General features: G+C 65.9%; 52 protein-coding genes (1 of these 52 cut by a window edge). 29 read left to right on the top strand and 23 right to left on the bottom strand.

Translation table 11 applies throughout. The features are described from left to right. Positions 1–623, bottom strand: partial view of a heme ABC exporter ATP-binding protein CcmA gene (ccmA, locus tag ACEF39_RS13980; protein ID WP_500285487.1) — the 5' portion only. Its footprint begins 184 nt before the window's first position; 623 of the gene's 807 nt are visible here — the first part of the coding sequence; its start codon is at positions 621–623; its stop codon lies beyond the left edge, outside the window. A gap of 12 nt (positions 624–635) precedes the next feature. On the opposite strand from ccmA, the gene ACEF39_RS13975 reads away from it, so the two are divergent. The 3 genes from ACEF39_RS13975 (at position 636) to ACEF39_RS13965 (ending at position 3148) form a co-directional block, all read left to right on the top strand. Then, positions 636–1784: a pyridoxal phosphate-dependent aminotransferase gene (locus tag ACEF39_RS13975; RefSeq protein ID WP_500285486.1), complete on the top strand. Its 1149-nt coding sequence runs from the start codon at positions 636–638 to the stop codon at positions 1782–1784. A 14-nt stretch (positions 1785–1798) separates the two neighbouring features. Next, positions 1799–2605 carry an amidohydrolase gene (locus tag ACEF39_RS13970; protein WP_500285485.1) on the top strand — a complete coding sequence of 269 codons (807 nt, stop codon included), beginning with the start codon at positions 1799–1801 and terminating at the stop codon, positions 2603–2605. 105 nt (positions 2606–2710) lie between these two features. After that, entirely contained in the window at positions 2711–3148 is a 438-nt protein-coding gene (locus ACEF39_RS13965) for a hypothetical protein (protein WP_025876484.1), read from the top strand. On the opposite strand, the gene ACEF39_RS13960 is transcribed toward ACEF39_RS13965, so the two are convergent. Beyond that, positions 3135–3428 carry a hypothetical protein gene (locus ACEF39_RS13960; protein ID WP_500285484.1) on the bottom strand — a complete coding sequence of 98 codons (294 nt, stop codon included), beginning with the start codon at positions 3426–3428 and terminating at the stop codon, positions 3135–3137. The genes ACEF39_RS13965 and ACEF39_RS13960 overlap by 14 nt on opposite strands. Before the next feature lie 95 nt (positions 3429–3523). Beyond that, positions 3524–4651: an MFS transporter gene (locus ACEF39_RS13955; RefSeq protein ID WP_500285483.1), complete on the bottom strand. Its 1128-nt coding sequence runs from the start codon at positions 4649–4651 to the stop codon at positions 3524–3526. A gap of 90 nt (positions 4652–4741) precedes the next feature. Here ACEF39_RS13955 and ACEF39_RS13950 point away from each other — a divergent pair, with 90 nt between their 5' ends. Further along, entirely contained in the window at positions 4742–5530 is a 789-nt protein-coding gene (locus ACEF39_RS13950; RefSeq protein ID WP_500285482.1) for an AraC family transcriptional regulator, read from the top strand. Between the two features lie 64 nt (positions 5531–5594). On the opposite strand, the gene ACEF39_RS13945 is transcribed toward ACEF39_RS13950, so the two are convergent. Genes ACEF39_RS13945 through ACEF39_RS13930 form a run of 4 tightly spaced genes read right to left on the bottom strand, consistent with a single transcriptional unit; the run spans position 5595 to position 9886 of the window. Beyond that, positions 5595–6320 carry a hypothetical protein gene (locus tag ACEF39_RS13945; RefSeq protein WP_500285481.1) on the bottom strand — a complete coding sequence of 242 codons (726 nt, stop codon included), beginning with the start codon at positions 6318–6320 and terminating at the stop codon, positions 5595–5597. Positions 6321–6347: 27 nt separating this feature from the next. Then, positions 6348–8102: a pseudouridine synthase gene (locus tag ACEF39_RS13940; protein ID WP_500285480.1), complete on the bottom strand. Its 1755-nt coding sequence runs from the start codon at positions 8100–8102 to the stop codon at positions 6348–6350. Then, positions 8095–8967, bottom strand: coding sequence for an SMC-Scp complex subunit ScpB (scpB, locus tag ACEF39_RS13935; RefSeq protein WP_500285479.1), 873 nt, complete (start codon positions 8965–8967; stop codon positions 8095–8097). Before scpB ends, ACEF39_RS13940 begins: the two co-directional genes overlap by 8 nt. Positions 8968–8980: 13 nt before the next feature. Next, positions 8981–9886, bottom strand: coding sequence for a segregation and condensation protein A (locus ACEF39_RS13930; RefSeq protein WP_025876498.1), 906 nt, complete (start codon positions 9884–9886; stop codon positions 8981–8983). A gap of 371 nt (positions 9887–10257) precedes the next feature. On the opposite strand from ACEF39_RS13930, the gene ACEF39_RS13925 reads away from it, so the two are divergent. From ACEF39_RS13925 to ACEF39_RS13880, 10 genes are all read left to right on the top strand, one after another. Continuing rightward, a complete protein-coding gene (locus ACEF39_RS13925; protein ID WP_500288025.1) occupies positions 10258–10557 on the top strand; it encodes a YciI family protein in 300 nt (99 codons plus the stop codon). Further along, a complete protein-coding gene (locus ACEF39_RS13920; RefSeq protein ID WP_500285478.1) occupies positions 10554–10829 on the top strand; it encodes a BolA family protein in 276 nt (91 codons plus the stop codon). The genes ACEF39_RS13925 and ACEF39_RS13920 overlap by 4 nt, the downstream gene beginning before the upstream one ends. A 164-nt stretch (positions 10830–10993) precedes the next feature. Then, complete coding sequence (locus tag ACEF39_RS13915; RefSeq protein ID WP_500285477.1) at positions 10994–12016, top strand: LacI family DNA-binding transcriptional regulator; 1023 nt, start codon at positions 10994–10996, stop codon at positions 12014–12016. A gap of 76 nt (positions 12017–12092) precedes the next feature. Continuing rightward, complete coding sequence (locus ACEF39_RS13910; protein WP_500285476.1) at positions 12093–15149, top strand: TonB-dependent receptor; 3057 nt, start codon at positions 12093–12095, stop codon at positions 15147–15149. 236 nt (positions 15150–15385) lie between these two features. After that, positions 15386–16990 (top strand): glucoamylase family protein, encoded by a 1605-nt coding sequence (locus ACEF39_RS13905; RefSeq protein WP_500285475.1) that lies wholly within the window; start codon positions 15386–15388, stop codon positions 16988–16990. Between the two features lie 64 nt (positions 16991–17054). Then, positions 17055–18335 carry a sugar ABC transporter substrate-binding protein gene (locus ACEF39_RS13900; protein ID WP_500288024.1) on the top strand — a complete coding sequence of 427 codons (1281 nt, stop codon included), beginning with the start codon at positions 17055–17057 and terminating at the stop codon, positions 18333–18335. Beyond that, the gene (locus ACEF39_RS13895) at positions 18332–19213 is read left to right on the top strand and encodes a carbohydrate ABC transporter permease (RefSeq protein WP_025876513.1); all 882 of its coding nucleotides are present in this window, start codon (positions 18332–18334) and stop codon (positions 19211–19213) included. The genes ACEF39_RS13900 and ACEF39_RS13895 overlap by 4 nt, the downstream gene beginning before the upstream one ends. Next, positions 19210–20046 (top strand): carbohydrate ABC transporter permease, encoded by an 837-nt coding sequence (locus tag ACEF39_RS13890; RefSeq protein WP_089236185.1) that lies wholly within the window; start codon positions 19210–19212, stop codon positions 20044–20046. Before ACEF39_RS13895 ends, ACEF39_RS13890 begins: the two co-directional genes overlap by 4 nt. Continuing rightward, entirely contained in the window at positions 20043–23210 is a 3168-nt protein-coding gene (locus tag ACEF39_RS13885) for a discoidin domain-containing protein (RefSeq protein WP_500285474.1), read from the top strand. Before ACEF39_RS13890 ends, ACEF39_RS13885 begins: the two co-directional genes overlap by 4 nt. Before the next feature lie 2 nt (positions 23211–23212). After that, positions 23213–24097 (top strand): endonuclease/exonuclease/phosphatase family protein, encoded by an 885-nt coding sequence (locus tag ACEF39_RS13880; protein WP_500285473.1) that lies wholly within the window; start codon positions 23213–23215, stop codon positions 24095–24097. Positions 24098–24289: 192 nt separating this feature from the next. Here ACEF39_RS13880 and ACEF39_RS13875 read toward each other — a convergent pair whose 3' ends face one another. Then, on the bottom strand, positions 24290–27523 hold the full coding sequence (locus tag ACEF39_RS13875) for an Rne/Rng family ribonuclease (protein WP_500285472.1): 3234 nt from the start codon (positions 27521–27523) through the stop codon (positions 24290–24292). A gap of 406 nt (positions 27524–27929) precedes the next feature. On the opposite strand from ACEF39_RS13875, the gene ACEF39_RS13870 reads away from it, so the two are divergent. Next, positions 27930–28904, top strand: a complete 975-nt coding sequence (locus tag ACEF39_RS13870; protein WP_500285471.1) for an RluA family pseudouridine synthase — start codon at positions 27930–27932, stop codon at positions 28902–28904. A gap of 501 nt (positions 28905–29405) precedes the next feature. On the opposite strand, the gene zupT is transcribed toward ACEF39_RS13870, so the two are convergent. The 3 genes from zupT to ACEF39_RS13855 all read right to left on the bottom strand — a co-directional run bounded on the left by zupT (position 29406) and on the right by ACEF39_RS13855 (position 31076). Beyond that, entirely contained in the window at positions 29406–30215 is an 810-nt protein-coding gene (gene zupT, locus ACEF39_RS13865) for a zinc transporter ZupT (protein WP_500285470.1), read from the bottom strand. Between the two features lie 97 nt (positions 30216–30312). After that, complete coding sequence (locus ACEF39_RS13860) at positions 30313–30729, bottom strand: energy transducer TonB (protein ID WP_025876723.1); 417 nt, start codon at positions 30727–30729, stop codon at positions 30313–30315. Then, on the bottom strand, positions 30726–31076 hold the full coding sequence (locus ACEF39_RS13855) for a 4a-hydroxytetrahydrobiopterin dehydratase (protein ID WP_500285469.1): 351 nt from the start codon (positions 31074–31076) through the stop codon (positions 30726–30728). The genes ACEF39_RS13860 and ACEF39_RS13855 overlap by 4 nt, the downstream gene beginning before the upstream one ends. A gap of 90 nt (positions 31077–31166) precedes the next feature. Here ACEF39_RS13855 and ACEF39_RS13850 point away from each other — a divergent pair, with 90 nt between their 5' ends. Together ACEF39_RS13850 and ACEF39_RS13845 are read left to right on the top strand one after the other, a co-directional pair. Then, positions 31167–31766 (top strand): NfuA family Fe-S biogenesis protein, encoded by a 600-nt coding sequence (locus ACEF39_RS13850; protein WP_165377620.1) that lies wholly within the window; start codon positions 31167–31169, stop codon positions 31764–31766. A 10-nt stretch (positions 31767–31776) separates the two neighbouring features. After that, positions 31777–33534, top strand: coding sequence for a hypothetical protein (locus ACEF39_RS13845; RefSeq protein WP_500285468.1), 1758 nt, complete (start codon positions 31777–31779; stop codon positions 33532–33534). Between the two features lie 123 nt (positions 33535–33657). Here the strand turns inward: ACEF39_RS13845 and ACEF39_RS13840 are convergent, their stop codons facing one another. Both ACEF39_RS13840 and ACEF39_RS13835 read right to left on the bottom strand, forming a co-directional pair. Continuing rightward, the gene (locus ACEF39_RS13840) at positions 33658–34071 is read right to left on the bottom strand and encodes a barstar family protein (RefSeq protein ID WP_500285467.1); all 414 of its coding nucleotides are present in this window, start codon (positions 34069–34071) and stop codon (positions 33658–33660) included. Further along, on the bottom strand, positions 34068–34523 hold the full coding sequence (locus tag ACEF39_RS13835) for a guanyl-specific ribonuclease (protein ID WP_500285466.1): 456 nt from the start codon (positions 34521–34523) through the stop codon (positions 34068–34070). The genes ACEF39_RS13840 and ACEF39_RS13835 overlap by 4 nt, the downstream gene beginning before the upstream one ends. Before the next feature lie 223 nt (positions 34524–34746). Here ACEF39_RS13835 and ACEF39_RS13830 point away from each other — a divergent pair, with 223 nt between their 5' ends. Next, the gene (locus ACEF39_RS13830) at positions 34747–35358 is read left to right on the top strand and encodes a superoxide dismutase (RefSeq protein WP_089236174.1); all 612 of its coding nucleotides are present in this window, start codon (positions 34747–34749) and stop codon (positions 35356–35358) included. 112 nt (positions 35359–35470) lie between these two features. Continuing rightward, positions 35471–36705 (top strand): IS3 family transposase gene (locus ACEF39_RS13825; protein WP_500285465.1). Its coding sequence is split into 2 segments (ribosomal slippage): positions 35471–35822 and positions 35822–36705, totalling 1236 coding nucleotides; the frame shifts between segments, so codons are not numbered across the junction. Positions 36706–36857: 152 nt separating this feature from the next. Here ACEF39_RS13825 and ACEF39_RS13820 read toward each other — a convergent pair. After that, positions 36858–37694 (bottom strand): endonuclease/exonuclease/phosphatase family protein, encoded by an 837-nt coding sequence (locus ACEF39_RS13820; RefSeq protein ID WP_500285464.1) that lies wholly within the window; start codon positions 37692–37694, stop codon positions 36858–36860. Positions 37695–37856: 162 nt separating this feature from the next. Here ACEF39_RS13820 and ACEF39_RS13815 point away from each other — a divergent pair, with 162 nt between their 5' ends. Further along, a complete protein-coding gene (locus ACEF39_RS13815; protein WP_500285463.1) occupies positions 37857–39422 on the top strand; it encodes a POT-type proton-dependent oligopeptide transporter in 1566 nt (521 codons plus the stop codon). A 7-nt stretch (positions 39423–39429) separates the two neighbouring features. Continuing rightward, positions 39430–40056 (top strand): rhomboid family intramembrane serine protease, encoded by a 627-nt coding sequence (locus ACEF39_RS13810; RefSeq protein ID WP_500285462.1) that lies wholly within the window; start codon positions 39430–39432, stop codon positions 40054–40056. Between the two features lie 55 nt (positions 40057–40111). On the opposite strand, the gene ACEF39_RS13805 is transcribed toward ACEF39_RS13810, so the two are convergent. Beyond that, positions 40112–40273, bottom strand: a complete 162-nt coding sequence (locus ACEF39_RS13805) for a hypothetical protein (protein WP_500285461.1) — start codon at positions 40271–40273, stop codon at positions 40112–40114. 208 nt (positions 40274–40481) lie between these two features. Between ACEF39_RS13805 and ACEF39_RS13800 the strand changes: the two genes are divergently transcribed. Genes ACEF39_RS13800 through cfa form a run of 3 tightly spaced genes read left to right on the top strand, consistent with a single transcriptional unit; the run spans position 40482 to position 42840 of the window. After that, positions 40482–40784 (top strand): GNAT family N-acetyltransferase, encoded by a 303-nt coding sequence (locus tag ACEF39_RS13800; protein ID WP_089236171.1) that lies wholly within the window; start codon positions 40482–40484, stop codon positions 40782–40784. Positions 40785–40820: 36 nt separating this feature from the next. Further along, the gene (locus ACEF39_RS13795; protein ID WP_500285460.1) at positions 40821–41702 is read left to right on the top strand and encodes a DUF3298 and DUF4163 domain-containing protein; all 882 of its coding nucleotides are present in this window, start codon (positions 40821–40823) and stop codon (positions 41700–41702) included. A gap of 19 nt (positions 41703–41721) precedes the next feature. After that, the gene (gene cfa, locus ACEF39_RS13790) at positions 41722–42840 is read left to right on the top strand and encodes a cyclopropane fatty acyl phospholipid synthase (RefSeq protein WP_500285459.1); all 1119 of its coding nucleotides are present in this window, start codon (positions 41722–41724) and stop codon (positions 42838–42840) included. Positions 42841–43015: 175 nt separating this feature from the next. Here the strand turns inward: cfa and ACEF39_RS13785 are convergent, their stop codons facing one another. Continuing rightward, positions 43016–45184 (bottom strand): M3 family metallopeptidase, encoded by a 2169-nt coding sequence (locus ACEF39_RS13785; protein WP_500285458.1) that lies wholly within the window; start codon positions 45182–45184, stop codon positions 43016–43018. A gap of 162 nt (positions 45185–45346) precedes the next feature. Between ACEF39_RS13785 and ACEF39_RS13780 the strand changes: the two genes are divergently transcribed. Then, a complete protein-coding gene (locus tag ACEF39_RS13780; protein WP_500285457.1) occupies positions 45347–45826 on the top strand; it encodes a glutathione peroxidase in 480 nt (159 codons plus the stop codon). Positions 45827–45905: 79 nt separating this feature from the next. On the opposite strand, the gene ACEF39_RS13775 is transcribed toward ACEF39_RS13780, so the two are convergent. The 4 genes from ACEF39_RS13775 to ACEF39_RS13760 form a co-directional block, all read right to left on the bottom strand. Further along, the gene (locus ACEF39_RS13775) at positions 45906–46685 is read right to left on the bottom strand and encodes a ferredoxin--NADP reductase (RefSeq protein WP_500285456.1); all 780 of its coding nucleotides are present in this window, start codon (positions 46683–46685) and stop codon (positions 45906–45908) included. A gap of 79 nt (positions 46686–46764) precedes the next feature. Continuing rightward, positions 46765–48636 (bottom strand): ABC transporter ATP-binding protein, encoded by a 1872-nt coding sequence (locus ACEF39_RS13770; protein ID WP_500285455.1) that lies wholly within the window; start codon positions 48634–48636, stop codon positions 46765–46767. 196 nt (positions 48637–48832) lie between these two features. Continuing rightward, complete coding sequence (locus ACEF39_RS13765) at positions 48833–49282, bottom strand: carboxymuconolactone decarboxylase family protein (RefSeq protein ID WP_229979593.1); 450 nt, start codon at positions 49280–49282, stop codon at positions 48833–48835. Between the two features lie 36 nt (positions 49283–49318). Beyond that, positions 49319–50215: an RNA polymerase sigma-70 factor gene (locus ACEF39_RS13760; RefSeq protein ID WP_500285454.1), complete on the bottom strand. Its 897-nt coding sequence runs from the start codon at positions 50213–50215 to the stop codon at positions 49319–49321. A gap of 148 nt (positions 50216–50363) precedes the next feature. Here ACEF39_RS13760 and ACEF39_RS13755 point away from each other — a divergent pair, with 148 nt between their 5' ends. The 4 genes from ACEF39_RS13755 (at position 50364) to ACEF39_RS13740 (ending at position 53455) form a co-directional block, all read left to right on the top strand. Beyond that, the gene (locus ACEF39_RS13755; RefSeq protein WP_500285453.1) at positions 50364–51881 is read left to right on the top strand and encodes a fumarate hydratase; all 1518 of its coding nucleotides are present in this window, start codon (positions 50364–50366) and stop codon (positions 51879–51881) included. A gap of 109 nt (positions 51882–51990) precedes the next feature. Further along, positions 51991–52407: a hypothetical protein gene (locus ACEF39_RS13750; RefSeq protein ID WP_500285452.1), complete on the top strand. Its 417-nt coding sequence runs from the start codon at positions 51991–51993 to the stop codon at positions 52405–52407. A gap of 14 nt (positions 52408–52421) precedes the next feature. Then, positions 52422–52766, top strand: a complete 345-nt coding sequence (locus ACEF39_RS13745) for a hypothetical protein (RefSeq protein WP_500285451.1) — start codon at positions 52422–52424, stop codon at positions 52764–52766. Between the two features lie 53 nt (positions 52767–52819). Further along, complete coding sequence (locus ACEF39_RS13740) at positions 52820–53455, top strand: glutathione S-transferase family protein (RefSeq protein ID WP_500285450.1); 636 nt, start codon at positions 52820–52822, stop codon at positions 53453–53455. An 88-nt stretch (positions 53456–53543) separates the two neighbouring features. Here ACEF39_RS13740 and arsC read toward each other — a convergent pair whose 3' ends face one another. The 3 genes from arsC to ACEF39_RS13725 all read right to left on the bottom strand — a co-directional run bounded on the left by arsC (position 53544) and on the right by ACEF39_RS13725 (position 55647). Then, positions 53544–53885 (bottom strand): arsenate reductase (glutaredoxin), encoded by a 342-nt coding sequence (gene arsC / locus ACEF39_RS13735; protein WP_500285449.1) that lies wholly within the window; start codon positions 53883–53885, stop codon positions 53544–53546. Further along, on the bottom strand, positions 53885–55039 hold the full coding sequence (locus tag ACEF39_RS13730) for a phospholipase A (RefSeq protein WP_500285448.1): 1155 nt from the start codon (positions 55037–55039) through the stop codon (positions 53885–53887). The genes arsC and ACEF39_RS13730 overlap by 1 nt, the downstream gene beginning before the upstream one ends. Positions 55040–55161: 122 nt before the next feature. Then, positions 55162–55647 (bottom strand): DUF456 domain-containing protein, encoded by a 486-nt coding sequence (locus ACEF39_RS13725; RefSeq protein ID WP_481437844.1) that lies wholly within the window; start codon positions 55645–55647, stop codon positions 55162–55164. Between the last annotated feature and the right edge of the window lie 29 nt (positions 55648–55676).

Here is a 55676-nt window from a genome sequence, read left to right as displayed (position 1 = left end):
GACAGCCAGATCCGGGCCAGCGCCAGCCGCCGCTTCTGCCCGGCCGACAGGTGCCGCACCAAGGTGTCCTCGTAGCCGGCCAGGCCGACGATGGCCAGCGCATTGCCCGGCATCTGCCGTGCACGGCGGCCGTGCAGGCCGCAGAGGAAATGCAGGTTCTCCAGCGTATCCAGGTCCGCCTTCAGGGCAGGCAGGTGGCTGAGGTAGGCGACATAGCGCGCACGCTCGGTGTTGCCGGCTGGCTTGCCGTCGATCAGCACCTGGCCAGCGCCCGGGGGCGCCAGGCCGGACAGCACGCGCAGCAGGGTGGTCTTGCCGGCACCGTTGCCGCCCTGCACCAGCAGCGCCTCGCCGGCATCCACGTGGAAGTCCAGCGGGCCGAACACCGGCTCGTCATTGCGGGAGAAGCTCAGGCCGCTGGCGGCCAGCAATGCAGGGGTGTTCAAGGCGCAGGGGTCTTCATGCGGGAGTGCGGCGGCAATTGTAGCGGTGAAACCGCATCGGGTAGTGCCGGCCGCTGGCCGGCAGCTCTGCAAGGGACCGATGTAGCGGGTCGAGGTTGCCGGCCAGCGGCCGGCACTACCGCAGCACGATTGCGTAAACTCAGGGGTCTGTCTCCCCATCCCCCCAGGCCGATGCAACCGAACACCAAGCTGCCCAAGGTCGGTACCACGATCTTCACCGTGATGTCCCAGCTCGCCGCCGAACACGGCGCGGTCAACCTCGGCCAGGGGTTCCCGGATTTCTCCGCGCCGCAGCGCCTGATCGACGAGACCAGCAAGGCGATGGCCGCGGGCCTGAACCAGTACCCTCCCATGACCGGCGTGGCACCGCTGCGCCAGGCCATCGCGCAGAAGTCGCTGGACCTGTACGGCGCGACGATCGATCCGGACACCGAGATCACCGTCACCAGCGGCGCCACCGAGGCGATCTTCAACGCCATCCACGCCGTGGTGCGTGCCGGCGAGGAAGTGATCGTGCTCGACCCGGCCTACGACTGCTACGAACCGGCCATCGAACTGGCCGGCGCCACCGCCGTGCACGTGCCGCTGGACCCGCAGACCTTCGCGGTGGACTGGGACCGCGTGCGCGCGGCGATCACCCCGCGCACCCGCCTGCTGATGGTCAACACCCCGCACAACCCGTCCGGCGCGATGCTGGACGAAGCGGACATGCAGGCCTTGGCCGACGTGCTGCGCGGCACGCAGATCTACCTGATCTCCGATGAGGTGTACGAGCACATCATCTACGACGGCTGCCGTCATGAATCGGCATTGCGCTACCCGGAGCTGCGCGAGCGCACCTTCGTCATCTCCAGCTTCGGCAAGACCTACCACTGCACCGGCTGGAAGATCGGCTATGCGGTGGCGCCGCCGGCGATGACCGCTGAATTCCGCAAGGTGCACCAGTACAACACCTTCACCAGCTTCGGCCCGGCGCAGTACGGCTTTGCTGCGATGATCCGCGACGAACCGCAGCATCACCTGGAACTGGGCGCGTTCTATGAAGCCAAGCGCGACCGCTTCCGCGAGCAGCTGGCTGGCACCCGCCTGAAGGCGCTGCCGGTACCGGGCGGCTACTTCCAGCTGGTCGACTATTCGGCCATCAGCGACCTGCCAGACCACGAGTTCGTGAAGTGGCTGACCATCGAGAAGGGCGTCACCGCCATCCCGCTGTCGCCGTTCTACGAAACCGCGCCGGTCGGCCAGCGCCTGGTGCGCCTGTGCTTCGCCAAGAACGAGGCCACCCTGGACGCGGCGATCGAACGCCTGCGCCTGCTGTGAGCGGAGTAGACAGCATGCAGGATCTGCGCATTTCCCTCGTGCAGGGCGACACCCGCTGGCACGACCCGGCCGGCAACCGCGCCTACTACGGTGCGCTGCTGGCGCCGCTGGCAGGAACCACCGATCTGGTGATCCTGCCGGAAACCTTCACCAGTGGCTTTTCCAACGAGGCCATCGCACAGGCCGAAGGCATGGACGGCCCGACCGTAGCGTGGGTGCGCGAACAGGCCAAGGCCTTGAACGCGGCGGTGATCGGCAGCGTGCAGCTGCGTGATGGCGAGGGCGTCTACAACCGCCTGCTGTTCGCCACCCCCGACGGTGGCCTGCAGTACTACGACAAGCGCCACCTGTTCCGTTACGGCGGCGAGCACGAGCGCTACGCCGCCGGCCGCGACCGGTTGTGCGTGGAATGGAAGGGCTGGCGGATCAATCCGCAGGTCTGCTACGACCTGCGTTTCCCGGTGTTCTGCCGCAACCGCTACAACGTCGAGCGTGCCGGACAACTGGATTTCGACCTGCAGATCTTCGTCGCCAACTGGCCGTCGGCGCGCGCCTATGCGTGGAAGACCCTGCTGCGCGCGCGCGCGATCGAGAACCTGTGCTTCGTCGCCGCGGTCAACCGCGTCGGCGTGGACGGCAACCAGCTGCACTACGCCGGCGACAGCGCGGTGATCGACTTCCTCGGTCAGCCGCAAGTGGAGATCCGCGAGCGCGAGCAGGTGGTGACCACCACCATCTCCGCCGAAGCGCTGGCCTCGCATCGTGCACGCTTCCCGGCGATGCTCGATGCCGATGCCTTCCATCTGGACGTACAGGCCTGATACGGCGGCTGAACGCTTCCCGCCTCACCGCGCGCGCCTGCATCCAACGTGCACGCGCGCGCTGCTAGATTCGCCCACATTCCGACCGATGTGGATGTTCTGCCGATGAATACCAAGCCGTTTGCCCTGCTGCTGGCGCTGGCCGCAGCGTCCCTGGCCCCGACCGCGCAGGCCGGTGGCAACCTCGACTGCCAGCTGCGCTACAACCTGTCCGGCTGGTCACTGATCTACAAGACCGCCTCGGGCAACGGCACCATCCACTGCACCAACGGTTCCAGCATGCCGGTGCGGATCCAGCTGAAGGGGGGCGGCCTGACCGTCGGCAAGTCGAAGATCACCGACGGCCGTGGCAGCTTCACCGGCGCCAGCAGCGTCGGCGAGCTGCTGGGCACCTACGCCTCGGTCGGCGCGCATGCCGGTGCGGTGAAGTCCAGCAATGCGCAGGTGATGACCAAGGGCGATATCTCGCTGGCCCTGTCCGGTACCGGCAAGGGCTGGGACCTGGGCGTGGACGGCGCGGCGTTCACCATCAGCCGGCGTTGAGGCGGGAGGGCTCCCCGGCTTCCCAGCTGATGCGGATGTAGTGCTGCTCGGCGTCGCTGGGCAGCTGTTCGACACTGAAGCGGTTCTCCAGCAGTTGCTCGACGACGCCGTCGACGAGGCGCTCGCTGGCCAGCGCCTTGTTGAAGCCGAACACGATGTAACGGCGGCCGTTTTCCGAGCCGACCTGGATCGATTTGTCCAGATCCCTGTAGTACTGCTCGATCGGTCGAGTGGCGGCGTCAGCGTTTGCGCGGGCCTGTTCTGCGGTGATGGTGATCATCGGCATCTGCGTGGTTGCGGAGTACACGCACCATAGCCAGCGCTGCCGCGCGGTTTCCGGCAGTGGCGCACAGTGCAGGGCGTTTGCAGCAATTCCTAGGCCAGCGCGCTCCGCGGACGCAGCAACCACAGCGCCAGCAGTGCACAGGCGATGATGGATGGCGCCAGCATCTGCAGTGCGCCGACAACGGCCATCGCCGCGCCGATCAGCAGGTAGTAGAGCAGGCCGAACAGGGCGCCGGCACTGCCCAGGCAGTGTGCATAGCTGCGTAGTGCCTGCCCGAGCACGTTGGGGATGGCCAGGCCGAATCCCGCAACGACCGGCAGCATCGCCATCACCATGACCGGTTGCCCGCGCAGCAGCGCTGCAAGGACACCACCGGCCAGTACCAGCGATGCCGCGATGCGGATGCGCGTCAACGCAGGGACGCCGGCACGCAACAGGCGGCCATTGGCCCAGGCGCCCAACGCCGAACCCAGCGCCAGCACCGCACCGCTGGCGCCGAACCAGCTGGCCGGCCAGTGCAGGCGTGCGAACACGAACGGCCCCAGCGCGTACCAGCTGTACATGGCCACGTTGAAGGCCATGACCAGCAGCGCGTGCGACCAGATCCAACGGTCGCCCAGCAGTTGCCGCAGCAGGGGGCGCAGCGGTACGGGCGCGATCTGCGCGAGCCGGCTTTCACGCAGCCCGGTCACGCAGCCGAGCATCAGCAATGCAGCGATCAGCAGAAGGCCGGCCTGCACGCCGGCATAGCCATCGGCAGCGACCAACAGCGAACCCAGTGCCAGCCCGATCGTCGGGCTCAGCGCCAGCGCCATGCCAATCCAGGAGAACGCCTGCGCCAGCGCGGGCCCTTCAAGGTGGTCGCGCAGCACGGTCTGGGTCACCACCGAGGCGGCGGCGGCGCCCAGGGCGGCCAGCATCTGCGCAGCCAGCACCTGGCCGAACGTGCCGGCCGCCAATCCGGCCAGTGCCGCCAGCACGAAAACGGACAGGCCACCCAGAAGGGCGGGGCGACGGCCAACGCGGTCGGCCAGCCTTCCCCACAGCAGGACGCCCAGCGCGAACCCCAGCAGGTACAGGCTCATCGCCTGGCTGGCAGCGCTGGCCGGCAGGGTGAAGCGTTGCGCCAGATCGGCCAGCGCCGGGCTGTACAGGGTCTGCGCCAGCTGCGGAAACATTAGCAGCGCAATGGTGAGGGACAGCAGGCGAGGCGACATCGGCGCGCTCCGGAAACAGGGGCGCGCATTGTCGTGGCTATGCCGATGGCGCACCCTAGTGATTACGACAGTGAATGGATGAAATCGGACATGGCGTGGCTGCAGCCCGATGCTCGCTTCGATGCCGATGCCTGGAACGCACCGGTGATCGGTATCGCTGCCACGCTGGCCGAGCATGACTCCGGTTGGCACCAGCACGCACGTTCGCAACTGCTGTACACGCGCGCCGGTTGCACGCGGCTGACGTTCGGCGATCGCATCAGCCTGCTGCCGCCATCGCGCGCGGCGTGGATTCCGGGTGGTCTGCTGCACCGCGCGCAGATGCGACAGGCGGTGGACTATCGGTCGCTGTACTTCGATGCCACGCTGTCGGCGCAGTTGCCGCAGCAGCCAGCAATCATTGGTGTCGGTCCCCTGCTGCAGGCGCTGCTGGAGCCGATCGCGCAGGCGCCGTTCGCACATGACTGGCAAGCCCCGCGAGCGGGGCATCAACTGGCGCTGTGCGTGCTTGAGATTGCCGCTGCGCCGGTGGAGCCGATGGAGCTGCCATTGCCGCGTGACCCGCGCATCGCCCGCTGCCTGCCGGTGGCCGAGCAGCTGCCGCCCGAACTGGGCGAGCTGGCCCAGCGCAGCGGACTGAGCGTGCGTACGATCGGGCGCCTGATGCAACGCGATACCGGCATGGGCTACCAGGCGTGGCGCCAGCAATGGCGGTTGATGCGGGCGATGGAACTGCTGCTGCTCGGCCATCGTGTTGCGCACGTGGCGCTGGAACTTGGATTCTCGGCAGAGAGTCCGTTCATCGCCTTCTTCCGCAGCATGGTCGCGACCACGCCTGCTGCGTTCCAGCGCGCGGAAAGCGGTCGAGCGGCAGGGTGAGAGTGGGTTGGTCGCGGCTGAACGCGGGGAAGCGGGCGCACGGGCCCGGCTTCCGTCGCCGTGTCTACTGCTGGGCCATCAGCCAGGCCAATGTGCCGCGATGTGGTTCGGGCACGGTGCTGGACGCGGCATCGAGCAGCATCAGCGATGCCCAGCAGACGTCGGCAGCCGGTGCGGTGTCCATCCGCGGCAGTACCGCCATGGCACGCTCGCGCGTGCTTTCGTCAGCCATCGAGGCGAGCAGGGCCTCAGTCGCCTCGGCAATCTGCTGTTCACTGGCAGGGATTGCGGGTCGCTGTTCGAGCTCGGCGAGGCTGGCCTGGTAGCTCATCTCGAACCAGAAATCGATGTCCTGCGAAGGTCGCTTTTCCAGTTCGTTGAACAAGGTCCTGCCTACCTGCGCAATGTCCGACGCCGTGGTGGCGCGGGCGATCAGTGCGCATTTCTCTACCGGCATTCCGCGCAGCATTGCGGCCAGCAGCTGCGCACGCCGCTCCAGCATGGGGCGGGGCAGGCGGCCGATGCCATCCAGTGCAAGCTGTGCACCGGCGACAGCAGCCTTGTCCTTGCTGCCGGCCTGCTTGATGCGGGCGAGATAGCGCTCATCGACAATCAGCCGACGCAGCATGCGGTCGGCCGGATCGTGCAGGGCCGAAGATTTCGGCCAGGGATTCTGCGTGGCGGCGATTTCCTGCTTGAGCCGGTCGGCAGCGCGTTCGCAGCTGCCGACCAGCAACAGAGCCACCAGCACGGCGCCGATGCGGGCGCCGAGGGACAACATCCGTGTCATCGCTGTGTCCTTCATTGAACGTGGAGATCAGCCGCCGCGCGGGCCGCTGCGACGCGGGCCACCCGGGCCACGGTTGCCGCCGGGGCCACCCGGGCCGCGGTTGCCACCCGGACCGCCGGGACCACGGTTGCCGCCGGGGCCACCCGGGCCGCGATTGCCGCCCGGACCACCCGGACCACGGTTACCACCCGGACGTGCATTGGCATTGCCACCCGGGCGACCGTTGCCGGCCGGACGCGAGGTGCCGTACGGACTGAAGCCGGGATTGGCGTGGTCGGACGGGAAGCTCGGGGCATTGCCCGGATGGCCGTACGGGTGCTTGTTGCCCTGGCCCTGCGAGCGGTTGCCCGCACCGGCCGGACGACCCTGGCCGCCGGCGCCACCCGCGCCACCACGACCTTCACCACCGTAGCCACCACGACCTTCACCGGCGTAGCCACCACGACCTTCACCGGCGTAGCCGCCGCGACCCTGGCCGCCACCGGCGCCTGCGCCCGGGCCCTTCGGCTTGCCGTACGGACGGCCCTGGCCGCCTGCACCTGCGCCCGGACCACGGGCACCCGGGCCACGCGCGCCCGGACCGGCGTTGCGGTGGCCGCTCGGGCCGGTGCTGACGCCGTCAGGCACATACCAGGTACGGAATGCGGCCGGATTGCCTTCCGGCAGCGAGCGGTCGTTCTTCGGCGCGCGCTGCTTGAACGGGCGCTGCGACTGCTTGGCAGCAGCTTCACCGCTGACGGTCAGGCCGCCCTTGAAACCGCCACCGCCCTTGCCACCGCGACCGCGGCCGCGGTCTTCGCGCACGTTGTCGAAGCGACGCAGTTCGCGGCCTTCATCGGCGGTGTTGTGACCGTTTACGTAGGCGTTGCCGCGGCCACCTTCGCGCACGCGCACGGTGGTCTTGGCGGCACGACGCTGGCCGATCACCGGCTGCAGGGTCAGGGCCGACGGCGCGCCTTCTTCCAGCTTCAGTTCGGCACGCAGCGCTTCGACCTGGCTGCCCGGCAGTTCGACGGACTGGCCGCGGGCCAGTTCGCGCGGCAGGCTGACCTTGCCGTAGCGGGTGCGCTTGAGGCGGCTGACCTGGCAGCCCTGCGATTCCCACAGGCGACGCACTTCGCGGTTGCGGCCTTCCTTCACCACGACGCGGAACCAGTCGTGCGAATCGGTGCCGCCGATGCGTTCGATCTCATCGAACTTGGCCGGGCCATCTTCCAGCGCGACACCACGGGTGAGGCGGTCGACGACGGCGTCAGGCACCTTGTCCTCGCCTTCCGGGGCACGCACGCGCACCACGTACTCGCGCTCCACCTCGAACGAGGGGTGCATCATGGCGTTGGCCAGCTCACCGTCGGTGGTCGCCAGCAGCAGGCCGGTGGTGTTGATGTCCAGGCGGCCGACGGCGATCCAGCGGGCACCCTTCAGCGCCGGCAGGGATTCGAACACGGTCGGGCGACCTTCGGGGTCTTCACGGGTGGTTACTTCGCCTTCCGGCTTGTTGTAGACCAGCACGCGCGACGGCTCGGCCAGCGCGGTGGCGACGAAGCCGCGACCGTCGAGCTCGATCCTGTCGCCGCTCTTGACCGACATGCCGGTCTGCGCGACTTCACCGTTGACCTTGACCAGGCCTTCGGCGATGCGCTGTTCCAGCGCACGACGCGAGCCGAGGCCGGCCTGGGCCAGGACCTTGTGCAGGCGTTCTTCCAGCTTGAACTGTTCGGACGTGGCTTCGCGCTTGAGCGAAAGCTTGTTCAACGAGGGCTTGCGGGGGGTGTCACTCATCAGTTTTGCTCCGGCCGACGGTTTCGAGGTCGGCCTCTGGTTCGGAATCGGCTTGGTCAACAGCCACGGTCGTCTTCGCGACGGCGTTGTCTTCGCGTTCGTTCACTGTCACCGCGCGCTCGCCCGGCGCGGAATCGGGGTGCCCATCATCGGAGGGCGAAGGTGCTTGCTCATCGTCGGCCGCCGCAGGGAGTGCGTCGGCAGAATCGGGGGTGTCGCTGGCGGTGGTGCCGGTGTCGTCATTTGCAGCGGCGTCCGGGTCGGCGCTCACATCCGGGCCCTCGGCACTGGCGGCGAGGGGGGCGTCGCGATCCAGCGCCAGCTGCGGTTCCAGGTCGCCCAGGTCCTTCAGCTCGGAAAGGGGCGGCAGTTCGTCCAGACGTTTCAGCCCGAAGTAGTCCAGGAAGCCCTTGGTGGTGCCGAACAGCGCGGGCTTGCCGGGTACGTCGCGGTGGCCGACCACGCGGATCCACTCGCGCTCTTCCAGTGCCTGGATGATGTTGCTGCTGACCGCCACGCCGCGCACCTGCTCGATCTCGCCACGGGTGATCGGTTGCCGGTAGGCGATCAGCGCCAGCGTTTCCAGGGTGGCGCGGGTATAGCGGGTCTTGCGTTCGGTCCACAGCCGGCTGATCCAGCCATGTACTTCGGCGGTCACCTGGTAGCGGAAGCCGGAGGCCACCTCCACCAGTTCAACGCCGCGGTCCTGGCAGCCCTCGCGCAGCCGTTCCAGCGCACGTTCGATGCTGCCCGGCGGCGCCGGCTCATCTTCCGGGAACAGGTCCTTCAACTGGGCCAGGGTGAGCGGCTGGCTGGAGGCCAGCAGCGCACCTTCGACAATGCGGTTGATCAGCGTTTGATCCATCGGCAGTCAGCGCTCACTCGTTTTCATTGGCGGCGTCGTTGTCGTCGAATTCGCTGCTGAACTGCAGCGGGGCATTGGTATTGCCGGCGGCCAGGGACTTCACGTAGATCGGCGCCAGCGGTTCTTCCTGCACGAGGTCCAGCAGCTGTTCCTTGGCCAGTTCCAGCACGGCCAGGAACGTGACCAGCACGCCCAGCTTGCCTTCTTCGGCGGTGAACAGGTTTTCAAAACGATAGAACCTGCCGTCTTCAAGCCGCCCCAGCACTTCGCCCATGCGCTGCCGGACACTCAGCGCCTCGCGTTTGATCGCGTGGCCGGTGAACAGCTCGGCGCGCTTGAGCACGTCGTGCAGCGCCATCAGCATTTCCTTCAGGTCCACCGGCGGCGGCAGCTTCACTGCGGCGCGCTCGGGCATGAAGGCATGTGCCACGGTGGTGTCACGGTCCTGCCGGGGCAGGGCGTCGATATCTTCGGCGGCCTGCTTGAAGCGTTCGTACTCCTGCAGCCGTCGTACCAGCTCCGCACGCGGATCGGCCTCCTCGCCCTCCACGCTGGGGGGGCGGGGCAGCAGCATGCGCGACTTCACTTCCGCCAGGATCGCCGCCATCACCAGGTACTCGGCGGCGAGCTCGAAGCGCAGCTCGCGCATCACGGTGATGTATTCCACGTACTGCCGGGTGATCTCGGCCACGGGAATGTCCAGCACGTCCAGGTTCTGCCGGCGGATCAGGTACAGCAGCAGGTCCAGCGGCCCTTCAAAGGCATCCAGGATGACTTCCAGCGCATCCGGCGGTATGTACAGGTCCTGCGGAATCTGCAGGACCGGTTGCCCATGCACCACGGCCAGCGGCATTTCCTGCTGCTGGGGGGCGGGCGGCCGGGTTGGCGTGTTCGCGTCGAGCGCGAGTTCGGAAGTCATCTAATGGAGATCAGGATTGCAACGGACCAGTCGCGGTAGCTGGCACACCGGGCAACTGCCACGGACCGCCAGGACACCAGGCGCGCCTGTCTCGGCGCGGTTCCACACATCAAACAACAGGACGCTCCGCAGGACACGGCAGCGACAGGACTACGGGAGGTCGTCTACGGGGCCCGGTCGGTGGACCGGTTCGAAGCAGCAGGTCGGTCGTCGGGGGCTGCGTTGGCCGCAAAAACCGACGGGCTGCTGCATCCAGCCACGTGCAATGGTCCCTAGGGTAAGCCTTTGCCGCGCCAGTGTCCAGCCGAGGCCGGGCAGGGGGCGGGATTGGCTAGAATCGCTTCACCAGCAACGCGAGCGAGGAAATGCCGGTGTGGTATGTGATTGAAGGTTACGACGGCCAGGATGTGCTGGCCCAGCGGCTGCAGGCGCGGCCCGAGCACCTGGCGCGGTTGACCGCATTGCGCGATGAAGGTCGCCTGCTGCTGGCAGGGCCATGCCCGGCCATCGACAGCGAAGACCCGGGCCCGGCAGGGTTCAGCGGCTCGGTGGTGATTGCCGGCTTCGACTCGCTGCCGCAGGCCCAGGCCTGGGCCGATGCCGACCCCTACGTCGCCGCGGGCGTCTACGTGCGGGTGCAGGTGCGTCCGTTCCGCAAGGTGCTGCCGTGAACGCGAAACGGATCGAGCAGATTCGTGATGCGCTGCAGCAAGTGCTGGCCCCCAGCGTGCTTGAGATCGAAGACGACAGCCATCGCCATGCAGGCCACGCCGGAGCACGCGATGGTCGCGGCCATTTCAACGTGCACGTGGTCAGCGAACGCTTCGCGGGAATGGCACCGCTGGCCCGTCATCGCGCCGTCTACGCGGCCCTGGGCACGCTGATGGAAACCGACATCCACGCGTTGTCCATCCGCGCGCACACCCCGTCAGAGCAGGGCTGAAACCCTGTCCCGAGCTGTCCTGGCAGGTCCGTCGAGGGGCCTGCCAGGGACAGATTTCCGTGTCCGTTTAGGGACATTCGCCTAACGGACTGTTTACAAGCGCAGATGGAAACGCTTACATTCCGCGCCAATGCTGGTAGATCCAAGCCGTGGAGGGCGGCTTCGTGAACAAAGCAGCCATAACAATCAAAGACGTCGCCCGTGAAGCCAAGGTCTCTGTGGCCACCGTTTCGCGCGCGCTCAACGGGCATGAAAATGTCGCCGAACCGGTCCGCCAGCTTGTGCTGGAGGTGGCCGCACGGCTGCGTTACACCCCGCACGCCGCCGCCCGCAGCCTGAGCAGCCGCCGCACCAATACGGTGGGCGTGGTGCTTCCAGACCTGTACGGCGAATTCTTCTCCGAGCTGATGCGTGGCATCGACATCGTCGCCCGCAGCCGGCGCCAGCACCTGCTGGTGTCGAGCTATCACGGCGACCAGGAGCAGCAGGGCGCAGCCCTGCGTGCCATGCGCGGCCGGGTCGACGGTCTGCTGGTGCTCTCGCCCTATGCGGAGAGCCCGGGTTTCCTGACCGACAACCTGCCGCAGGCATTGCCGACGGTACTCATCAACACCTACCTGCCTGGGCAGGACCATCCGGTGTTGAGCATCGATGACCACGCCGGGGCGATGGCGATGACCCGCCATCTGCTCGACGCCGGCCATCGGCGCATTGCATTCATTTCTGGCCCGGACCTCAACTTCGACGCGCGTGAGCGCCTGCGCGGCTTCCGTGATGCGCTGGCGGCTTTTGGCAGTGGCGCCGAAGGTATCGAGTTGCCCGGTGATTTCGACGAAGCTTCCGGCCATCGCGCCGGTCAGGAGTTGCTGGCAGCCGGCACGCTGCCCGATGCCGTATTCGCCGCCAACGACATGATGGCCCTGGGGTGCCTGTATGCCTTCGCGCAGGCAGGTGTCCATGTGCCATCCGACGTCGCCCTGGCCGGTTTCGATGACATTCCGCTTGCGCGTTTCGTTCACCCGTCACTGACCACCATGCAGGTCAGCATTGCCGAACTGGGCGATCGGGCGATGTCGCGTTTGTTGCAGTTGATGGACGGCACCTCCACGGAAGGGGCAGGGGACAAGCAGACCCTGGTCCCGCGCCTGATTGTTCGCGATTCCACCACTCCGCCATCCGGCCATTGAAGCCAGAGGCGTTCCTTCTTTTTTGATTGATCGCAGGTGCCGCGCAAGCGGTCACCGCCACCCGGAGATTGAGTTGATGATGCATTCCACTATCCGCACGCCGGCGCGCCGGCTGCTGAGCACCGCACTGGTCAGCTGCCTGATGCTGGCCGCCGCCCCGAACGTCATGGCGCAGTCGGCCAACGCCAGCCTGCGTGGCCAGGTCTCCGGCGCGCAGGCTGGTGCCGAAGTCACCGCTACCAACGTCGCCACCGGCACCGTGCGTCGCGGCACCGTGCGCGCCGACGGCAGCTACTCGCTGATGGGCCTGGACCCGGGCACCTACAACGTCGTTGCCAACGGCCAGACCCAGAAGGTCACCGTCACCGTTGCCTCGACCTCGACGCTCAACTTCGCTGGCGCTGCCGCCGGTGGCACCGGTACGACCGCCGCCACCAACCTGGACACGGTCAACGTTGTTGCGCCGACCCTGCTGCAGGAAGTGCGCACTTCCGAAGTCGGCAAGACCGTCAGCCTGCAGCAGATCCAGACCACCCCGCAGGTGTCGCGCAACTTCCTGGAATTCGCCGACGCGGTGCCGGGCTTGATCTTCACCCGCGATGCCAAGGGCAACACCTCGCTGCGCGGCGGTGCTACCAATGCCGACGGTACCAACGTCTACATCGACGGCGTGGGCCAGAAAAGCTACGTCAAGGGTGGCGGCGTGGCCGGCCAGTCCGGCAGCGCCGGCAACCCGTTCCCGCAGCTGGCCATCGGCGAATACAAGGTCATCAGCGGCAACTACAAGGCCGAGTACGGCCAGGTGTCGAGCGCTGCAGTGACCGCTGCCACCAAGTCCGGTACCAATGAATTCAAGGGTGAGGCGTTCTACCGCTACACCGACGAGGACATGCGCGCCAAGACCCCGGCCGAGCGCCAGGGCGGCAAGGACAAGATGGTCTCGGCCGAGAAGGAATACGGCTTCGCCCTGGGTGGCCCGATCATCCAGGACAAGGCGCACTTCTTCGTGACCTATGAAGCCAAGCGCTTCGACCTGCCGGTCACCATCGCGCCGGACGGCGCGGTCACTGGTGCTGCCGGCCTGCTGCCGCCCGCGGGCGCCGCCGGCCTGGGCCCGGCCAGCCAGCCGTTCCAGCAGGACCTGATCTTCGGCAAGATCGACTTCGAGCCGACCGACAACGATCGCATCGAGCTGACCTTCCAGGACCGCGACGAAACCCAGTCGCAGTTCAGTGGCCAGACCTCGCCGGAAGCCGGTCGTGAAGTGGTCAACACCGACCGTCGTTACGCCCTGCGCTGGAACCACAGCGGCGAGCGTTACTACAACGAAATGATGGTCACCCATGAAGATTCGTTCAACAACCCGACCCCGCTGACCCTGGCCAACGGCATCACCTACACCGCACCGGACGGCACCGAAGACCGCACCGTGGTGAAGATCGGTGGCGCATCGGCACTGGATTCGCAGGTGAAGGGCCAGAAGGGCTGGTCGATCGAAGACAACCTGACCTTGGATGGCATCCAGTGGGCCGGTGACCACACCATCAAGATGGGCGTGAAGTACAAGGCGATCGACCTGTACGCCTCCGATGCGGCGCAGATCAACCCGACCTTCACCTACAGCCTGGGCGATCCGGACTTCCCCGATTCCATTCCGTACAAGGCGCAGTTCGTCAAGCCGGTGACCGGCGTGGACGGCGTGTCCGGTGAAGTGCGTTCGAAGTCCAAGCAGTATGGCGTGTTCATCCAGGACGACTGGCAGGTCAACGACCATCTGCAGCTGAACATTGGCCTGCGTTGGGACTACGAAAAGACCCCGACCTACCTGGACTTCGTCACCCCGCAGGCCGTGGTCGACGCGATCTATTCGCAGGATCCGCGCGGCCCCGCCGGCCAGACCTACGCCGATTCGCTGGCGCTGGGCGGTCTGGACATCAGCGACTACATCAGCAACGGCCACAACCGCAAGGCATTCAAGGATGCCTGGCAGCCGCGCCTGGGCTTCTCGTATGACATCAACGCCGACGAGCAGCACGTGATCCACGGTGGTGCCGGCCGTTCCTACGACCGCGACCTGTTCGACAACCTGCAGCTGGAAACCACCAAACTGGCCCTGCCGCAGCCGACCGTGTACTTCCGCAACCCGGCCACCGGCACCTGCATCAACGGCCAGGCCGCCTGCTATGACTGGAACCCGAACCTGCTCAACGGCATCGGCAACCTGCAGTCGCTGGTCGGTTCGACCAGCAATGCGGGCCTGGAAGTCGATCTGTTGAACAACAAGCTGAAGGCTCCGTACTCGGATCAGTTCAGCCTGGGCATGAGCAACCAGATCGGTGACTGGCTGACCGACGCCACCATCGCCCGCACGCTGAGCTACGACGGCTTCGCCTTCACCCTGGGCAACCGCTATCCGACCGGCCAGTTCTTCGATGACCCGCGCCTGTGCGGCGGCACCGACCCGGGCCTGAGCCAGGCCTGGAGCTGCAACGTGCCGGGCTTCGGCAGCCTGATCATCGGCCAGCAGGGCATCAAGACCCGCGCTACCCAGATCCTGCTGTCGGCGCAGAAGCCGTTCACCCAGGAAAGCGGCTGGGGCACCTCGATCGCCTACACCTGGACGACCGCGCGCCACAATCGCGACATCAACGAGAAGTACGCCTTTGACCGCGGCCTGATCGGCGACTACCCGACCATCCGTTCCAACGGCGCGCCGCGCCACCGCCTGGTGGTCACCGGTTCGTACGCGGGCTTCTGGGGCATCACTTTCGGCGGCAAGATCACCCTGGCCACCCCGACCGCTGTCAACGACTGGTACCCGGTGCCGCAGGCCAGTGGCTACAACCTGCCGACACCGCAGGCTGCTGTGCCCAACGCCAATGGCAAGTTCCTGCTGGGTGGCAAGATCTTCGGCTACCGTTCGGTCGATCTGCAGGCGACGAAGACGTTCAAGCTGGCGGGCGATACCGAGCTGTACGCGCGTATCGACATCATCAACGTGTTCAACTTCGACAACTTCTCCACCTACAACTACGTCAAGAGCAACGGCAAGCTGCAGGCCAGCTACAACGAGACCGGCGAGATCATTGGTACGCCGCGTCAGGTCAAGGCCGAAGTGGGCTTCCGCTTCTGATCACAGGCAATTGATGCAACATGGTGCCGCCGGTTCGCCAGCGGCACCGGCAATGGCCGGCCCCCGGGCCGGTCCATTGCCCACGCCATTGCCAGACAGGGGGGCAATGGCGTGGGCAATGATCGCGGTGTCACCGGCCACGTTTCCGTGGTTTTTTTAGACCGCACTTTGTAAACGATTTCAGGTCATTGGACGTTATGCTCTTTCATCGATCAGCCCACCGGAGGAACCGCGCCATGCAGGCACGCCACCTGATGACCGCCGCTGCGATGACCCTGGCCATCGCGGCCTGCAAACCGGCCCAGCAGGAGCCTGCCAAGCCGCGCCCGCCGGTGATCCTGATCGAGGCGGACGCGCCGCCACGGCCGATGAAGCCCGAGCTGCCGCCGTTGTTCGATGACATCGAGCGCCGCACCTTCCAGTTCTTCTGGGATACCACCAACGAGATCAACGGCCTCACCCCGGACCGTTATCCGTCGCGGCCGTTCGCCAGCATCGCCTCGGTCGGCTTCGCACTGACCGCCTATCCGATCGGCATCGAGAACGGCTGGGTCAGCCGCAACCAGGCGATCGACCGCACCCTGACCACCCTGAAGTTCTTCCGTGATGTGCCGATGGGCCCGCAGCGCACCGGCAAGGCCGGTTACAAGGGTTTCTACTACCACTTCCTGGACATGCAGGAAGGGCGCCGCTACGACAGCTGGGTGGAACTGTCCTCGGTGGACACCGCGCTGCTGATGATGGGCGTGCTGTTCGCCCAGTCGTACTACGACGGCGACGATCCGCGCGAAAAGGAAATCCGGCAGATCGCCGACACCCTGTACAAGCAGGTCGACTGGCCGTGGCTGCAGCAGCGTGCGCCGCTGATCTCGATGGGCTGGTTCCCCGAGAACGGCTTCATCGACCATGACTGGATGGGCTACAACGAGGCGATGATGGTCTACATCCTTGCCCTGGGTTCGCCCAGCCATCCGGTCAGCCCGGACGCGTGGACGGTGTGGACGCGGACCTATGACAACGACTGGGGCGTCTACCAGGGTCAGGAATACCTGTCCTTCGGCCCGCTGTTCGGCCACCAGTACAGCCACGTCTGGATCGATTTCCGCGACATCCAGGATGCCTACATGCGCGAGCGTGGCAGTACCTACTTCCTCAACAGCCGTTCGGCGGCGCTGGCCCAGCGTGAGTACGCCATCGCCAATCCGATGAACTGGAAGGAATATGGCGAGAACGTGTGGGGCCTCACCGCCAGTGATGGTCCGCAGAACACCACCCAGGAATACCGGGGCGAGCAGCGCCAGTTCCGCCATTACTCATCGCGCGGCGCAGGCCTGCGCGAGAATTTCGATGACGGTACGATCGCGCCGACCGCCGCGATCTCCTCGGTCGTGTTCGCGCCCGAGGAAGTGATTCCGGCCACGCTGGAGATGCACAAGCGCTACGGCGACTACATCTACTCCAGCTATGGCTTCCTGGATTCGTTCAATCCCAGCTTCAGCTACGACATCCCGATCAAGACCGGGCGCGTGGTGCCTGATCGCGGCTGGGTCGCCAGCGACTACATCGCCATCGACCAGGGCCCGATCCTGACCATGATCGCCAACTACCGCAACGACTTCGTCTGGGACGTGATGAAGAAGAACCCGTACATCCGCAAGGGTCTGGAACGGGCGGGCTTCAGTGGAGGCTGGCTGGCGCCGGAAGGCGAGTTCCAGCCGCTGCTGCTGCAGAAGGATGAAAAGGCTGCGGCGGCACGTTCGGTCGGTATCGCCGAATCGCGTGCGGCCGCCGCACAGGAACAGAAAAACAATGCCAACCGCAACACCGGCCAGGGGAAGTAACAAGGTGCACGACTGGAAACACCGCCTGCGACACTGGGCATTGCCTGCACTTGCCGCGCTGATCATGGCCGGCTGCGCGCGCTCCGAGCAGGGCACCACCACCGTGCGCTTCTGGGCGATGGGGCGCGAAGCCGAAGTGGTCAGCGAGCTGATCCACGAATTTGAAGCGGAAAATCCCGGCATCAAGGTTGATGTGCAGAACATCCCGTGGACGGCCGCGCACGAGAAGCTGCTGACCGCGTTCGCTGCCGATGGCCTGCCCGACGTGTGCCAGCTCGGCAACACCTGGGTGCCCGAGTTCGCCGAGCTCAACGCGTTGACCCCGTTGCAGCCGTTCGTGCAGCGCTCCACCGTGGTCGATCCGAAGGACTATTTCCAGGGCATCTGGGATACCAACGTGATCCACGACGAGCTGGTTGGCGTGCCGTGGTACGTCGATACCCGCCTGATCTATTACCGCAAGGACCTGCTGGCGAAGGCCGGCTTCGACCATCCGCCACGCACGTGGGCGGAATGGAACGAGCAGATGGCCGCGATCAAGCGCATGCAGGGCCCGAACCGCTACGCGGTGCTGATGCCGATCAACGAATTCGAGCAGCAGCTGTCGCTGGCGCTGCAGCAGCCGGACCCGCTGCTGCGTGACGACGACACCCGTGGCAATTTCTCCAGCCCCGGTTTCCGCCGCACGCTCGGTTTCTACGCCAACATGTTCGAGCAGGGCTGGGCACCGAAGATGTCCGAGACGCAGATCTCCAACGTCTGGGATGAATTCTTCCGCGGCTTCAACGTGTTCTACATCTCTGGCCCCTGGAACATCCGCGAGTTCAAGAAGCTGCAGCCGAAGGAACTGGAAGGGCAATGGGGCACCGCCGCGCTGCCGGGTCCGGATGGTCCGGGCGCGGGCATCGCGGGCGGCACCAGCCTGGTGATCTTCCGCAAGTCGCAGCAGAAGGAAGCGTCCTGGAAGCTGATCGAGTTCCTGTCGCGGCCGGAAATCCAGGCGCGCTTCCACGCGATCATCGGAGATCTGCCGCCACGCCGCAGCACCTGGAACGCGCCGTCGCTGGCCAACGATCCGCTTGCCGCAGCGTTCCGCGACCAGCTGGAGCGGGTCAAGCCGACCCCGAAGGTGCTCGAATGGGAGCGCATCGTGCAGGAAATGCGCATCGTCACCGAACAGGTGGTGCGCGGTGGCCTGCCGCAGGACAAGGCCGTGGCCGAGCTGGACCAGCGCGTGGACAAGGTGCTGGCCAAACGCCGCTGGATGCATGAACAACAACGCCTGCAGCGCAGCGCACCCCCCTCGGGTTCGACCAGTGCAGTCGCGGCCGGGAGCCCGCAATGAAACGTACTTCGCTTGCCGGCTGGATCTTCGCCGGCCCCTCGCTGATCGTGCTCGGTGTGTTCTTCGGCCTGCCGGTAGCCTCGGCGCTGGCGCTGAGCGTGACCGACTTCGACCTGTACGCGCTGGCCGACAGCAGCAACCTGCGCTTCGTGGGTCTCGGCAACTACATCGACCTGCTGCAGACGCCGATGTTCTGGAAGTCGCTGTGGAACACCACGTATTTCGTGGTGATTGGCGTGCCCTTGTCGATCGGCGTGTCGCTGGGCGCGGCGATGCTGCTCAATGCCCCGGCGGCACGCTTCAAAGCGCTGTTCCGCACGGCGCTGTTCGCCCCCGTGGTGACCACGCTGGTGGCGGTGGCGGTGATCTGGCGCTACCTGTTCCACACCAGCTACGGCCTGGTGAACTACGGTCTGGGCCACCTGGGCATCAGCCCGATCGACTGGCTGGGCGACCCCAACTGGGCGATGCCGACCATCATGCTGTTCGCGGTGTGGAAGAACTTCGGCTACAACATGGTGATCTTCCTGGCTGGCCTGCAGGCGATCCCGCATGACCTGTACGAGGCCGCGCGTATCGATGGCGCCTCGCGCTGGAAGCAGTTCCTGCACATCACCCTGCCGATGCTCGGCCCGGTGCTGCTGGTGGTCGGGGTGATCACCGTATCCGGTTACTTCCAGCTGTTCGCCGAACCCTATGTGATGACCCGCGGCGACCCACTGCAGAGCACCGTCAGCGTGCTGTATTTCATGTTCGAGGAAGGCTTCAAGTGGTGGAACCTGGGACGCGCCTCGGCTGTGGCGTTCCTGCTGTTCCTGATCATCCTGGCGGTGACCACCGTGATGCTGCGCTTTGGCCGCAAGAGGCAGTTGGTATGAGTCGTGAAATCGGCCAGTCACGCTGGCACCCGTGGATGATCAACGGCGCGCTGCTGGTGCTGGCCCTGGTCAGCCTGGCACCGTTGCTGTGGATGCTCTCGGTATCGTTCATGCCGCAGGGTGAGGCGACTCATTTCCCGCCGCCGCTGCTGCCGTCCAGCATCACCACGCACAACTACACGGAGCTGTTCGCGCGCACCGGCATGGGTGGCAACTTCGCCAACAGCCTGCTGGTGTCGTTGGCGATCACCCTCGGTTCGCTGCTGCTCAACACGATGGCCGGCTACGCCTTCGCCAAGCTCAACTTCGTCGGTCGTGAGCGCCTGTTCCAGGTGCTGATGGCAGCGCTGGTGATCCCGGCACAGGTGGCGATGCTGCCGCTGTTCCTGCTGATGAAGCAGCTGGGCCTGGTCAACAGTTTCGGCGGCGTGATCGTGCCGGCGCTGGCCAGCGTGTTCGGCATCTTCCTGGTGCGCCAGTACGCTCGCTCGATTCCCGATGAGCTGCTGGAAGCGGCGCGCATCGACGGGGCAGGGGAGCTGCGGATCTTCTTCCAGATCGTGCTGCCGATGCTGAAGCCGGTGCTGGTGACGCTGGCGATCTTCACCTTCATGGGCGCATGGAACGATTTCATGTGGCCCCTGATCGTGTTGACCGACCAGGAGCACTACACTTTGCCGGTGGCGCTGGCCACCCTCTCGCGCGAACACATCATGGACGTGGAAATGATGATGGCCGGCGCAGTGGTTACCGTGGTTCCGGTGCTGGCGCTGTTCCTGGTGCTGCAGCGGTACTACATCCAAGGATTGTTGCTGGGGAGCGTGAAGGGATGAAGCGTGCGATCGCCGTTGGACTGGGCCTGTTGTGGTCTTCCCTGGCGACCGCCGCACCACCGGCGCTCCCCGCGCCGAAGGTGCTGGATGATTTCGACGACATCAGCGCATGGAAGCTGGTGTTGTCCGACCAGGTCAGCGGCTCGCTGCGGCCGGTCAGTGGTGCCGGCGGTGGCCGTGCGCTGTGCCTGGATTACGACTTCCATGAGGTCTCCGGCTACGTCGGCATCCGTCGCCCGCTGAACATCGAGTACCCGGCCAACTATCGTTTCGGTTTCCAGCTGCGCGGCGATTCGCCGGCCAATGACCTGCAGTTCAAGCTGATCGACGCCAGCGGCGACAACGTGTGGTGGGTCAATCGCCCCGGCTACGCTTTCCCCAAGGCATGGACGCCGGTGGAGTACCGCCGCCGGCAGATCGACAAGGCGTGGGGGCCATCGCCAGAGAAGGACATGACGCGCAGCGCGTCGATGGAATTCACCATCTACAGCAAGGTCGGCGGCCGCGGTACCGTGTGCTTCGACAAGCTGACCCTGCAGGGCCTGCCCGCGCAGGATGATTCGGCGCTGCGGCCCTCGGTGATCGCCGATACCGCAACCGCGCTGCAGGACCGGATGATCGACGGCAAGTCCGATACCTTCTGGATCAGTGGCGGGGTCAAGCAGCAGACCATCAGCCTGGACCTGCACAAGAGCCGCGAGATCGGCGGTGCGGTGATCGACTGGCTGCCCGACCTGGAGGCCAACCGTTACACCGTGCGAACCTCCGAGGATGGCCGTGACTGGCGTACCGTGCGCGAAGTGACCGCCGGTGCCGGAGGCCGCGACTGGCTGGCACTGCCTGACACCGATGCGCGCTACGTGCGTTTCGACCTGCAGGGCGGGCCGAACTGGCGCTACGGCATCCGTGACATCACCCTGAAGCCGCTGGCGTTCGCCGCGACTCCCAATGCCTTCCTGTCCTCGGTGGCGGCCGATCTGCCGCGTGGCGCATTGCCGCGTGCGTACGTTGGCGAGCAGCCGTACTGGACCCTGCTTGGCCTGGACGGTGGCCAGGAACAGGCGTTGATCAGTGAGGACGGCGCACTGGAGCCGGCCAAGGGCAGCTTCAGCATCGAGCCGTTCATCCGCCTCGACGGCAAGTTGCTGGATTGGGCCGACGTTGCCATCACCCAGTCGCTGCAGGATCGCTACCTGCCGATCGCCACGGTCGACTGGGTGCACGAGAAGGCCGGTCTGTCGGTGACCAGCTTCGTGCAGGGCACACCCGAACGTGCTCAGCTGATCGGGCGCTACCGGTTGAGCAATCCGGACAAGGTCCCGCACGAATACACCCTGGCATTGGCGATCCGCCCGTGGCAGGTCAATCCACCCACCCAGTTCCTCAACACGGTGGGCGGCTTCAGCCGCATCGACAGCCTGGACGTTGGCGAGCAGCTGGTACGCATCAATGGCGAGCCGCGGCTGTATCCCCTGCAGGTACCGGATGCGCGCTTTGCCAGCAGCTTCGACGGCAAGCTGGAGGCGATGCACTTGGCCAGCGGCGACCTGCCCGGCACCACCGCCGTAAAGGATCCGACCGGCATGGCGTCCGGCGCGCTGCTGTACACGATCAAGCTCGAACCCGGGCAGAGCCGCGAGGTGGCGATCGTGCTGCCACAGACCGGCAGCTGGGCGCCGCAAGCGCTGGACGTGGCCAAGGCGCAGCAGCAGGTCGCGGCAATGTGGCGCGACAAGTTGGGTGCAGTGACTCTGCAGGTGCCGGCTGCCGGCCAGCCGCTGGTGGAAACCCTGCGCACCGCAGTGGCGCACATGCTGATCTCTCGGGTTGGCCCGCGCCTGCAGCCGGGCACGCGTTCCTATGCACGCAGTTGGATCCGCGACGGCGCGATGATCTCCGAAGGCCTGCTGCGGATGGGCCGCAGCGATGCCGTGCGGGACTACGTGACGTGGTATGCGCCTTACCAGTTTGAAAACGGCAAGGTGCCGTGCTGCGTGGATGCGCGTGGCAGCGATCCGGTACCGGAGAACGACAGCCACGGCGAGTTGATCTACAACATCGCCGAATACGGCCGTTACACCGGCGACACCGCCTTCCTCGAGCAGATGTGGCCACATGTGCTGGGCGCCTACAGCTACATGGAACAACTGCGGGGCAGCGAGCGCACCGAAGAGAACCGCGCACGCAATCCTGCCTTCTACGGGATGATGCCGGCCTCGATCAGCCACGAGGGCTATTCGGCCAAGCCGATGCATTCGTACTGGGACAACTTCTGGGCGCTGCGTGGTTACAAGGATGCCGCGCAGGTGGCGGCGCAGCTGGGCAAGGTCGAGGCGATGCAGATCAGCGAATCGCGCGATCAGTTCCGTGATGACCTGCAGTCCTCGCTGCTGGCGGCCATGCAGCAGCATCGCATCGACTACCTGCCGGGTTCGGCCGAGCTGGGTGATTTCGACGCTACCTCCACCACGATCGCGTTGGCACCGGGAGGCGAGCAGGGGCGGTTGCCGCAGGAGGCGCTGGACGCGACCTTCCAGCGTTACTGGAACGAATTCGTCGCGCGCCGCGATGGCAAGCGCGAATGGAAGGACTACACGCCGTACGAATGGCGCAACGTCGCCGCGTTCGTGCGCCTGGGCTGGCGCGATCGCGCCTGGCAGGCCACCGAGTTCTTCTTCAAGGATCGCGCGCCGCAGGCCTGGAACCAGTGGGCAGAGGTGGTCTCGCGTACGCCGCGCAAGCCGTTCTTTGTGGGTGACCTGCCGCATGCGTGGGTCGCATCGGACTTCGTCCGTTCGGCGCTGGACATGTTTGCCTACAACCGCGACGCGGATGAAGCACTGGTGCTCGCCGCCGGTATCCCGGTGGCGTGGCTGCAGGGCAACGGCATCGCCGTGCAGGGCCTGCGCACGCCGCAAGGGCAGCTCAACTATCGCCTGCAGCGCAGCGACAAGCAGCTGGTGCTGGACGTGCAGCCTGGCCTGGTGCCGCCGGCCGGCGGCGTGGTGCTGCCATGGCCGTATGCAGGCGAGCCGGGCCAGGCGACGGTCAACGGCGAGGCGGTGGAATGGATCAACAACGAGCTGCATGTGCACCAGTTGCCGGCACGGGTCGAGATCGATGTGCCGAGCGCGGTGCGCCGTGCCGAACGCAAGGAAAAGTAAGCATGCGAGGTCCGCTCGGAATCGGTCGCAGTTTCTGCGCGCTGGGGCTGGCGATCGCGCTGGCCTTGCCGGGATTGGCGGCAGCCGCCTTGCCGGCCAGCACCGCAGATGCGGCCACAGCGGTCAACGAACCCGGCATGAGCATGGTGACGTTCAACCTGCACCATGATCGCGAGGACTGGCCCAGCCGTCGTCGCACGATCGTGGCTGAGCTCAAGCGCCTGCAGCCCGATGCGATCGCGCTGCAGGAAGTGATCCAGAAGCGCAACGTACGCAACCAGGCGCAGTGGCTGGCCAGCCAGCTCGGTTACCGGTACGTGTTTGTGTCCACCGATCCAGTGGGTGCGCCAAAGCGGTATGGCAATGCGCTGCTGACTCGGCGCCCGATCCTGGCGCATGGCGAGCACCTGCTGCTGCCGCTGGATGACTACCGCACCGTGGCCCATCTGCGCATCGACGTGGACGGCAAGCCGGTCAACGTCTACGCCACCCATCTCAACGAGCGCAGTGATGACGCCGGCCAGCGCATCCGCCGCAGTCAGGTCGAGGATCTGCTGCGTTTCATCGCTGGCAGTTCTGCAGGTGCACCGGTCGTGATTGCCGGCGACTTCAATGCATTGGTCGATGCCGGCGATCTGAGTGAGCTGCGCAGCCACTACGGCGACAGCTACGGCAGCGTGCACGTCAACACCGACCTGGCCGGTGTCAGTACGCTCAACCGGCACTACTACCAAGCACCATCGCGGATCGACCACATCTTCTTCCAGCAGGACCAGATGGTCGCGCGCGAAGCGAAGATCCTGTTCGACCAGCCGGATGACGGCGGCCGTTGGGCGTCGGATCACTACGGGGTGTGGACCCGGCTGCAGTTCGCGCCAGCAAACTGACGCACACCTCGGTAGAGACCAACCTTGGTTGGCACAGGCGCTGCCGCGTGCATGAAACCAACGGCGCCAACCAGGGTTCGCCTCTACCAGAGCGTGCCCTCTTGATGGCAGGGGGCGCTGGGCCCAGACGCACAAAAAAAACGGCGGGGATCATCGATCCCCGCCGTTTCGTTGTTGCCGATCAACGATGGATCAGGCGGCAGGCGGCGTGCGCTTGCCGGCGTCCTCGTCTTCTTCCGAGGCCTGCGCGTCGGCGGCCTGTGCGGCAGCGTCGGCGTGGCCATCAGCGATCGGGTCGACCACCGCCGGCACGACCGGATCGGCGACCGGTGCAGCGGTTTCCACCGGTGCGGCTTCGACAGCCACCGGGGTTGCCGGCTGCTCGACGACCGGGGTGACTTCAACCTCGGACTTCGGTTCGACCACCGGAGCAGCTTCAACCACCGGCGCAACGTCAGCCACCACCGGCTTCGGCTCGGCCACCGGTGCGGTTTCGATCACCGCAGTCGGTTCAGCGACCGGAGCTGCTTCGATCGCAGCGGCAGCCTCGACCACCGGTGGCTTCACCTCGATCACCGGCGCTGCTTCCGGTGCCGGCTGTACCGGCGTCGCTGCATCGATGGCATCCAGCATGCTGGTCTGCACCGGCGACGGGGTCGGTTCGACCTTGGCGACGGCTTCCAGCGGAGCCGGGGTCTGCACCGCGGCGGTGACCGGAGCGGCTGCTTCGACCACGGCGCTGCTCACGGCAGCCATCGGGGCAACCGCGGCGGCTACCGCAACCGGTGCACGTGCCGGCTTGCCGGCATCAGCGGCGGCCGGCTCGACTTCGTCATCGAAATCGAATTCCGGCTGCGAACGCGACGGCTGCACGGTGGCAACCGGGGTGTTCACCGAAGCCTGTGCAGTCTGCTCGGCGGAATCGCCGTCGTTGTCGTCGCCCTCGGCATCATCGCCGTCGTCCAGGTCATCACTCAGCACGTCACCGCCTGCGGCGTTCTCGGCACCACCACGACGACGACGACGACCACCGCGACGGCCGCGACGACGGCGGGTTGCGCCTTCGCCGGTCTGGTCGCCTGCTGCTTCGGCCGCTGCATCTTCAACAGCCCCGGTCGCAACCACGACCTCGGCATCGGTCGACGCGACGGTATCCACGGCCGCGACAGTGTCGACCACGTTTTCAGTGGCAACGGCGGGTACCAGTGCCTTCTCTTCCTGCGCGACGACCGTGGCCGCAACCGCGGTCGTGGTAGCCACGGCAGCTGCTGCAGTCACGACATCAGCCGGGGCTTCGGCAGCGGCACGCTGCGGCTTCTCGGTCGGCTTGTCAGCGTCCTGCGGGCGCGGCTGCTTCGGCTGCTTCAGCTTCGGCTGCTGCTGGCCCTGACCCTGACCCTGACCCTGTTCGTTGCGCGGCTTGTTCTGCTGCTGCGGCTGCTGGGCATCCTTCGGCTTGCCCTGCTGCGGCTGCTGCTGGGCATTGCCATTGGCCTGGTTGCCGCCGTTGCGGCCATCCTTGCGCTGCTCACCGCGGTCCTTGCGGTTGCCGCCGTCCTTCTGCTGCTGCGCATTGCCATTGCCGCCATTGCCGCGGCTGTCTTCGCGGCGGTCCTTGCGGTCCTTGTTGCGATCCTTGTTGCGGTCACGACGGCCGCCATCCTGCTGCTGGCGCGCGGCCGGAGCCGGGGCCGGTGCAGGAGCGGGCTCGCCACCAAAGATGCGCTTCAGCCAACCAACCACGCCACCGCTGGCGGCGGCAGCCGGGGCCGCTGCGGCCACCGGTGCCGGGGCAGCGACCGGCTCCACTTCCTCGCGCACCGGGGCGGGCGAGTTGTGCTTGACCTGGGTCACCATCGGCGGCGGGATGTTCAGCTGGCCCTTGGTCAATGCGTGCACCGGCAGCTTGCGCGGGGTGCCGCGCTGGTAGCTCGGCTTGCCGCTTTCCTCGCCCAGTTCGTTGTCGCGCAGGCGGGTGACGGTGTAATGCGGGGTGTGCAGCTGCTCATCGGCGACGATCACGATCGGCGTCTCGTGGCGCTGTTCGATCTCGCGCAACGCGCTGCGCTTTTCATTGAGCAGGTAATTGGCGATCTCCACCGGGGCCTGTACCAGCACCTGCCCGGTGTTCTCCTTCATCGCATGCTCTTCAGCGACGCGGATGATCGACAGCGACAGCGACTCGACGCTGCGCATGCGGCCATGGCCGTCGCAACGCGGGCAGACGATCTGGCTGGACTCGCCCAGGCTCGGGCGCAGGCGCTGGCGGCTCATTTCCAGCAGGCCGAAGCGCGAGATGCGGCCGACCTGCACGCGTGCACGGTCGTACTTCAGCGCGTTCGCCAGGCGGTTCTCGACTTCGCGCTGGTGCTTGTTGGAAGCCATGTCGATGAAGTCGATCACCACCAGGCCGCCGAGGTCGCGCAGGCGCAGCTGGCGGGCTACTTCCTCGGCCGCTTCCAGGTTGGTCTGGAACGCGGTGTCCTCGATGTCGCTGCCCTTGGTGGCGCGCGAGGAATTGACGTCGACGGCAGTCAGCGCTTCGGTCTGGTCGACCACGATCGAACCGCCCGAGGGCAGGCGCACGTTGCGCTCGTAGGCGCCTTCGATCTGCGATTCGATCTGGAAGCGGTTGAACAGCGGGATGTCGTCCTTGTAATGCTTGAGCTTGCGCAGGGTCTGCGGCATCACCTGCTGCATGAACTCCTTGGCGTGCTCGTACATCTCCTCGGTGTCCACCAGGATCTCGCCGATGTCGGCGCGCAGGTAGTCACGCAGGGCGCGCACGATCAGGCGCGATTCCTGGTAGATCAGGAACGGGGCCGGTTTGCTCAGGGCGGCTTCGGCGATGGCGCGCCAGACGTTCAGCAGGTAGTCCAGATCCCACTGCAGCTCTTCCGCATCGCGGCCGACGCCGGCGGTACGGATGATGACGCCCATTTCGTCGGGGATGTTCAGCTTGTCCAGGGCGTCCTTCAGGGCCGCCCGGTCTTCACCCTCGATGCGACGGGAAACACCGCCGGCGCTGGGCGAATTCGGCATCAGCACCATGTAACGGCCGGCCAGGGAGATGAACGTGGTCAGGGCAGCGCCCTTGTTGCCACGTTCTTCCTTGTCGACCTGGACGACGATTTCCTGGCCTTCCCTCAGCAGCTCGCGGATGCCGGCCTTGTTGTGGTCGACACCGGCCTGGAAGTAATCGCGGGAGATTTCCTTCAGCGGCAGGAAGCCGTGACGGCCGCCACCGTATTCAACGAAGGCCGCTTCCAGCGAGGGCTCGATGCGGAAGATCCGGCCCTTGTAGATGTTGGACTTCTTCTGTTCCTTGGACGGCTGCTCGATGTCGATGTCATACAACGACTGGCCATCCACGATGGCAACACGCAGCTCTTCGGCCTGCGTGGCGTTGATCAGCATTCGCTTCATTGTTGCGTTCCTCGCAAGCGGCTACCGCGCGGAACGCCATGGAGTTTCGCCTCTGGACACGGCTCGCCGCCCATTCGCGCAAGCGCGGGGAGGGCGGCTTGGGTTTCCAGCGCTACGACACCACGGCAGGCCGCGGGAGCGCTTCAATTTTCTGGTTTTGGGTGTTACAGGGCCGGCGGCAGCTGTCAGCCAGGCTGGAGCGCCGCACGGGACATGTTCAGCGCGACTGCGTGTCAGGCAATCGGCGATGGCCGGGAACGCCGGTGAGCCGCTAACATGGCCGCCCCGCGGGCGGTGGTCGCGCACTGTGCCGGATTCGTCGGAAGCGGGGCTTCTGGCCCTGAGTAACTTCCAACGAAATCAATCCCTTATCTCGCCCCCCGAGTGTAACAGAATAAACAGGCTGATGACTGCACAAGACCCTACCAAGCCGGCCGGCGACACGCCTTCCGTGCGCATGATCACCGTTCCGGCCGACCGCGCCGGCCAGCGCCTGGACAATTTCCTGCTCGGCCAGCTCAAGGGTGCCCCGCGCAGCCTGGTCTACAAGCTGGTCCGCAGCGGCCAGGTGCGCGTCAATGGCGGCCGCGCCAAGGCTGAGCGCAAGCTGGAGGCCGGCGACGAAGTGCGGATACCGCCCGTTCGTCTCACTGAAGAAGGAGACAAGGCGGGTCCACCCGAGGCGTTCATGCGTCGGCTGGAACAGGCCATCGTTTTCGAAGACGCCCGCCTGCTGGCGCTGAACAAGCCGACCGGCGTCGCCAGCCACGGCGGCAGCGGCATCAGCTTTGGCGCCATCGAGACCCTGCGTGCCCTGCGCCCCGGGCAGACCCTGGAGCTGGTCCACCGGCTGGACCGCGACACCTCGGGCCTGTTGATCGTGGCCAAGAAGCGTTCGGCGCTGAGTGAGCTGCAGGCGCTGCTGCGTGAAGACCACGGCTCCGGCATCCGCAAGCGCTACCTGACTCTGCTTGCCGGGCGCATGCCGGACGGTGTGATGACGGTCGATGCGCCGTTGCACGTAGGCCTGCGCCAGGGCGGCGAGCGTCATGTGCAGGTCAATGCGATCGGCAAGGAATCCATCAGCCATTTCCGGGTGCTGGAGCGCAAGGGCGGCCACTCCTACTGCGAAGTGCGCATCGAAACCGGGCGCACCCACCAGATCCGCGTGCATGCCCAGCATCTGGGGCATCCTGTGGCCGGAGACGACAAATACGGCGATCCTGCAGTCAACAAGCGGCTTCGTGAGCAGATCGGGCTGAAGCGCCTGTTCCTGCATGCCGCGTCGCTGGAGTTCGCGCTGGACGACGGCAAGAGCCCGTATGTGCTGAGCGCGCCGCTGGCGGATGAGCTGGTCGAAGCGCTGGACAGGCTGAAGTAGCCCCTGCGGGGCTGACCGGCCAACGGGCGCAGCCCCTCGCGGCTGGCACTGCGGTGGATTGCCGGGGAGCGCTGGGCGGGGTGGGCCTGCGGGGGACGCCGCAAGTACGTCCCTGTAGGCTTAGCCGCGCCATCCATGGCGCGGATACCCCCGCAAGCCCACCCCGCCCAGCGCCAGACAGATCGCGCGCGCGCCAGCCACGGAACATCAAAAGAAAAGCAGACCCGGGCCGCGTGGCGGCCCGGGTAGAGTCGAGCCACGCTCGACTCACGCGCGCAGCGCGGGCTTCGCTTTTCATTCTTTCATCGCGCGGCTGGCACGCACGTAGCCCGTCAGAGGCCGGGCGAGGTGGGTTTGTGGGGGTGTAAGCGCCATGGATGGCGCGCCCAAGCCTACAGGGACGTACTTGCGGCGTCCCCCGCAAACCCGCCTCGCCCGGCCCAACCGCAGAATCCCGCTCTGCCAGCCGCGAGGGGGCTCAGCCCGTTGGCCGGAAACCCTTCACCACTTGAACAGCACCAGACTGATCGCCAGCGTACCCATGCCCGCCACCAGCCCGTAGACGGTCTCGTGCCCTTTGGCGTAACGCTTGGCCGCTGGCAACAGCTCGTCCAGTGCCAGGAACACCATCACACCAGCAATCAGGCCGAATACCCAGCCGAACGTGGCGTGGGACAGCGAGCCGGACAGCAGGATATAGCCGATCGCCGCGCCGACCGGCTCGGCCAGGCCTGACAGCAGGCTGGCGGCGAACGCGTAGAACTTGTTCTGCGTGGCGAAGTACACCGGCACTGCAATGGCGATGCCCTCGGGAATGTTGTGGATGGCGATGGCGAAGGCCAGCGGCATGCCCACCGACGGGCTCTCCAGCGTTGCGAAGAACGTCGCCAGCCCCTCGGGGAAGTTGTGTGCGGTGATCGCCACCGAGGTCAGCAGGGCGACCCGTTTCAGGTATTCGCGGCTGTTCTCGCGGAAAGCAGGGTCCTGCTTGTCCAGGCTGTCATGCGGGTTGGGAATGAAGTGGTCGATCAGCACGATCACCACTACACCCAGCAGGAAGGCGAGGGTGCCGTAGGTGAAGCCGGTGCGTTCACCATAGGCCAGCGCGAACGAGGCGATGGATTTGTTGAGGATCTCCGACAGCGAGACGTACACCATCGCGCCGCCGGCAAAGGCCAGGCCGAAGGCCAGCAGGCGCGGGTTGGGGCGGCGCGAGAACAGCACCAGCAGGCTGCCGATGGCGGTGGCAAGGCCCGCAGCGAGGGTGACCGCCAGGGCGATCCAGATGTTTTCGGGGGGAATCTGCAGCATGTACCGACGCGTTCCTTGTCATCAAGCAATCGCCCCGGCACGTGCCGGGGCGGCAACGGCGAGGCGGGCGTCGGCTGGCCTCGTCACCGGCGGGCGATCAGCCGCCGCGGCGCAGGCTTTCTTCGATGGCGAAGCACTGGTCTGGCTTCGGCTGCGGCGGGTTGAAGCTGACCGGCACCTGGATCGTGGCCGGCACGGCCTCGCCATTGCGGGTGGCGGCCTTGAACTGCCAACCCTGCACGGCGGTCTTGGCCAGGTCGTCCAGCTGCGGGTTGCCCGCGCCGGTCAGCAGGGTGACCTCGCTGGGTTTGCCGTCGGTGCCGATCACCACCTTGAAGGTGCTGGTGCCGCCCACGCCCGTGCAGGCCAGTTCCAGCGGGTATTGCGGCGGCGGGGTCTTCACTGCAGCCACTTCGGTGGGTGCCGCAGCCGGTGCTGCCGGCGGCTCGGAGGTGCCGCAGCCGGCCAGGCCGGTCACGGCAAGCAGGGACAGGCTCAGCAATCGCACGTTCATTTCATTGGCTCCGTCAGGGCTGAAGTCTTCGCTGCGCAGATGAAATCGTTCTCGCTCAGGCCGCCCACGTCGTGGGTGGAGTAGCGGACGACGGCACGGTCGTAATGGACGCCAAGGTCCGGGTGATGGTCCTCGCCGTGGGCGATCCAGGCCAGCGCGTTCACGAAGGCCATGGTGGCGTAGTAATCCTTGAAGCGGAACGTGCGCACCAGCGCCTGGCCGGCCTCGGCCAGTTCCCAGCCGGGAACCTGCGGCAGCAGTTCGGCCAAGCGGGCCTCGCCCAGCTTGTGGTCGCTGCCTTTGCGCGGCACGCAATGGGCCTGCGCCAGCGGAATCAGGTCGGCCATGGGTTCCTCCACCTCGTGTTGACTGAACAATGCGCCGGCCGGTGTATAAAACGAATGAGCGGCTGACGCTTACTTGGCTAGAATAGCCTGATGATCCAGATCTCCGACACTGCCCAGACCCATTTCCGCAAGCTGATCGAACGCGAGGGCGTGCCCGGCATGGGCGTGCGCTTGAGTGCGGTCGAACCCGGAACCCCGCGTGCCGATGCCCGGCTGGAGTTCGCCGAGCCGACCGACCTGCTCGGCGACGAGTGGGCGGTGGACTGCGATGGTTTCACGCTCTATGTCGACGCCACCAGCGTTGGCTGGCTCGATGGTGCGGAGATCGACATCGTGCCCGGCACGGCCGGTACCCAGCAGCTGACGATCAAGGCGCCGCGGATCAAGGGCGAAGCGCCCGGCGATGCCGCCTCGCTGGTCGAACGTGTGCATTGGGTGGTGGAAAACGAAGTCAATCCGCAGCTCGCTTCGCATGGCGGCAAGGTGGCCGTGCAGGAAGTCTCGGCCGACGGCGTAGTGCTGCTGCGCTTCGGTGGTGGCTGCCAGGGCTGCGGCATGGCCGACGTCACCCTCAAGCAGGGCATCGAGAAGACCTTGATGGGCCGTGTGCCCGGAGTGACCGCCGTGCGTGACGCCACCGATCACGACAGCGGCCACGCTCCGTATATTCCGCGCGGCAACGCCGCCTGATCGCCAACGCGTGCCTCTGCCCAGAGCCGAGCAACTCATCGACCTGCTGCTGGCGCGCCAGCAGCGACCGCCCATCCTCGAGAAGAACACCGGCCTGCCGTACGGCTGGGCGATCTGGCTGCGGACGCTGACGCCGCTGCCACGTCCGTTGCGCGCGCGCGAAGTGATCGCGGTGCTGCTGCCGCGACCGCTGCCAGGCCCCCCGGGGCAATTGCCGGCGCTGGGACCATGGGCGTCCCTGCGCCGCCTGTTCTGGCAGGACTGGGATCCGGCGCCTCGCGACCAGCGCTGGATGCGCTGGACCTCGGCGCTGCTCAGCGCGCTGCTGCATCTGTTGTTCTTCCTGTTGCTGCTGTGGGTAGCGGTGATCCGCACGTCTTCGCCGGACGAGCAGGGCAGCGAGGGTGAGCGCGTGCAGATTGAATTTGTCGGCCGTGCTGCACAGGAAGGCGGCGGCGACCAGGCCGGAGCCGAGGCGGCTGCCGCTGCAGCGGCCGGTGCCGTAGCCGCAGGCCAGGACGCGGGGGGCGCAACTGCACCGCGCCCGCAACAGGCGTCGCCTGCGCCGTCTTCCGCTGCCGCTGCCACGGCACCGACGGCCAGCGTGCCGCCGCCGCCCGAGGTCGAGCCGGCGCCGGTGGCCGCGCCACCGCCCTCACCGGTGCAGGCCACCGAAGTGGCGCAGGCCACCACCGATTTCGTGGTACCGCCGATGGCACCGCCGCGAACCGAGGTCAGCATCGTTCCGCGAGACACCGTCCCGACCGTGCGTGAGCGCAGCGTGCAGCCGGTGCAGGCTGCGCCGACACCAATGCCGGTGCGCACGCCCGACGTCGCCGTGCAGGCGCCGCGCGTGCGCGACGTACAGGTGCAGGAGCGCGAAATCAGCACGGTTGAAGCGCCTGTGGCGCCGCAGCCGATGCGCACCACCGACGTCCAGGTGCGCGTGCCGCAGCGTGAGGTGCAGGTGCGCGAACGCGAAGTGCAGGCCATGACCGATCCTCAGGTGCGCATGGCCGCCGTGGCAGGGCACGAGCCCACAGTGCGTGCGCCTGCCGGGCGCGAGCTGCAGGTGCGCGAACGGGAGGTTGCAGCCGCTCCGCTACCGGCAGCGTCGACCTCAGCCGGCAGTGCGCCGACGTCTACGCCAGCGCCCGCAGGCAGCGCGGTCCAGAACAGCGCCAGCGAGGCGCGTCCTACGGCGACCAGCACCACCACCGCCGCACAGGCGGGTGCACGCCCGGCGCCGACCCCGGGCAACTGGGCGACACCTGCGCGCGGTGACGACTGGGGCGCCTCCAGCCGCAATCGCGATGGCACCAATCAGGGCGCCGCGCAGGCCAGCGCCGGCAAGGGCGATGGTCTGTTCAATGCTGACGGCAGCGTGCGCGTGACGGGCCAGGACGGTGCCGGCAAGGCCGAGCGTGGCGCACCTGGTGGAGCCAACGACGGCTGGAGCAAAGAACGCATCGCCGAGTCCGGCAAATGGCTGAAGCGGCCGCCGTACGACTACACGCCCACCTCGTTCGATAAATACTGGGTGCCGCAGGAATCGCTGCTTGCCGAATGGGTGCGTAAAGGCGTCAAGGCGATGGAGATTCCGTTGCCGGGCACCAGCACGAAGATTTCATGCGTGATCTCGATCCTGCAGGCCGGTGGCGGCTGTGGCCTCACCGATCCGAACATGCAGGACCAGCCCGCCGTGGCGCGTCCGCCGCCGGATATCCCGTTCAAGAAAGAGCTGCAGGAAGATAACGGCAGCCGGTAGGGTGCCGCATCCACGCATGGCGTGGATCTACTGTGCATCCAGCTGTGCCGGGTAGATCCACGCCATGCGTGGATGATCCACGCGCTTACACGTGCATGCCGACCAAGGTCGGCCTCTACCGGGTCACGCGCTCTGCGACAGGAATACCCAGAACGGGACGTCGCGGCCCACCCAGTCACGGCTGGCTTCATCAAGAATGTCCAGCAGCGTGTCGAACTCCTTGCCCGCCGCTGCGCGCAGGGCATCGACATCGGCCAGGAACAGCGCATAGCCATTGGCTGGCAACCATTGCAGGTCGCGCAGGTTGTCGGCCAGTGCATCCCAGTTGCCGCCGAAGCCGGCAGGAAAATCAAGCTGGGCGGCCAGCCGCGCCAGCAGGGTGCGCTTGTCGCTCACGCCATCCAGGTCGATCCGGATCACCTTCAGGTCGGCATCGCGCATCGCTGCCGACAGTGCGCTGATATCCGAGGTGTCGATCGCGTAGACGCCGGCATTGTTGATGTCATGCAGGCCGAGGCCGAAATCATCGTGGCTCATGGACGTTCTCCAGAGGCCGGGACAGTGAAGCTGCGGAACGATTCGTAGTGATCATCGGTGTAGTACCAGGCATCAGGCGGGTTGCCGCCAGTAACGATGCGCCGCGCACCGCGGTTTCCTGCGCCGGGCGTGTCGACGGTGTACTCGCGGTAGTAGCCGCGGGGACGCTGTGGCAGTCGCTGTTCGCGGTTGCCGAAGGTGCTGCCGTCCTGGCGATGCGGGAACGGGCCGCCGCGCTGGATCAGCGCGATCGTCTGGCGGGCTTCGGCCGGCAGGAAGGCGGGCAGGCCACTGTCACTGCCGCTGTTGCGTACGGTCGGTGCACTGGCGACCGGCGTGCTCTGCAGGTCAGGCGCGAACTGCGGCGGCGGCGGCCGCTGCAGGAAATGATTGACGACCAGACCGAGCAGCAGCAGGGCGATGGCGGTGATCAACAGCCGGGGGTTGCGCATGGGCAGGAGCGGGCGAGGGTGGTGCGCCCACTGTAGCGCTTGCGCGCTGCACCCTGCATGAGGGCGTGCGCCGCGTCACCGCTGCGTAACAATTGTCGTCGTGCTCACCGGCAGGACGCAATTTCCTTTACATCCCCCTTGGTAATCTGGCGGTCTGTCCCCATCATTCACCGCGCACCGCCCGACGATGCCGTCGGGTGCCCTCGCTATCAGGAGATGCATCATGGCCTACACCCTGCCCAAGCTGCCCTACGCCTACGACGCGCTGGAACCGCATATCGATGCGGCGACGATGGAAATCCATCACACCAAGCATCACCAGACCTACATCAACAACGTCAACGCTGCGCTGGAAGGCACCGAGTACGCCGACCTGCCGGTCGAAGAGCTGGTGAAGAAGCTGAAGTCGCTGCCGGAGAACCTGCAGGGCCCGGTGCGCAACAACGGTGGCGGTCACGCCAACCACTCACTGTTCTGGACCGTGATGGCCCCGAACGCTGGCGGCAACCCGGTCGGTGATGTGGCCAAGGCGATCGACAAGGACCTGGGCGGTTTCGACAAGTTCAAGGATGCGTTCACCAAGGCCGCGCTGACCCGTTTCGGCAGTGGCTGGGCGTGGCTGAGCGTGACCCCGGACAAGAAGGTCGTGGTCGAAAGCAGCGGCAACCAGGACAGCCCGTTGATGGAAGGCAACACGCCGATCCTCGGCCTGGACGTGTGGGAACACGCGTACTACCTGAAGTATCAGAACCGCCGTCCGGAGTACATCGGCGCGTTCTTCAACGTCATCGACTGGAACGAAGTCGAGCGTCGTTACCAGGAAGCGATCGCCTGATCGCAGTGCCTGTGTGAACGCAGAAAGGCCGGGGGAGACCCCGGCCTTTTTGTTTGTTTTGACCCGTCCTGAATTGGGTTGACACCTTTTCCCTCTGGAAAAGGAATGTTCAATGAAATCAACAATCAGGCGCAGCCAACGGGATTACTCGCTGGCCTTCAAGTTGTCGGTGGTAGACCAGGTCGAGCGCGGGGAGCTGACCTACAAAAAGGCCCAGGAGCGTTATGGGATCCAAGGGCGCAGCACGGTGCTTTCCTGGCTTCGTCGGCATGGTCGGCAGGATTGGTCAGCTGGGGCATCATTGCCTCCCATGAGCACTGTCCCCAAAGCCGGGGCGGCCAAGCCGCTGACGCCGGAACAACAGATCAAGGCCCTGCAGGTCCAGTTGCGGGAGGCAAACGAGAAGGCGCAGTTGTTCGAGGCCATCGTGGATGTCCTCAAAGAGGATTACGGGGTAAAAATCGTAAAAAAGCCTTCCGGCAAGTCCTCACGCAAGGGCGCCTCAAAGGCGTAAGCGTGGCAAGGGCTTGCCGCCATTTCGGCATCAGTCGGCAGGCGTTCTATCAGGCCGGTCACCGCCATCAGCGGCGAGACGCTGCTGATGCTACGGCACTGTCGCTGGTGAGCGACTGCCGCGCGCGCCAGCCTCGGGTGGGTACGCGCAAGCTGCACCATCTGATTGAGCCGAAGCTGCAGGCGGCGGGGATCGCTCTGGGGCGCGATCGTTTATTTGACGTGCTCCGAGAAGCGCGCTTGCTGGTGCCGCAGCGCCGCGCGTATCACAAGACGACCGATAGCCATCATCGCTTCCGCAAGCATCCCAATCTGCTCAAATCCGGTGAAGGATGCATCGTTCCCAGTGGCTGCGAACAGGTGTGGGTGGCTGACATCACCTATCTACCAACAGATGGGAAGTTCGTTTACCTGAGCCTTGTTACCGATGCGTGGTCACGCAAGATCGTAGGCTGGAGCGTGAATGAGACGCTGCAGACCGAACATACCGCGCAGGCATTGGAGATGGCCCTGAAAACCCGGAAAACGAGGCAACGGCTGATCCACCATTCGGATCGGGGCATCCAGTACTGCTCGGACAACTATCAGAAGATCCATGCCAAGCACGGCCTGACCTGCTCCATGACCGACGGCTACGATTGCTATCAGAACGCTCTGGCAGAGCGGATCAACGGGATCCTCAAATGCGAGTTTCTGCTCCGTCGCCCACGGGACCTGGGACAGGCTCGGCAGATGGTGGCTGAGGCAGTGGAGATCTACAACGCCGAGCGCCCCCACCTGTCCCTTAAAATGCAGACGCCCGATGCGATGCACCGGGCGTCCTTGGCCGCCTGACGGCGGCCGGATCATCCACCCCATAGGTGTCAACCTATGGCAGGACGGGTCATTTGTGCATCTGGTAGTGCCGGCCGCTGGCCGGCAACCTCATGGTCCTTGCGGGATATTGCAGTTGCCGGCCAGCGGCCGGCACTACCCCGCAGACGGAGTCATTCGGTGGTGGCGGGGACGTCCTGCAGCCGCAGCGTCGCCATCACGCCCAGGCGCAGGCCAGGCAGGTCGCCATCGGCGGGCAGCAGGATCGCCTGTTGACGGATGCCGCCGAAGTGCTTGACCTGGAACAGGACATCCAGCCCATGGCCACTGGCCCCCCCGCCGCTGGCCGCCGGTGCACCGGGATTGCGCCGGGCCGGCTGGAAGCCGGGCGTGCTGCGCACCAGCTCGACGGTGCTGGCGGAGAAATCTCCGGCGATCAGGCTCGGCATACCCTCGGCCGTGGCGCCGATCCAGGTCATCAGGTCGCTGGTCTGATGTTGCCGGGCATTGGCCTCGTCGGGTTCCGGGCGCAGGCGCGCGATGTAGACGTTGACGTCGTTTTCGCCCAGGCGCAGGCGCATCATGCCGGCGGCACTGAAGGTGCCCGGCGGATGCAGCAGGGTGACCCCGTCCTCGCTGACCGGCAGCCGGCTGAGCATCGCGTTGCCGTGCCGGACCGACTGGCTCGGTGGGTCGGCCGTGACAAAGTCGCAGCTGTAGCGCAGCCGGCTGGCCAACCAGCAGGCCGGGTTGCGCCCTTGCTGCTGCAAGACCTGCTGCACCGAGATCACATCCGGCTGCAGATCAGTCAGCAGTTGCAGTACCTGTTCGCGGCGCTGCTTCCATTGGCCTTCGTCACGGCTGGGCAGTTCCAGCGCGGCAACGGTCAATTGCCGCACCTCGGTGGCAAGGCCTGCGGCGGGTGGCGCCTGCGGCCGTGCCAGCGCAGGCATGGCCAGCATGAGGGCAAGGCAGCTGGGCAGGATGCGGGCAAAGGGCAGGGGGCGCATAACGATAAGTTTACGCTTTTGCCGTGCAGGTTCCGTGACTTCCGGCAGGGCTGCATATGCCTGCCATGCTTTGGCACGGCTGTCATGCAGCCCTGCAGCGTGCTTCGCACGCACAGGTTCCGGTACTCTTGCGCCTTTCGTTTTGCAGGAATGCCTTACAGGATGAGCCACGACGCAGTCGCCCCCATCGCCGGCCAGGGAAAGATGCCGCGCCAGATCCCGTACATCATCGGCAACGAGGCCTGCGAGCGGTTCAGTTTCTACGGGATGCGCAACATCCTGGTGCAGTTCCTGATCACCTCGCTGCTGCTGCAGGAAATCACGGCCGAAGGCCGTGCCGGTGAAGCCAAGGACATCATGCACAGCTTCATGATCGGCGTGTATTTCTTCCCGCTGCTCGGTGGCTGGCTGGCCGACAAGTTCTTCGGCAAGTACCACACCATCCTGTGGTTCAGCCTGGTCTACTGCATGGGCCACCTGTGCCTTGCGTTGTTCGAGGGCAGCCGTGAGGGCTTCTTCCTCGGCCTGGGCCTGATCGCGCTGGGTGCCGGTGGCATCAAGCCGCTGGTGGCCTCGTTCATGGGCGACCAGTTCGACCAGAGCAACAAGCACCTGGCCAAGATCGTCTTCGATGCCTTCTACTGGATCATCAACTTCGGCTCGTTGTTCGCCTCGCTGCTGATCCCGCTGGTGCTGAAGAACTGGGGCCCGCAGTGGGCGTTCGGTATTCCGGGCATCCTGATGTTCATCGCCACCTTCGTGTTCTGGCTGGGCCGCAAGCGCTACGTGCTGGTGCCGCTGCCGCCGAAGGACCCGCATTCGTTCGCCAATGTGGTGCGTACCGCGCTGACCACGCGGGTGGCCGGCCAGGGCCGTCCGGGCCTGGTGATCGCCGTGCTCGGCCTGGTGCTGGCGGTGGCCTCGTTCGGCCTGATCGGCTCGCTCGGCATCGTGATCTGCCTGTGCCTGGCGCTGGTCTCGATCCTGGCGGGCATCGGTGGTGGCACCTGGCTGCAACTGGACCGCGCGCGCGGCCAGCATCCGGCCGAAGCCGTGGAAGGCGTGCGCTCGGTGCTGCGCGTGCTGGTGATCTTCGCCCTGACCACCCCGTTCTTCTCGCTGTTCGACCAGAAGGCCTCGACCTGGGTGCTGCAGGGCCAGCAGATGCAGATGCCGAGCTGGTTCACCGCCTCGCAGATGCAGGCGCTGAACCCGCTGCTGGTGATGATCCTGATTCCGTTCAACAACCTGGTGCTGTACCCGGCCCTGCGCCGTTTCGGCTTCGAGCCGACCGCGCTGCGCCGGATGACCGTCGGCATCGCCTTCAGCGGCCTGGCCTGGATCGTGGTCGGTGGCATCCAGGTGGTGATGGACGGTGGCAACGCGATGTCGATCTTCTGGCAGATGCTGCCGTACGCGCTGCTGACCTTCGGTGAAGTGCTGGTTTCGGCCACCGGCCTGGAGTTCGCCTACAGCCAGGCACCGCAGGCCATGAAGGGCGTGGTGATGAGCTTCTGGAACCTGACCACCACCATCGGCAACCTGTGGGTGCTGCTGTCCAATGCGGCCGTACGCAACGAGACGGTGACCCACCAGATCGCGGGGACCGGGTTGAGCGAGGCGGCATTCCTGATGTTCTTCTTCGCCGGCTTCGCCTTCATCGCGGCGTTGGCCTTCGGTTGGTATGCGAAACGCTATCGTATGGTCGACAACTACCGCACCGCCTGAGCCTGACATGACCCCCGTCAATCTGCTGTTGATCGCCATCACCGCCATCCTGTCGTGGATGGCGTTCAACAACCGCAAGCTGGCCGACCGCCTGATCCTGTGGCCGCCGGCAGTGGATCGCCACCGCCAGTACGACCGCCTGATCACCTACGGCTTCATCCACGCCGACTGGTCGCACCTGATCTTCAACATGATCACCCTGTTCTTCTTCGGGGGGTTCATCGAGAGCGTGATGGTGCAGCTGACCGGCAGCTACCTGGTCTATCCGGCGTTCTACGTCGGTGCGCTGCTGGTCTCGATCCTGCCCAGCTACCTGAAGAACCAGAAGAACCCGAACTACCTCAGCCTCGGTGCGTCCGGGGCGGTGTCGGCGGTGCTGTTCGCCTTCATCCTGATCAAGCCGTGGTCGATCATCCTGGTGTTCTTCATCCCGGCGCCGGCGATCGTCTATGCCGCGTTCTACGTCGGCTACAGCATCTGGATGGACAGGCGTGGTGGCGATCGCATCAACCACAGCGCGCATCTGGCCGGTGCGGCGTTCGGCGTGATCTTCATGCTGGCCATGCAGCCGAGCATCTTCAGTCACTTCCTGCGCGAGCTGTCCAACCCGACCTTCCGCCTCGGCGGCGGCTGAGGGCCGGGGTCGGATCCACTGGATCCGACCCCCGGGGCTGCGGCCCCGTCCCGGCTCAGGCCCGGGTTTCCTGACCGTAGGTATGGAGCAGGCGGGAGAACACTTCCTCGCCGATGCTCTGGAACGCCTGGTCTTCGGTCTGTCCCTCCACGGCCAGTTGCAGCAGGCCCTCCAGCAGGGCGTGATCGGTATCGGAATGGGAATCGCTGGGGTGCATCGCGGGCCTCCACGGCAGAGCGCTTGGTCGACTGTCGCAAGGGGCATGCCAGCTTGGCGCACCTCTGCAGAGGGGTTAGCGGCCGGCCGGGCTGCAGCTTGAGGGCAACAACTGACGTTGCAGGCACAGACTTGCCCCTGTTCAGGCTTCACGCGATCATGGCGCCCGCCTGCGCACCATCCACGCAGTCGCCGCAGGAGACAGTCCCATGGCTTCGGTCACGCCCCCCGGTCTGGCTTACGAGGTCGAACACGATCAGGTCAACCACCGGTTCACCGCCCGCGTGCGCGGGCAGGTGGCACTGTTGGACTACCAGATCAAGCGCAGGCGGATGGTCATCACCCATACCGAAGTGCCCGAGCCGATCGCTGGCCGTGGCATTGCTGGTGAGCTGACCCGGGTCGCACTGCGTTTCGCCCGGGAGCAGAAGTACAAGGTGGTACCGGCATGTGCCTACGCCGAGGCCTTCCTGCAGCGCCACGAGGAGTATCACGATCTGCTTGTGGGCTGAATCCAGCGGGCCACGCTTCAGCCAGGGCAGGCGATGATGTATGAAAATGAACAGGGGGTCCCGATGAAGATTGGAAACAACCGGCCACTGCACGCCAGCGTGCTGGCCGGCGCCATGGGCGTGCTGTTGCTGGCCGGTTGCCAGCGCGAGAACGAGGCGGCACCGGCCACCGACGCCGCACCTGCGGCCGAAGCCACTGGCACCGCCGAGACACCCGCAGCGGAAGCGCCGTTGGATCTGCGCGATGTGATCGAGAACAACGAGCGTGAAGTGGTCGGCATCAGCTACCCGGCGGGCATCGATCGCTATCCGGGGCTGGCGCGCGCGCTGCAGGCCTATGCCACCTCCGCCCGCGGCGATCTGCAGCAGGCGCTGGACGGGCTGGGCAACGACAAGCCGACCATGCCCTATGAGCTGTCGCTGAGCTTCGAGAAGCTGCTGGAGACGCCGCAGCTGGTGGTGGTCAGTGCCGACGGCAGCCGCTACACCGGTGGCGCCCACGGCGAACCGCTGGTGGCACGTTTCGTGTGGCTGCCGGCGCAGCAGCAGATGCTGAGCGCCGACAAGCTGGTGACCGATGCCAAGGGCTGGAAAGCGATCAGCGATTTCGTCGCCGACCAGCTGCGTGAGCGCGTGGCCACCCGCCTCAGCGGCGAGGACATGGACCCGTCGCAGCTGCAGGAATCGCTGCGTAATGCCTCGCGGATGATCGCCGATGGCACCGGTCCGCAGGCCGACAATTTCAGCCAGTTCCAGCCGCTGACCGACGACAAGGGTCAGATCACCGCGCTGCGCTTCGTGTTCCCGCCCTACCAGGTGGGTCCATACTCGGATGGCACCCAGACCGCCGATGTACCGGCCTCGGTGTTGTTGCCGCACGTGGCCAAGGACTACGTGGAGCTGTTCGTGCGCGGCTAACCGCAGACGAGGAGGTGTCGTGGATACAGGGTTGCAGGAGCGGGTCACCGGCCTGCTCCACGAAGCCGGGGTCAAGATCGATGGATCCCGGCCGCAGGATATCCAGGTGCATGACCCGCGATTCTTCGCGCGGGTGATGGCGCACGGCTCGCTCGGCCTGGGCGAGAGCTACATGGACGGCTGGTGGGATGCCAACGTCCTCGATGAATTCCTGTTCCAGCTGATGCAGGCGCACCTGGACGAGCGGGTGCACGGCTGGCGCGAGGTGACCGACGCCCTGAAGGCGCGCCTGTTCAACCTGCAGGCCGGGCAGCGCAGCTATGAAGTCGGCCGTCGCCACTACGACCTCGGCAATGATCTGTACCAGGCGATGCTCGGACAGCGCCTGGTGTACAGCTGTGGGTATTGGCGCAACGCCACCGATCTGGATGGCGCGCAGCAAGCCAAGCTCGATCTGGTGTGCCGCAAGCTCGGGCTGCGCCCCGGGCAGCGCGTGCTGGATATCGGCTGCGGTTGGGGCGAAGCGCTGAAGTTCGCTGCCGAGCGCTATGGTGTCAGTGGCGTGGGCATCACCATCTCGCAGGAGCAGGCCGACTTCGCCCGCGAGTTGTGCGCTGGCCTGCCGATCGAGATCCGGCTGCAGGACTATCGCGAACTGGACGAGCCGTTCGATGCGGTGTTCTCCATCGGCATGTTCGAACACGTGGGCGACAAGAACTACCGCAGCTTTTTCGACGTGACCCGGCGCTGCCTGTCGCCGCGTGGCCTGCTGCTGTTGCACACCATTGGCAGCAACGTCTCGCGCCATCGCACCGATCCGTGGATCGCGCGCTACATCTTCCCCAACTCGATGCTGCCGTCGGCGGCGCAGATCAGTCGCGCATTTGAAGGGCGCTTCGTGCTGGAGGACTGGCACAACTTCGGTACCGACTACGATCTGACGCTGCAGGCGTGGCGACGCAATGTGGAAGCAGCGTGGCCGACACTGGATGCGCAGCGCTATGACGAGGGGTTCCGTCGCCTGTGGCGGTTCTACCTGGCCGGTTCGATGGCGACGTTCCGCAGCCGGCATGCGCAGCTGTGGCAGCTGGTGCTGTCGCCGCAAGGCGTGCCGGGGGGATACGTGGCGCCGCGGTGAGGCCGCATTCCAGTAGATCCACGCCATGCGTGGATGGGGTCAGAGCCCTTTCCGATGGAAAGGGATCCGACCCCGGGGTCAGATCCCGTTTCGTAGAAATGGGCTCTGACCCATCCATAAAAAAACCGCCCGGTCTCCCGGGCGGTTTTCGTTTCACGCTATGCGGTGCCGGCGATCAGTTGCCGGTGCCGGTCAGGCCGCGCTTCTCAAGCAGCGGTTCGATCTGCGGCTCGTGGCCGGCGAAATCGCGGAACAGCTGCATCGCGTCCACGCTGCCACCCTTGGACAGCAGGGTCGCGCGGAAGTGGTCGCCGTTCTTGCGGCTCAGGCCACCGTTGTCGCGGAACCACTTCTGGGTGTTGGCGTCCAGCACTTCCGACCAGATGTAGGCGTAATAGCCGGCCGAGTAGCCGCCCATGATGTGGCTGAAGTACGGGGTCTTGTAGCGCGGCGGAACCGGCGCGTAGTAGATGCCGTCTTTCTCCAGCGCGGCGCGCTCGAAGGCCATCACGTCCTTGGCGGCCGGCACCTGGTCCGGGCCGATCTGGTGCCAGCGCTGGTCGAGCATGGCGGCACCGAGGTACTCGGTGGTGGCAAAGCCCTGGTTGAACTTGGCCGCGGCCAGCACCTTGTCCAGCAGCGCCTGCGGCATCGCCGAACCGTTCTGGTAGTGCTTGGCGTAGTTCTTCAGGATGGCCGGGTTGTCGGCCCACATCTCGTTGACCTGCGAGGGGAACTCGACGAAGTCGCGCGGCACCGCGGTGCCGGAGAAGTACGGATACTTCACGTTCGAGAACATGCCGTGCAGGGCGTGGCCGAACTCGTGGAAGGTGGTGCTCACTTCATCCCAGGTCAGCAGGGTCGGCTGGCCGGCCGGCGGCTTGGGGATGTTCAGGTGATTGGCCACCACCGGCTTGAAGCCGGTCAGCTTGGACTGCGAGACGTACGAGTTCATCCATGCACCGCCGCGCTTGGAGGCGCGTGCGTACGGGTCGAAGATGAAGATCGCCAGCTGGCTGCCGTCGGCATCGAACACGTCATAGACGGTGACGTCATCGTGGTAGACCGGCAGGTCGGTGCGCTGCTTGAAGCTCAGCCCGAATTCCTGGTTGGCGGCGTAGAACACGCCGTTTTCCAGTACGTTCTTCATCTCGAAGTACGGCTTCAGCTGCGACTCGTCGAAGTTGTACTTGGCCTGGCGCACCTTCTCGCTGTAGAAGGCCCAGTCCCACGGCTCCAGCTTGAAGGTCGGCTTGCCGGCGGCCTTCTGTTCCTGGTCGATCATTGCCTGCAGGTCGGCGGCTTCGCGCTTGGCGTTGGCCACCGCGGCCGGGGCCAGCTTGCCCAGCATCGCATTGACCGCTTCGGGGGTCTTGGCGGTCTGGTTGGTCAGGTTGTAGGCGGCGAAGTTGGCAAAGCCCATCAGCTTGGCCTTGTCGGCGCGCAGCTGCATGATGCGCGCGACCAGCGCGGTGTTGTCGAACTCACCGCCGCGGCTGCCGCGGGTGGTGGAGGCTTCGTAGATCTTCTGGCGCAGGGCGCGGTTGGCCAGGTTGGTCAGCGGCGGCTGGCCGGTGGTGTTGAGCAGGGTGATCACGTACTTGCCGTCCAGGCCGCGGGCCTTGGCGGCTTCGGCGGCGGCGGCGATCTGCTCCTTGGACAGGCCGTCCAGTTCCTTGACGTCGTTGACGGTGATCGCCGAAGCGTTCACTTCCGACTGCACGTTCTGGCTGAACTTGGTGCCCAGGTTGGCCAGCTCGGCGTTCATTTCCTTCAGCTTGGTCTTGTCGGCCTCGGACAGCTTGGCGCCAGCGCGCACGTAGTTGTCGTAGTACTTCTCGACCAGGCGCACGCCTTCAGCGTCCAGGCCCAGGGTGGTGCGGCTGTCATACAGCGCCTGGATGCGTGCAAACAGCTTGCCGTTCAGCGCGATTGCGTCGCTGTGCGCGGCGAACTTCGCCGAGTAGTCGGCCTGCAGCTTCTTGCGGGTGTCGTTGGTATCGGCGCCGACCAGGCTGAAGAACACGGTGGTCGCGCGATCCAGGGTGTCACCGCTCTTTTCCAGGGCGATGATGGTGTTGTCGAAGGTCGGCTTGGCCTTGGTGTTGGCGATCGCCTCCACTTCCTTCAGCTGCTGCGCCATGCCGGCATCGAACGCCGGGGCGAAGTCGCTGTCCTTGATCTTGTCGAACTGCGGGAAATGCAGCGGCAGCGGGCTGTCGGCGAAGAACGGATTGGCCTGCTGGGCATTGGCAGCGGTGGCCGGGGCGGCGGCGCTGGCCGAATAGGCGGGCAGGGCAAGGCCGAGGGTCATGGCCACGGCAAGGGCAAGGCGGGTGGTCAAGGTCGATACTCCGGTAAGGCAAACAAGGGCCCGAGGGTAACCCGGCCCGGCGCGCCCGCACTTGTGTCAAAAGGCATGTTGGCAACGCCGCCGCACAGTAGCGCCACCCCATGGCTGGCTGCCCGGGTACCATGGAGAACACCGCCCCCCAGGCCAGTTGCCATGACCACCGCCTACGATTTCAGCTTCCGCGACCTCGACGGCCAGCCGCAGGCGCTGGCGCAGTACCAGGGACGTCCGCTGCTGCTGGTCAATGTGGCCAGCCGCTGTGGCTTCACCCCGCAGTACACCGGGCTGGAACAGCTGTGGCAGGACTATCGTGATCGCGGTCTGGTGGTGATCGGCTTTCCCTGCAACCAGTTCGGCGCGCAGGAACCGGGCGATGCTGCGCAGATCCGCCAGTTCTGTTCGATTGATTACCCGGTCAGCTTCCCGCTGTCGCAGAAGATCGAGGTCAACGGCGAGGGGGCTGATTCGCTGTGGGCGTGGCTGTCGCACGAGAAGCGTGGGCTGCTGGGCATCGCCCGCATCAAGTGGAACTTCAGCAAGTTCCTGGTTGATCGCAAGGGGCAGGTGGTGGATCGCTATGCGCCGACCACCAAGCCGGAGCAGCTGCGCGACGGCATCGAAGCGCTGCTCTGACCGTCTGAAAAAAAGGGGACGGAGGGGATTAAGTCGTTTGTGGCAAAAACGACTTAATCCCCTCCGTCCCCTTTTTTGCTTATTTCTCGACGAACGCGCGCTCGAACACGTAGTGGCCGGGCGTACCGATGCGCGGCGAGGTCTGGAAGCCGCGACTGTCCAGCACGGTGCGCAGGTCGGCCAGCATCTGCGGGCTGCCGCAGATCATGGCGCGGTCGTTTTCCGGGCTCAGCTCGGGCAGACCGAGGGTGCGCTGCATCTCGCCGCTTTCCATCAGCGAGGTCAGGCGGCTCTGGTTCGGGAACGGTTCGCGGGTCACTGCGGGGTAGTACAGCAGCTTGTCACCGACCATTTCGCCCAGGAACTCATGCTCGCGCAGTTCCTTCTCGAAATAATCGCGATAGGCCAGGTCCTTTTCGTAGCGCACACCGTGGCACAGGATCACCTTGTCGAAGCGCTCGTAGGTTTCCGGGTCCTTGATCACCGACAGCCACGGCGCCAGGCCGGTGCCCGTGCCCAGCAGGTACAGGTGCTTGCCCGGGTGCAGGTCGCTGATCAGCAGGGTGCCGGTGGGCTTCTTGCCGACCAGTACCTTGTCGCCCGGCTTGATGTGCTGCAGGCGCGAGGTCAGCGGGCCGTCCTGCACCTTGATGCTGAAAAATTCCAGCTGTTCTTCCCAGTTCGCGCTGGCGATGGAGTACGCGCGCAGCAGCGGCCGCGCGTCGGTCTCCAGGCCGATCATCACGAACTGGCCGTTCTCGAAGCGGAAACCGCTGTCACGGGTGAGGGTGAAGCTGAAGTAGGCGTCGGTCCAGTGGCGGACCTCAAGCACCGTTTCGGCGCCGAAAGCGGAGGACATGGGCGTATCTATCGGAAGTCGTCGGGACAATTCTATCTCAAATGAGACAGGTTCTCATTAGGCGGAACGAGAGGCGTTCTCAGCGGTAACCTGCCGCCTGCAGTTCGAACAGTTCGGCATAGCGGCCGCCCTGTGCCATCAGCTCCTGGTGGGTGCCGCTGGCCTCGATCCGGCCATCGGCCAGTACCAGAATGCGGTCGGCCATGCGCACGGAGGAGAAACGGTGGGAAATCAGCACTGCGGTGCGATTATCCGCCAACTCCCTGAACCGCTGGAACACCTCGAACTCGGCGCGGGCGTCCAGCGCCGCGGTGGGCTCATCCAGGATCATCACCTGTGCATCGCGCATCCACGCGCGGGCGATGGCGATCTTCTGCCACTGGCCGCCGGACAGGTCCACGCCCTGCTTGAAGCGGCGGCCGATCTGCTGGTCGTAGCCGCCGGGCAGGGCAGCGATGACTTCCTCGGCCATGCCGCGGCGGGCGGCATCGGTGATCCGTGCGCGGTCGTCCATCGCTTCAACCTGGCCGACACCTATGTTCTCGCCGGCACTGAGGTTGTAGCGCACGAAGTCCTGGAAGATCACGCCGAGGTTGGCGCGCAGGTCGTCCAGGTCGTAGTCGCGCAGGTCGCGGCCATCAAGCAGGATGCGGCCTTCGTCGGGTTCGTACAGGCGTGCCAGCAGCTTGACCAGGGTGGTCTTGCCCGCACCGTTCTCACCGACCAGTGCCAGCACTTCGCCCGCGTGCAGCTGGAAATCGAGGTGACGCACGGCCCATTGCTCGGCATCGGGATAGCGGAAGCCCACGTCTTCGAACACGAAGCCTTCGCGGATCGGCTGCGGCACGCGCACCGCGTCCTTGCGCGAGTGGATTTCCGGTTCGATCTGGAAGAACGAATACAGATCGTCCAGATACAACGCCTGGCTGGCCACCTGCGAGAAGCCGATCAGCAGGCCTTCCAGCAACTGGCGCAGGCGCAGGAAGCTGCCGGCGAGGAAGGTCAGGTCACCGATCGAAAAATCGCCGCGCACCGTACGCCAGGCGATATAGGCATACGCGGTGTAGTAGCCCAGCGTGCCCAGCGCGGCCAGCAGCGTGCCCCAGAACGCACGCCGCCGGGCGAGCGCGCGGTTGGCCAGGAACAGTGCCGCCGACAAGCTGCGGTAGCGGTCGACCAGGAACCGGTGCAGGTTGAAGATCTTTACTTCCTTGGCCGTTTCCACGCTGGCGCCGAGCTGGCGCAGGTAGTCCAGCTGGCGGCGTTCCGGCGTCCACAGGAAGTTGAGGCTGTAACCGGCCGCATTGAAGTGCGATTCACCGATGAAGGCCGGCACCAGCGCCAGCGCCAACAGCAGGATCAGCCACGGCGCATAGACCAGCAGACCGACGGCCAGGCTGGCGACGGTGATCGCATCCTGCACCTGGCCGAACAGCTGGCTCATCAGGTTCATCCGGCCCATGGTCTGGCGCCGCGCACGGTCCAGTTTGTCCTGCAGGTCCGGGTCCTCGAAGTCCTCCAGGTCCAGGGTGGCTGCGTGTTCCATCAGGCGCACGCTGGTGACGTTGGCGAACAGTTCCGACAGCAGGGCATCGGCGTAGCTGACCAGGCGGCCGAGCAGGTCCGAGGCGATGGCCAGGCCCAGTTCCATCGCCAACAGGCCGAGCAGCGGATTGAGCAGCCCACTGGACAGCGCCTCACCCAGCGGCGGGAAGCCGGCATCGTGCTGGCTGAGGTGCAGCGCGGTATCGATGATCAGCTTGCCGACGTACAGCATCGCCACCGGCAGCAGCGCACGGATCAGGCGCAGGCCAAGACTGGCCAGGGTCAGGGCGCGGCTGGTCTGCCACACCTGGCGCAGGAAGGGCGGCAGGTTGCGCATCGCCTTGAAGCGTTGACGCAGGCTGGGTTTCTTGGCGCCGGCAGCGCCGGCAATGGGGGAAGCAGGCATGCCGCCATTGTGCGCGCCTGATACGTGCAGGTGGGGTCAGGGCAGCCGTGTGGCCGCCGGGGTCGGATCCCTTTGCGGCGGCAAAGGGCTCCGACCCCATCGGCCCACATCCACGCGTGGCGTGGATCTAATGTGTCGACCAAGGTCGACACCTGCCATCAGCTGCGGGAACCTGAGCCACCCGGCTGGCTCCCTTTTACGGCAGCGGCGGCAGCAGTCCCGCGCCCAGCCGGTTCCAGGCATTGATCACGGCGATACCCATGCTCAGGTCACTGATGCCCTTCTCATCGAAGTGCGGCGCCAACGCATCGAACGCCGCCTGCGACGGCGCACCGTCGGTCAACCGGGTCAGCGCCTCGGCCCAGCCCAGCGCCGCGCGTTCGCGTTCGTCGAAGAAACGGCTTTCGTGCCAGGCCGGCAACGTATCCAGCTTGCGCGGCTCGATGCCGCCCTTGCGCAGCGTGGTGGCATGCATGTCCATGCAGTAGCCGCAGCCGTTGAGCTGCGAGACGCGCAGGAACACCAGTTCCATCAGGGTCGGATCGATCGAACTGTCATGCACCGCCTTGCTGGTGGCCAGCAGGCCCTTGAAGGCATCAGCGGCCAGGCGGGCGTAAGGAACGCGGGGAGAGGCGTGGTTGGACATCTTCAGCTCCACGGCGGCCACGATGGCCGCCTTTCGTTACAAGGACGCCGGAGTGTCGGCGCGCGTGACAACCGCAGGCAATTTTTCTGGATTCAGCACGCTGTAGAGATTGGCGATGCGGCCATCGACCACCTCGATGGTGGTGATCGAGTGCAGGCGGCCGCCTTCGAAGCGCAGTATCGCCGGCTCGCCGTTGACGTAGCCCAACTGCGCCGGATGCGCTGCGCCGCGGCGGGCGATCGCCCAGTACAGGCGGCCGATGCGCTCGGCGCCCAGCAGCGGACGCACCGCCGCAGTAACCACGCCACCGCCGTCGGAGACCAGCAGCGCGTTGGCATGCAGCAGCGCCTGGATGGCCTCGCTGTCACCCCGCTGGGAGGCGTCCATGAAGCGTGCCAGCAGTTGCCGGTGCTGGCTGGCGTCGGCGTTGAATCGCGGCCGCCCTGCCTGCAGGCGTTGTCGGGCGCGATGCACCAGCTGCCGGCAGTTGGCCTCGCTGTGGCCGATCAGCTCGGCAATATCGCGGTAGTCGTGGTCGAAGGCTTCCTTCAGCAGGAAGGCGGCGCGCTCCTCCGGGCCCAGCTGTTCGAGCAGGGTCAGGAAGGCGACCGATACGTCGTCGGCCAGCGCGTGCAGCTGCGCCGGGCCGGGCGCCGGATCAGGTTCGAGGGTGATCGCCAGCGGTTCAGCCAGCCACGGGCCGACATAATGGGCGCGTTCGCGCTTGGCCGCGCGCAGCCGGTCCAGGCCCAGACGGGTGGTGGTGGTCACCAGCCAGGCCTCCGGGTCGGCGATGGCCGCGGTATCGGTACCTGACCAGCGCAGCCAGGCGTCCTGCACCACGTCTTCGGCGTCGCTGCGGCTGCCCAGCAGGCGGTAAGCCAGTGCCATCAGGCGCGGGCGGTGGGTATGGAAGGCGGTTTCGGCGTTCATGTGGGCAAGGACGCCGCAGCGGGCGTGGGCGTGACAGAGGGCAGGGCTCGGATCTTGCCGGCCAGCGGCCGGCACTGCCACCCCGTGGTCGAGGGAGGGGGTAAAATGGGCGGATTACCCCCGCCAGCCTTCAGCAAGCGAGCAATCCGTGACATCGATCAAGCAGGAAGACCTCATCCAGTCCGTCGCCGACGCGCTGCAGTACATCTCGTACTACCACCCGGTCGACTACATCAAGAACCTTGCCGCCGCCTACGAGCGCGAGGAGTCGCCGGCAGCGAAGGAGGCGATCGCGCAGATCCTGATCAACTCGCGGATGTGCGCCGAGGGCCACCGGCCGATCTGCCAGGACACCGGCATCGTCACCGTGTTCCTGGAAATCGGCATGGACGTGCGCTGGGATGACGCCACCATGGGTGTGGAAGACATGGCCAACGAGGGCATCCGTCGCGCCTATCTGTACCCGGACAACAAGCTGCGTGCTTCGGTGCTGGCCGATCCGGCCGGCAAGCGCATCAACACCAGGGACAACACGCCGGGCGTGGTCAACGTCAAGGTGGTGCCGGGCAACACCGTGGAAGTGATCGTCGCTGCCAAGGGCGGTGGTTCGGAAGCCAAGACCAAATTCGCGATGCTCAACCCGTCCGATTCGATCGTCGACTGGGTGCTGAAGACCGTGCCGACCATGGGCGCCGGCTGGTGCCCGCCGGGCATGCTCGGCATCGGCATCGGTGGCACCGCCGAAAAGGCGATGCTGCTGGCCAAGGAAGCGCTGATGGAGCCGATCGACATCACCGAGCTGCAGGCCCGCGGTGCGTCCAACCGCATCGAAGAGCTGCGCCTGGAGCTGTACGAGAAAGTCAACGCGCTGGGCATCGGCGCGCAGGGCCTGGGTGGCCTGACCACGGTGCTCGACATCAAGATCAACGACTACCCGACCCACGCGGCCAACCTGCCGGTGGCGATGATCCCGAACTGCGCCGCCACCCGCCATGCGCACTTCACCCTGGATGGCAGCGGCCCGGTGATGCTGGACCCGCCGTCGCTGGAAGACTGGCCGAAGCTGACCTACGACGCGTCCAAGGGCACCCGCGTGGACCTGGACACGATCACTCCGGAAGACGTGGCCAACTGGAAGCCGGGCCAGACTCTGCTGCTCAACGGCAAGCTGCTGACCGGCCGCGACGCTGCGCACAAGCGCATGGTCGACATGCTCAACAAGGGCGAGCAGCTGCCGGTCGATCTCAAGGGGCGCTTCATCTACTACGTCGGTCCGGTCGATCCGGTGCGCGACGAAGTAGTGGGCCCGGCCGGTCCGACCACCGCCACCCGCATGGACAAGTTCACCGAACAGGTGCTGAGCGAAACCGGCCTGCTGGGCATGGTCGGCAAGGCCGAGCGCGGCCCGGCCGCGATCGAAGCGATCAAGAAGCACAAGTCGGCCTACCTGATGGCCGTCGGTGGTTCGGCCTACCTCGTGTCCAAGGCGATCAAGGCGGCCAAGGTCGTCGGCTTCGCCGACCTGGGCATGGAAGCGATCTACGAGTTCACCGTGGAAGACATGCCGGTGACCGTGGCCGTCGATTCCACCGGCGAGTCGGTGCACAAGACCGGCCCGCGCGAATGGCAGGCCCGCATCGGCAAGATTCCTGTCGTGGTGGAGTGATCGGCGCGGCGTCGTCCACGCCTGTCCGATTGCAGAACGGCGCCCTGGTGGCGCCGTTTTTCGTTTAACGCATGCGCACGCGCTGCTTTGCTAGGGTGTGCGCGTTGCCATGGAAGGGAAGCTGCTTGTGCGTCAAGGAACAAGTGCAGTTCTTGTTGTAGTTGCCACCCTGTTGCTGGCGGGCTGCGCGCCGCAGTACTACGTGGAGCAACCCACCAGCGAGGCCGGCCGCGTGTGTGCGGCAGGGTGCGCACAGCGGCATCTGCAATGTGCGGGTCAGGCGCGCTCTATGGCCGAAACGGCGCAGCAGAGCTGTCAGGCGGACAAAGCACGTGTCATCGACAAGTGCAGCGATATCGCTGACGAAAAGATGCGGCATCGTTGCGAGGGCGCACGTGGCGCCGGCGCATACTGCGCCGTTGCAGCCGATACGCGCGCCTGTGATGCGACCCGGGCCCAGTGTGTGCTCGATTGCGGCGGATCAGTGAGCGAAATCCGTTCTTCCGGCAGTCTTCCGGTCTATTGAACAAGGAGTGTCCTGTGAACCTGTTGCGCAGCCTTTGCTTTGTCGGCCTGCTGGTGCTTGCTGGATGCAGTACTTCGTCTTCTTCGTATGGTGGTGGGGGCGGCTTCAGCGCCGGTGCCCAGTGCCAGATGCAGTGCCAGGCCAGCTACCGCAGCTGCATGGCCGAGGACCAGGGGATCGGCAGCCGCCAGTCCAGTTGCGAGCAGCAGGTGGCACCGACGCCGGACAAGCGCTGCAAGGACATCGAGCATCCGGAACTACGCCGTTCCTGCGAATTGAAAGCGCACGACTGCACGCTGCGGGCACCGATGATGGGCTGCGGCGAGCGTCGTTATACCTGCATGAGCAGCTGCGGCTGACCGAGCCGGCGACAGCGCGCATAATCAGCCGTTCCCCGCACAGGACCGGTCATATGCGCACCACCTTGTATGGTTCCACCAGCACCGCCTCGCTGGTGGTGCACTGGCTGCTGATCGAGCTGGGTATCGAGCACGAACTGGTGCCGCTCGATTTCGACACGCACGAGCACAAGTCGGCCGACTACCTGGCCCTGAATCCGGCCGGCAAGGTGCCGACCCTGCTGATCGACGGCCAGGTGCTGACCGAGGCGGCCGCGATCGCGCTGTATCTGGCAGACCGTCATCCGCAGGCGGGGTTGTTGCCTGCCGTCGGCACACCCGCGCGCGGCAATGCCTATCGCTGGATGTTCTGGTGCGCCAACACCGTGCAGCCGGCGTACCGCGCCTGGTTCTACGCGCACGAAGCGGCGGGTGGCGAGTGCATGGAGGCCGTGCGTGCGATGGCGCGGCAGCAACTGGAAGCGGCGTGGCAGCACGTTGCCACGCACCTGCAGGACGGCGGCCCCTACCTGCTCGGCGATGCGCCGAGCGTGGTCGATTTCATGCTGGTGATGTTGATGCGCTGGTCACGCAACATGCCCACGCCCAGCGACCACTGGCCGGTGTTGAAGGCGTATGCGGACCGCCTGAAGGCGCGCCCGGCGTTCGCCGAGGTCTATCGCCGCGAAGGCATCACCGACTGGCGGTAACTCGTTCTGTAGAGCCGAGCCATGCTCGACTGCATTTAGCACGCGGATCGCAGCCGAGCATGGCTCGGCTCTACCAACGCGGGGCGGGTTACAGGATCTCCAGCACTGTTTCCGGCGGCCGGCACAGGCGGGTGCCCTTTGCGGTGCGTACCACCGGGCGGTTGATCAGCCGTGGGTGGGTGGCCATGGCGGCCAGCAGGGCGTCGTCGTCGGTTCCGTGCAGGCCCAGTGCGGCAAACTCGGGTTCCTTGCTGCGCACCAGTTCGGACGCTGCCAGGCCGGATTCCGCCAGCACCTGGCGCAGCGTGGCCACGTCGGGCGGGCTGCCCAGATACTCGATCACCACCGGTTCGACACCCGCGTCGCGGATCAGCTTGAGCGCCCCGCGCGAGTTGCTGCACGCGGGGTTGTGCCAGATGGTCACCTCCATCAGAACCATTCCAGCAGGGACACGCCCACGCCGACATAGGTTGCCTTGTGGTTGTAGTCGATCAGGCTTTCGCCATAGCCGTCGAAGATCTGCACATGGCCGCGCAGCAGGTTGCTGATCGGGAAGCCGTAGTCCAGCTGCAGGGCGCCGTGCGAGCGGTCACCGGTGCGCAACGAGTGGCGCGCCATCAACGAGACCTCGTGGCCCTTGCGGTTCCAGGTCAGGGTCGCGTCGCCGCGGCCCATGTAATCCTCGATGTCCGGGTTGTTGTCGTCGCTGCGGGTCTCGGGAATGCGGTACCAGGGACGCAGCACCAGTGCCCAGTTCTCGCGGTCCAGGCCGACATTGAGTATCACCCGGTTCCAGCTGCGCGACAGCGGATCGGCACGGCCGTTGGACTGGTGGTTGAGGCTGATGCCGGTCATCCGCCCACGCCAGCCACCGATCGAGTAGCCGTTGCGGAACACCATCATCACTTCCGGCTCGTAGTTGGTCTCGCGGAACGGGCGCGAGTCCTCGCCGTTGTAGGCCTGCCAGCGCGAACTCTGGGTGTAGCCGGCCCAGATGTCGCCGTTGTCGCCGAACAGGTTCTCGGCGATCTTGGTCTTGAAGCTGATCTGGAATTTCAGCTCGGCACTGTCCAGCACCTGCGGGGTGGTCACGCTGTTGGCCGGGTTCGGCGAGTGCGGCATGGTGTTGCGGTCGCTGGTCCAGAAGGCCGGCAGCAGGTACACGGGCTTGTACGCACGCAGCTGGAACGGGCCCAGCTTGGAGTCCTCGGCCAGTTCCCAGCGGCTGTCCAGCAGCGAACCCCGGCCGGCGTTGGCAAGTGCACTGTCCGGCGCTTCGGAACGGAACAGATCGCTGACACGTTCGCGCAGTTTTTCCTCGCCTTGGCTTACTCGCGTGCTGTCGCGCTGCGTGCGGCGCGCCTGGGCGGCGGCTTCGGCGGCCGCATCGGCTTCGGCGGTAGTCTGCGGCGTGCGTCCGAACTGGCGGTCGTAGCAGGCCAAGCGTGCAGCATCGGTCGTGATGGCTGCGCAGGCGGCCGGCGATGCCTCGGCGCTGGGCGCGAATTCCTGCGCTGCCAGCGGCGCACTGGCCAGGGCCAGCGCCAGCGGTGCAAGGCGGGGGAACAACGGAGAGAGGGTCATTGCAGCAGGCCCTTCGGAATGAATGCGGAAAGAGGGACAGTGTGGCGGCTGCATCCGGTAACGGCCAGCCCCATGGGTTTATGCCCGGCGTATGCGTGCGCGCTGCGTGAAGGCCGTCTGCCTCACAGGAACCAGGCGAAGGCGAACAGACCCAGCATCGCGATCACCAGCGCCAGCTTCAATGCCAGGCCAAGCAGGATGCCAAGCCACGTGGCCAGCCCGACCTTGGTCGAGCGGCCGAGCTCGCGGGTATGCCAGTACTCGCCCAACAGCGCGCCGAGCAAAGGCCCGGCGAACAAGCCGATCGGCATGAAGAACAGGCCGACGATGCTGCCGATGAAGGTACCCCAGAGCGCCTTGCGGCTAGCGCCCACGCGCTTGGCGCCGACCACGGTCGCCAGCACGTCGACCAGCAGCGACAGCGCGGTAAGCAGGCCGAGGATCAGCAGGGTCGGCCAGCCGACATGGACGAAGCCGTCTGCCCAGGCAGCCAGTACCAGCCCGATGAAGACCAGCGGGATGCCTGGCAGGGCCGGCAGGACGATGCCTGCGATGCCGATCAGGACAAAAATGACCGCTAGCAGATACAAGATGAATGAGAGGTCCATGCTGTCCAGTATGGTTGTCTTTTTGGGGT

This window comes from Stenotrophomonas indicatrix, assembly GCA_041545745.1.
Lineage (GTDB): Bacteria > Pseudomonadota > Gammaproteobacteria > Xanthomonadales > Xanthomonadaceae > Stenotrophomonas > Stenotrophomonas indicatrix_A.
The sequence above is the reverse complement of the archived record's forward strand: the minus strand, read 5'-3'. Positions and strand labels throughout refer to the sequence as shown.

What these genes read in the sequence shown, in the direction of transcription:
- ACEF39_RS13975 (WP_500285486.1), top strand. Translation starts at nt 636, where the DNA reads ATGCAACCGAACACCAAGCTGCCCAAGGTCGGTACCACGATCTTCACC.
- ACEF39_RS13970 (WP_500285485.1), top strand. Translation starts at nt 1,799, where the DNA reads ATGCAGGATCTGCGCATTTCCCTCGTGCAGGGCGACACCCGCTGGCAC.
- ACEF39_RS13965 (WP_025876484.1), top strand. Translation starts at nt 2,711, where the DNA reads ATGAATACCAAGCCGTTTGCCCTGCTGCTGGCGCTGGCCGCAGCGTCC.
- ACEF39_RS13960 (WP_500285484.1), bottom strand. Translation starts at nt 3,428, where the DNA reads ATGATCACCATCACCGCAGAACAGGCCCGCGCAAACGCTGACGCCGCC.
- ACEF39_RS13955 (WP_500285483.1), bottom strand. Translation starts at nt 4,651, where the DNA reads ATGTCGCCTCGCCTGCTGTCCCTCACCATTGCGCTGCTAATGTTTCCG.
- ACEF39_RS13950 (WP_500285482.1), top strand. Translation starts at nt 4,742, where the DNA reads ATGGCGTGGCTGCAGCCCGATGCTCGCTTCGATGCCGATGCCTGGAAC.
- ACEF39_RS13945 (WP_500285481.1), bottom strand. Translation starts at nt 6,320, where the DNA reads ATGACACGGATGTTGTCCCTCGGCGCCCGCATCGGCGCCGTGCTGGTG.
- ACEF39_RS13940 (WP_500285480.1), bottom strand. Translation starts at nt 8,102, where the DNA reads ATGAGTGACACCCCCCGCAAGCCCTCGTTGAACAAGCTTTCGCTCAAG.
- scpB (WP_500285479.1), bottom strand. Translation starts at nt 8,967, where the DNA reads ATGGATCAAACGCTGATCAACCGCATTGTCGAAGGTGCGCTGCTGGCC.
- ACEF39_RS13930 (WP_025876498.1), bottom strand. Translation starts at nt 9,886, where the DNA reads ATGACTTCCGAACTCGCGCTCGACGCGAACACGCCAACCCGGCCGCCC.
- ACEF39_RS13910 (WP_500285476.1), top strand. Translation starts at nt 12,093, where the DNA reads ATGATGCATTCCACTATCCGCACGCCGGCGCGCCGGCTGCTGAGCACC.
- ACEF39_RS13905 (WP_500285475.1), top strand. Translation starts at nt 15,386, where the DNA reads ATGCAGGCACGCCACCTGATGACCGCCGCTGCGATGACCCTGGCCATC.
- ACEF39_RS13900 (WP_500288024.1), top strand. Translation starts at nt 17,055, where the DNA reads ATGGCCGGCTGCGCGCGCTCCGAGCAGGGCACCACCACCGTGCGCTTC.
- ACEF39_RS13895 (WP_025876513.1), top strand. Translation starts at nt 18,332, where the DNA reads ATGAAACGTACTTCGCTTGCCGGCTGGATCTTCGCCGGCCCCTCGCTG.
- ACEF39_RS13890 (WP_089236185.1), top strand. Translation starts at nt 19,210, where the DNA reads ATGAGTCGTGAAATCGGCCAGTCACGCTGGCACCCGTGGATGATCAAC.
- ACEF39_RS13885 (WP_500285474.1), top strand. Translation starts at nt 20,043, where the DNA reads ATGAAGCGTGCGATCGCCGTTGGACTGGGCCTGTTGTGGTCTTCCCTG.
- ACEF39_RS13880 (WP_500285473.1), top strand. Translation starts at nt 23,213, where the DNA reads ATGCGAGGTCCGCTCGGAATCGGTCGCAGTTTCTGCGCGCTGGGGCTG.
- ACEF39_RS13875 (WP_500285472.1), bottom strand. Translation starts at nt 27,523, where the DNA reads ATGAAGCGAATGCTGATCAACGCCACGCAGGCCGAAGAGCTGCGTGTT.
- ACEF39_RS13870 (WP_500285471.1), top strand. Translation starts at nt 27,930, where the DNA reads ATGACTGCACAAGACCCTACCAAGCCGGCCGGCGACACGCCTTCCGTG.
- zupT (WP_500285470.1), bottom strand. Translation starts at nt 30,215, where the DNA reads ATGCTGCAGATTCCCCCCGAAAACATCTGGATCGCCCTGGCGGTCACC.
- ACEF39_RS13860 (WP_025876723.1), bottom strand. Translation starts at nt 30,729, where the DNA reads ATGAACGTGCGATTGCTGAGCCTGTCCCTGCTTGCCGTGACCGGCCTG.
- ACEF39_RS13855 (WP_500285469.1), bottom strand. Translation starts at nt 31,076, where the DNA reads ATGGCCGACCTGATTCCGCTGGCGCAGGCCCATTGCGTGCCGCGCAAA.
- ACEF39_RS13850 (WP_165377620.1), top strand. Translation starts at nt 31,167, where the DNA reads ATGATCCAGATCTCCGACACTGCCCAGACCCATTTCCGCAAGCTGATC.
- ACEF39_RS13840 (WP_500285467.1), bottom strand. Translation starts at nt 34,071, where the DNA reads ATGAGCCACGATGATTTCGGCCTCGGCCTGCATGACATCAACAATGCC.
- ACEF39_RS13835 (WP_500285466.1), bottom strand. Translation starts at nt 34,523, where the DNA reads ATGCGCAACCCCCGGCTGTTGATCACCGCCATCGCCCTGCTGCTGCTC.
- ACEF39_RS13830 (WP_089236174.1), top strand. Translation starts at nt 34,747, where the DNA reads ATGGCCTACACCCTGCCCAAGCTGCCCTACGCCTACGACGCGCTGGAA.
- ACEF39_RS13820 (WP_500285464.1), bottom strand. Translation starts at nt 37,694, where the DNA reads ATGCGCCCCCTGCCCTTTGCCCGCATCCTGCCCAGCTGCCTTGCCCTC.
- ACEF39_RS13815 (WP_500285463.1), top strand. Translation starts at nt 37,857, where the DNA reads ATGAGCCACGACGCAGTCGCCCCCATCGCCGGCCAGGGAAAGATGCCG.
- ACEF39_RS13810 (WP_500285462.1), top strand. Translation starts at nt 39,430, where the DNA reads ATGACCCCCGTCAATCTGCTGTTGATCGCCATCACCGCCATCCTGTCG.
- ACEF39_RS13805 (WP_500285461.1), bottom strand. Translation starts at nt 40,273, where the DNA reads ATGCACCCCAGCGATTCCCATTCCGATACCGATCACGCCCTGCTGGAG.
- ACEF39_RS13800 (WP_089236171.1), top strand. Translation starts at nt 40,482, where the DNA reads ATGGCTTCGGTCACGCCCCCCGGTCTGGCTTACGAGGTCGAACACGAT.
- ACEF39_RS13795 (WP_500285460.1), top strand. Translation starts at nt 40,821, where the DNA reads ATGTATGAAAATGAACAGGGGGTCCCGATGAAGATTGGAAACAACCGG.
- ACEF39_RS13780 (WP_500285457.1), top strand. Translation starts at nt 45,347, where the DNA reads ATGACCACCGCCTACGATTTCAGCTTCCGCGACCTCGACGGCCAGCCG.
- ACEF39_RS13775 (WP_500285456.1), bottom strand. Translation starts at nt 46,685, where the DNA reads ATGTCCTCCGCTTTCGGCGCCGAAACGGTGCTTGAGGTCCGCCACTGG.
- ACEF39_RS13770 (WP_500285455.1), bottom strand. Translation starts at nt 48,636, where the DNA reads ATGCCTGCTTCCCCCATTGCCGGCGCTGCCGGCGCCAAGAAACCCAGC.
- ACEF39_RS13765 (WP_229979593.1), bottom strand. Translation starts at nt 49,282, where the DNA reads ATGTCCAACCACGCCTCTCCCCGCGTTCCTTACGCCCGCCTGGCCGCT.
- ACEF39_RS13760 (WP_500285454.1), bottom strand. Translation starts at nt 50,215, where the DNA reads ATGAACGCCGAAACCGCCTTCCATACCCACCGCCCGCGCCTGATGGCA.
- ACEF39_RS13750 (WP_500285452.1), top strand. Translation starts at nt 51,991, where the DNA reads ATGGAAGGGAAGCTGCTTGTGCGTCAAGGAACAAGTGCAGTTCTTGTT.
- ACEF39_RS13740 (WP_500285450.1), top strand. Translation starts at nt 52,820, where the DNA reads ATGCGCACCACCTTGTATGGTTCCACCAGCACCGCCTCGCTGGTGGTG.
- arsC (WP_500285449.1), bottom strand. Translation starts at nt 53,885, where the DNA reads ATGGAGGTGACCATCTGGCACAACCCCGCGTGCAGCAACTCGCGCGGG.
- ACEF39_RS13730 (WP_500285448.1), bottom strand. Translation starts at nt 55,039, where the DNA reads ATGACCCTCTCTCCGTTGTTCCCCCGCCTTGCACCGCTGGCGCTGGCC.
- ACEF39_RS13725 (WP_481437844.1), bottom strand. Translation starts at nt 55,647, where the DNA reads ATGGACCTCTCATTCATCTTGTATCTGCTAGCGGTCATTTTTGTCCTG.